Genomic DNA, 57671 nt, shown 5'->3' with positions numbered 1-57671 from the left:
ACGCGCAACGTCCGGGTGCCGCCGTCGCCCAGGCGCAGGTGCACATGCGGGCCGGTCGGCCAGCCCGCCCGGCGCAGCTCGTCCGCGAACGCGACCAGCCGCACCACCGCCGCGGGCTTCGCCTGCCGGGCCGGCTCCGCGTCGTGGACCTCGTAACGGCCTTCGCCGTCTTGGATCAGGAAGTCCGCGGTGCCGGAGAAACCGTCGCCGTGCAGGACGGCCCGGTGAATCACCGCCGCGCCCGACCACAGGGCTGCTGCGGTGGTTTCCGCGGCGGCGACGGGGTCCTCGGCGTCGATCTCGAAGACGTCGTGGCCTTCGCCGCGCAGCCGGGCCAGCATCGCCTGGGCGGCCGCACGCCCCCGCCGCCCGGCCGCCGGATCGGCGGCCGGCCGCGGCGCGCCGGGCAGGTCCACGGCCTGGTTCAAGAGGCTGCGGTGTTCGCATTCGAGCAGGTCGGCGAGATCGGCTGGGGTGAGCATCGCCAGGCAGTCTTACACGGCGATGCACCCGGTCGGAGCAACACGCCGCTCAGCCCAGCACCCGGTTCAGCTCCGGGAGGAGGGCGGCGAGGTCCTTCTTCGTCCGGACGACCACGACCGACGTCCCGTCGTCCTCCTCGGGGCGTGTGAACAGGTCCACGGTCGACGTCATCGCCGTGTCGAACTCCCGCTCCGGATCGCTCGCCTGCCCGCGCAACCACCGGCGCAGCACGTGGTTGTGCGCCGTGACGACCGCGCCCGCCATCAGCTCCGCCCGCAACGCCGTCTCCTCGCCGCCGCCCATCCAGCGGTGCAGGAACCGGCCGAACAACCGGTGGTACTGCTGCACTCCCGCGATTTCGCGGTCCCGCAGGGCCGGGACGCTGCGCGTCAGCCGGTAGCGGGTCACCGCCCGCTCCCCTTCGGCCAGGTAGTGCCGCAGGACGAGCCGGGCGCCTTCGGCGACCGCGATCAACGCGGTCCGGTCGGTCGAGCCGGCCAGCCGGGCCTCGACGGCCTGGAGGAGGACTTCGTGGTCGGGGAAGATCACGTCTTCCTTCGTCCGGAAGGCGCGGAAGAAGGTCGTGCGGCCGACGCCGGCACGCTCGGTGATGTCCTCGATCGTCGTCTGGTCGTAGCCCCGCTCGGCGAACAACGCGAACGCCGCCTCGACCAGTCGATCCTTGGCTGCCACCCGGTTCTCCTCCCGGCCGCGGGCGTGGCGGTCGTCATACCCGGCACACCTACTCCTCGGTACTGAGTACCGTCCACACGGTATCAAGTCCCAGAGAGGTGGCGGCGATGGAACGCGTGGGCGTGGTCGGGTGCGGGCAGATGGGTGCGGGGATCGCCGAGGTGTGCGCCCGGGCCGGCCTGGACGTGGTGGTCGTCGAATCGGACCCCGCCCGCGCGGACGACGGCCGCCGTCGCCTCGAAGCCTCGCTGAACCGCGCGGAGAAGAAGGGCAAGATCCCGGCCGCCGCCGAGGTCCTGCGCCGGATCCGCGTCACCGACGCCCTCGACGACCTGGCCGACCGCACCTTCGTGGTCGAGGCGATCGTCGAGGACGAAGGGGTCAAGACGGAGCTGTTCCGCCAGCTCGACAAGATCGTCGCCGCGCCGGACGCGGTGCTGGCGTCGAACACCTCCTCCATCCCGATCATGAAGCTGGGCACCGCGACCGAGCGCCCGGCCCAGGTCGTGGGCGTGCACTTCTTCAACCCCGTCCCGGTGCTCCCGCTGGTCGAGCTGGTGCCCAGCCTGCTCACCGCGGACGCCACCGTCGACCGCGCCCGGGCCTTCGCCCAGGACGCGCTCGGCAAGCAGGCCATCCTCTGCCAGGACCGCGCCGGGTTCGTGGTCAACGCGCTGCTGATCCCGTTCATCCTCGCCGCGATCCGCATGCTCGAGTCCGGCTTCGCCACCCGCGAAGCCATCGACGAAGGCCTGGTCCGCGGCGCCGCCCACCCGCAGGGCCCGCTGGCCCTCGCCGACCTGATCGGTCTCGACACCACCAAGGCCGTCGCCGAGTCGCTGTACGAAGAGTTCAAGGAGCCGCTCTACGCGCCCCCGCCGCTGCTGGCCCGCATGGTCGACGCCGGCCTGCTCGGCCGCAAGACCGGCCGCGGCTTCCACACCTACGACCGGCCGTGACGGGCACCGAGTGCGGGTGCCTCTGCGCCCCGGCCGGCCACCGGCACCAGATCTGCACGGGGGTCGCCGAGCCCGGGAAAACGGTGCAGCTGCCGGGAAGCCCGGCGCACGTGCCCGCCTGCGGCCCCTGCTACCACGCCACCCTCGTCAAGCGCGGCCATCCGCCGGTCCGGCGGACCCGCGAGGCACCACGCAGGCTCGACGCCCGCGACTGGGACGCCGCTGCCCTCTCCCGGCCCGGCAGCCGCTCCGCCCGGTGGCCGAAAGCGGCCGGCTGAGCTCGCGCTAGCTCGCCAAGACCACCGAGCGCGTCAGGTGGGCGGGCCGGTCCGGGTCGCGGCCTTCCCGCTCCGCCAGCGCGACCGCCAGCCGCTGGACCACCACCAGCTCCGCCAACGGGTCAACCGTCCCCTGCCGCAGATAGCTCCCCGCCGCCGAGATGCGGCCGGCCAGATCATCGCCGAGGGGTGCCAGGCTCCAGACCGCTCGCCCCGGGGCCGCGACCGCGATCGGGCCGTGGCGGTACTCCATCGCCGAGTACGACTCCGTCCACCAGGCCGCGGCCTCGCGGACCTTCAGCGCCGCCTCGTTCGCCAAGCCCACGTGCCAGTCCTCGCCCAGGAACGAAATCTGCGACGCCGCCAGCAGCGACGGGTCGAGCGGCTCGGTCAGCGCCCGCGTGACGTCCGCCAGCGCACGCTCGACCGGAAGACCCAGGTGGGCCCGCAAGAGCAGCAGTTGCGTGGTCGGGAACCGGGTCTGCACCACCGAACGCTCGTCCGCGTACGGCAGGCAGACGACGTCGTCGGACGCGCGGGCCGCCGGTGAATCCGCCACCGCGGTGATCGTCGTGATCCGGGTGCGGGCGCGGGCGAGCGCCGTCAGGATCTCGGTTGTCGTGCCGGAGCGGGTCATCGCCAGGACCCGGTCGTACGCGCGGTCGAGCTTCGCCTCCGAGGCCGCGAAGACGTCGGTCAGGCCCTGGCCCGCGCCTTCGCGCAGAGCCGCGTAGCTCTGGGCCATGAACAGCGACGTGCCGCAGCCGATCACCGCGACGCGCTCCCCCGGTTCCGGCAGCGCGGGCGCGTGCGCCGGCAATTCCTCCAGGACGCGCGCCCAGCAGGCGGGCTGGCTGGTGATCTCGTCGAGCGTGTAGGACATCGTTCTCCCAGAGGGGTTTCAGTGGCCGAGGACGGCGCGGAGGGCGGGCTGGAGGCGGTCGCCGTGGGCGCGGACGAGGTCGTCGCACAGGTCCCAGATCCGCTCGACCGGCAGCGCGGCCGCGGTGGCCGGGTCGGTCATCGCGGCGTGGCGGATGTGGCGCGGGTCGTCTTCGATCGCCGCGCGGACGACCAGGTCGTTGACGCTCAGGTACGTCCGGTTCAGCGCGGCGAGCTGCGGCGGCAGCGCGCCGATCCGGGTCGGGCGGACACCCGTGCCGTCGACCAGGCACGGCACCTCGACCACGCCGCCGGACGGCAGGTTCTCGATCAGGCCCCGGTTGACGACGTTGCCGTACACCGTGCGCGGCGTGCCGGTGACCAGGCTGTGGATGATCTGCGGCGCGTACTCGTTCGTGCCCTCGACGGGCAGCGGTTCGCCGGCCGCGATCGCGTGGCGCGTGCGTTCGTACTCGGCTTCGTTCTCCGCGACGATGTCCAGGTAGGCGCCGATCGGCAGCCGCAGGCGCTCGACCTCGCTGTCGTGCCCGAGGTACCAGGGGACGTACTCGGCGGAGTGCTCGCTGGTCTCGGTCGGGTAATAGCCGAGCCGCCGGAACATGTCGAACCGGACGCGCCGCCGCAGCTCCGCGTCGGTCGCGGCCAGCTCCGCCAACCGTGGGTACAGGTCGCTGCCCCGATGTTCGAGGCGCAGCACCCAGGCCTGGTGGTTGACGCCCGCGGCGACGTAGGCGACCTCCTCGAACGGCACGCCGACCAGCTCCGCGAGCCCGTGCACGGTCCAGTACACCGAGTGGCAGAGCCCGACGACCCGGGTCAGCCCGGTCACCTCCGCCAGGTACTGGACGTTCATCGCCATCGGGTTCGTGTAGTTGAGCAGCCACGCGCCGGGGCAGACGTCGGCGATGTCGCGGCCCAGCCCGGCGAGGAACGGGAACGTCCGCAGCGCGCGGAAGATCCCGCCGACGCCGAGGGTGTCGCCGATGGTCTGGCGCAGGCCGTAGCGAGCTGGGACCTCGAAGTCGACGCGGGTCGCCTCGCGCAGGCCGATCTGGACCATGTTCACGACGAAGTCCGCGCCGGCCAGGGCTTCCCGGCGGTCCGCGTGCGCGGTCAGCACCGGCTTCACGCCGCGCACGCCGGCGATCCGCCGGGCCGCCGCGAGCGCGGTCGCCAGCCGCTGCTCGTCGATGTCGTGCAGGGCGACGTGCACGCCGTCGAGCTCCGGATAGGCGAAGAGGTCGGCCAGCAGGCCTTGGGTGAACACGACGCTCCCAGCGCCGACGAAGGTGATCTTGGGGGCGGTCATGCGCGGTCCGATCCGGTGCGTTCGAGGTGGACGAGGACGTCGTCCCACGTGGCCTGGCCGGCCGTGCCGCCGCGGCGGCGCACGGAGTGGCCGCCGCAGACGACGCCGCAGCGCAGCGCCGTCGCGAGCGGCAGCCCGGCCAGGACGCCGGCGAGGAAGCCGGCGTTGAAGCTGTCCCCGGCGCCGACGGTGTCGACCGCCTCGGCCGGGATTCCGGGCGCGAAGGCGAATTCGCCGTCGTGGCAGGCGAAAGCGCCGTCGGCGCCGTCCTTGACCACCACGACCGGCCCGCGGGCGGCGAGCACCGCGGCGGCCTCGCGCGAGCCGCGGACCCCCGCCAGCCGGACGGCCTCCGCGGCGTTGGGAAGCAGGTAGCCGGTCGACGCCAGCAGGTTTCCGACGGCCCAGCGGCCGGACGGGTCGTCGTTGGTGTCGACCGACGTCGTCGCGCCGTGCGCGCGGGCCGTCCGCAGCAGGGCCGGAAGTTCGGGAGCGAGTTTCGGCAGCAGGAAGTACGACGACGCGTGGACGTGCCGGGCGGCGGCCAGCAGCTCCGGCGGCACGTCGGCCGCGGTCGTCGTGGCGAGGGTGCCGGGGGCGGTGACGATCGCGCGGTCGCCGTCGCGGGTCAGCACGGTCGTCAACGGCGTCGGCAGGTCCGGGTCGGTCCGCAGCGCCCCCGTGTCGACGCCGCGTTCTTCGAGGGCGGCGCGGACGAACCGGCCGCCGGCGTCGTCGCCGACACGCCCGGCGATGGCGACCGTCAGCCCCAGCCGGGCGGCGCCGGCGGCGGTGATGGCGCCGGAGCCGCCGAGGGCGAGCGTGCCCGACGGCGCGAGCTGCTCCCGCTGGCCGAACACCAGATCGGTCCGAAGTGGACCGACGATCACGTCGGGGTTGGCGTCCCCGACCACGAGCAGGTCGAATCGGGGCATCGTCAGCCTTTGAGTCCGCTGGAGGTGATGGACTGGATGAACGTCTTCTGCGCGCCGAGGAAGGCGAGCAGCACCGGCAGCACGGTGATCACGTTGCCGGCCATCACCGCGGCCCAGTTCGTGTGGTGCTGGCCCTGGAACGTGGTGAGCCCCAGCTGCAGCGTGTAGACCGTGTCGTGGTTGACGGCGATCAGCGGCCAGGTCAGGTCGTTCCACGTGCTCAGGAACGTCAGCACGGCCACCGTGCTCAGCGCGGGCCGCGACAGGGGCAGCACGATCGTGAACAGCACCCGCAGCCGCGAGCACCCGTCGATCCAGGCGGCTTCCTCGAGTTCCCGCGGCAGCGACAGGAAGAACTGGCGCAGCAGGAACACGGCGAACGGCGTCACCAGCGACGGCACGATGAGCGCGCCCAGGCTGTCGATCAGGCCGAGCTCCTTCATCACCAGGAACGTCGGGATCATGGTGAGCTGGAACGGGATCGCCATCGTCGCGACCATCAGCGCGAGCAGGGCCCGCGAGCCGGCGAACCGCAGCCGCGCGAACGCGTAGCCGCCGAGCGCGCCGAACAGCAGGTTCGACACCACGGTCACCGCCGACACGATCAGCGAATTCGTGAACCAGCGCACGAACAACGCGTTCTCGAAGACGTACCGGTAACCCGCGAAGTCCACATGGGACGGCCACAGCGCGGGCGGGAACCGGTTGATCTCGGCGTTGCTCATCACGGAACTGAGCAGCAGCCAGACCAGCGGCGCGGCGAACACCAGCGCGAGCGGGACGAGCAGCAGGTGCCACGGGCTGAACGGCAGCCGCGGGCGGCGCAGGGCGGGCAGCGTGCGCGGCGCGGGCACGCTGCCGATCCGGGCGGTCACCGCAGCGCCTTCCGCGGACGGCGCACCCAGCGCACGGCGACGACGACCGCGAGCAGCGCCAGCGCCAGCACGTAGGCCGCCGCCGCGCCGTAGCCGGCGGTGAAGTTCTTGAACGCCTGCTCCCAGACGAAGTAGACGATCACGGTGGTGGAGCCGAGCGGGCCGCCCTTGGTCGTCACGTAGACCAGGTCGAACACCTGCAACGACGTGATCAGCTGCCACAGCACCAGGAACGCCGTCACGGGGGCGACCGCGGGCAGCGTCACGTGCCGCAGCACGCGCCAGGTGCCCGCGCCGTCCAGCCGCGCGGCCTCGACCAGCTCCGGCGGGACGTCCTGCAGCGCGGCAAGGTACACCACGACGCAGAACCCGGTGCCGCTCCACAACGTGATGCCGACCAGCACCAGCAGGGCCTGCGCGGGGTCGGTCAGAAACCCCTGCGGGGACACACCGAGGTGGTGCAGGAGCGAGTTCGCGGCGCCGAACTGCGGGTCGAGGATGAACGAGAACAGCACGCCCTGGGCCGTCGCCGACAGCACGAACGGGACGAACACGAGCGTCCGGTACACCCCCACCAGCCGGATGCGCCGGTTCAGCGCCTGCGCCAGCAGGAAGCCGAAGAAGATGCTGAGCGGGACGTAGAGGACGGTGTACAGGATCGTGTTGCCGACGGCCTGCGCGAAGTGCGGGTCCTGGGCCAGCGCCGCGTAGTTGTCCGGCCCGACGAACCGGCTGGGCGTGACGAGGTCGTCGGCCTGGAAGGACAGCAGCAGCGACCAGGCCACGGGCACCACTCCGAGGCCGACGATGATGAGCACGGCGGGCGAGACGTAGGCCCACGCGGCCGCGGTTTCGCGGTGGCGCCGGGTGATGGTGAAAGGCCTCGGCAATCCGGGCATGGCGGCTCCCTATCGCGGAATGATCAGGGCGGCGTTCGCGGCCGCGGCGCAGTCGCGCAGCGCGTCGGCCGGGGTGGCCCGGCCGAGCAGCACGGCGACGATCGCGGTGCCGACGGCGGCCGACACCTGGGGGTAGGCCGGGTGCACCGGCCGGACGCGGGCGTGGTCGAGCGCGGCCACGAACACCGGCAAGCCCGGTGTCTCGGCGGTTTTCCCTTGCCACGCGAGCAGTGCGTTGGTCTGCCGGCTCAGCGGGAGGCTGCCCGCACCGTCGTCCCAGCGGACGTCCTGGGCCGGGTCCACCAGCCACGACAGGAACGTGCGCGCCGCTCGGGCGCGCTCCTCGCCGTTGTCGAACAACGTCCAGGTGTCCGGGCCGGAGATCGTCACCGGGCGGCCGCTGAAGCTCGGCAGCGGCACGACCGCGTAATCGATCCCGGCATCGGTGATGTCCGGCAGCTGCCACGGCCCGGTCGGGACCATGCCGATGTGCCCGGCCTCGAACGCCTGGTACATCTGCTCGCTGCCGGTCTTCGGGTCGAGGTAGACGGCCTTCGCCGCGGCGAGGTCGCGCACCACCTCCAGGGCCCGCACGCCCTGGTCGGCGAACCCGATGCCGCGCCCGCCCGCGCCGATGACGTCCCCGCCGAGGTCCCAGACCATCGGCCAGATCCGCCAGACGGTGTCTTCGTCGCCGGTGGCGGGCCAGGCGGTGCCGAAGGTGCCGTCGGCCGGATCGGTGAGTTTCCGAGCGGTGGCGACGAAGTCGGCCCAGGTCCAGCCCGCCGCGGGCAGCGGGATCCCGGCCTTCTCGAACAACGCCTTGTTGCACACCACGGCCAGCGAGTCGAGCAGCGCCGGGACCGCGCGCACGCGGCCGTTGACGGTGACCGCCTCGCGGGCCGGCGCCCAGAAGCCGGGGCCGGCGTCGACGAGGTCGGTGACGTCGACGACCTGCGGGCTGCGCGCCACGCTGGCCAGGTCCGAGCCGAAGACGTAGGCGATGTCCGGGAAGGACCCCGACGCGAGCGCCGCGGTGACCTTCTGCAGCATCGCGTCGGCGAGCACGCCGCCGCCGAGGTCGATCCGGATGCCCGGGTGGGTCCGGTGGAAGTCGGCGACGAGCGCGTCGAGGACCTTCTTGCCGGTGTCGGTCTGGCCGTGCCACACCTCGACGGTGACCGGGCCGCCGTGGCCGGCCGTGGCGGACCCGCAGCCGGCCACGGCCGCGCCGAGCGCCAGCCCGCCGGCGCCGCGCAGGAAACCCCGCCGGTCCATCAGCAGGTCTTGCGGACGTAGCCGGCTTCGCCCTTCGGCAGGACGTCGTGGTCCCGGCGCACGATGCTGAGCTGCCCGCCCCAACGGCGGCAGGCGTTCGCCAGGCCCTGGTCGGTGTACTCGATGACGATCACGTGGTCGCCGAACGCGGGCGTGTACTCGCCGCAGTTGTTCTGCTCGCCGCATTCTTCGGCGACGGCGAAGTCGAGCCCGTTCGCCTGGCGCTGCCCGGCGAGTTCGGAGGTGTTCTTCTGCGCGGTGGCGAGGCCCTTCGCGTGGGCGTGCGCGGACAGCAGGCGGATGTAGGCCTGGGCGTCGGTGTCGGACAGAAGTCCTTGCGAGCGCGTGTAACTGTCGTAGTTGTCGGGCTCGATCGCCTGGTAGCCCTTGGCGGCGCAGTCGTCCACCCAAGCGTTGACCTTCGTGGCGACGCGCTGGCGCTTGTCGGCGGTCCGCAGGTCGAGCAGCGCCTCGTTCCAGTCTTCGTCGACGACGACGGTGCCGTCGGCGTCGCGCAGGAGCAGGTCGCCCCACTCCCCCTCGGCGCCGGGCTGCGCCTGGAAAGCGTTGACGTAGCAGATGTTGTAGAGCCCGGCGGCGGGCGCGGCGGTGTGGTCGCGGCTGACGACCTTGACCTCCGGCGCCGGGGTGTAGGCCCCGCCGATCTGGTAGTCGAACCCGGCCTTGGCCGGCGGAGGCGTCACGGCGGCCCGGGTTTCCGGCGCCGCGGAAGCCGAGCAGGCGGTACCGGCCATGACGACGGCGGCGAAAGCGGCGCCGGTGAGGAACTGAACGCGGGAAGAGGGCATCCTCGAACTCCGGATGTTGGTGGGCACGACCCCGCCTCGGACCACGTGCGCGTCCTGGCGACTCAGTCCGGGCTCGCGGCGAAGGCCGACATACCGGCTGGGCGTACCTCTGACGTCGGGCGTCCGTTCCGACGTTGTCCAGCAGTAAAGCGAGCAACACCAGGCATGTCAAGTGCTCGATAGTGAACCCAAAGTCGGCCAAAGGGGCAACATCGCGCATCCCGGCCGGCCGGTTTGAGCCGGCGGCCTTCGTGGGTACTGACCGGGATCATCGTTGTCCCCCTGAGGAGGGTGCTCGTGCAGATCCAGGTCAACACCGACCACAACGTCCACGGCGGCGAACGGCTGGCCGCTTACGTGACCACCGACCTGGAGAGCGGCTTGTCCCGGTTCGGCGGGTGGTTGACCCGGGTGGAGGTGCACCTCAGCGAGGACGGCGGCGGCAAGCCGGAAGACAAGAAGTGCGTGATCGAGGCGCGGCCCGGTGGCAAGCAGCCGGTGGCGGTCACGCACCACGCGGCCACGGTGGACGACGCGTACGCCGGGGCGGCGCAGAAACTGGGGCGGGTGCTCGATTCCCGGTACTCCCGCGCCCACGACCACAAGGGCAGCGACAGCATCCGCCACATGCCGGCACCGGAAGAGCCGGAGCCGGTCGGCGTCCTCGAGGACGAACCGGGGGCCTGAACGGGATCGGCCCCCCTGCCACGTGCTTGAAGCAGAGGGGCCTCGACCCGTCACCCTGCGCGCGGAGATCCAGATCTGCGCACGGGGTGCCCGGGCCGCTCCGCCTGAAACATGCCGGGCCCGGCAGCTAGGCTGCTCGCGGATCCGTTGAGCCCACAGCGGTGGCCGGAGGCCGGACCAGGCCTCCCCGTAGCCGGTAGTGGAGAAACGGAGCGACCATGCCCGAACCAGCCGTCCCCCGCGCGTTCGACGAGCTCAGCGACGCGGCGAAAGCCCTCACCGAGTCGCTCGAAGGCGACGAGGGTGAACAGAGCGTCCTCGACACCATCGTCACCGAGGCGGTCCGGGCGTTCCCCGACGCCGACATGGCGAGCATCACCGCCATCCACCACGGCGAGCCCGACACCGTCGCGCACTCCGACCCCCGCGCGGTCGACATCGACCGGGGTCAGTACGAGGCCGGTGACGGCCCCTGCCTGCGCGCGGCCGCGTCCGGTGACGTCGTCCGGATGTCCATGCCCGCCGCGGCCGGCGAGTGGCCGGAGTTCACCCGCCACGCCACGTCCCTCGGCGTCGGCAGCTACCTGGCCGCGCCGCTGTGGGTCGACGACACGCTCACCGGCGCGCTGAACCTGTTCGGCTTCGGCGACCACGGCTTCGCCGCCACCGAGTCCCACCTGATCAGCGTCTACACCACGCTCGTCGCGTTCGGCCTGCGCAGCGCGCGCAGGTACCGCCGCGCCGCCGAGCAGTGCGAACACCTCACCACGGCCATGAGCTCCCGCGCGGTGATCGAACAGGCCAAGGGCATGCTGATGGCCATCCACCGCATCGACGCCGACGACGCCATGCGGCGGCTGATCACCCAGTCCCAGCAGACCAACACGAAACTGCGCGAAATCGCCGAAAACTTCGTCAAGACCGTGTCGACGCCGGATGCGGGCCGGTGACTCGCTAGTGCCCGCGGGCGATCCACTCGGCCAGGTGCGGTGCCTCGGCCCCGATCGTGGTGCCGTCACCGTGGCCGGTGTGGACGCGGGTGTCCTCGGGCAGCGCGAACAGCCGGTCGCGGATCGATCCGATGATCGCCGGGAAGCTCGAGAAGGACCGTCCGGTCGCGCCGGGGCCGCCGGCGAACAGCGTGTCCCCCGAGAACAGCGCCTTCGCCTCCGGCAGGTGCAGGCAGATCGAGCCCGGCGAGTGGCCCGGGGTGTGGACGACCTCCAGCGACGTGCCCGCGACGGCGATCCGCTCGCCGTCCTCGGCGCTCCGGAACCCGCGGCCGGGGTGGGTCGTCTCCCACAGCTCCCGGTCGGCCGGGTGCAGCAGGACCGGCGCGCCGAGGTGCTCCCCCAGCTGCGGAGCGACCGTCACGTGGTCGTTGTGCCCGTGCGTGCACACCACCGCGACCACCGTGCGGCCGCCGACCGCCTCGGTGATCGCCTTCTCGTCGTGGGCCGCGTCGACGACCACGACCTCGTGGTCGTCGCCGACCAGCCAGATGTTGTTGTCGACCGCCCAGGTGCCGCCGTCCAGCGCGAACACCCCGGACGTCACGACCCGGTCGATGCGCGTCACAGGACGACCACCGAACGCAGCACTTCGCCCTCGTGCATGGTGTGGAACGCCTTCTCGACGTCGTCGAGCGTGATGCGCTCGGTGACGAACTTCTCCAGCGGCAGGCGGCCCTGCCGGTGCAGGTCGATCAGCATCGGGAAGTCGCGCTCGGGCAGGCAGTCGCCGTACCAGGACGACTTCAGCGCGCCGCCGCGGGAGAAGAAGTCCAGCAGCGGCATCTCCAGGCGCATGTCCGGCGTCGGGACGCCGACGAGCACCACCGTCCCGGCGAGGTCGCGGGCGTAGAACGCCTGCTTCCACGTTTCCGGGCGGCCGACCGCGTCGATGACGACGTCCGCGCCGAAGCCGCCGGTCAGCTCCTGGATCGCGGCGACCGCGTCGGTGCCCGAGGCGTCGACGGTGTGCGTGGCGCCGAGGTCCTTCGCCCACGCGAGCTTCCGCTCGTCGCGGTCGACGGCGATGATCGTGGTCGCGCCGGCCAGCCGCGCACCCGCGATGGCCGCGTCGCCGACGCCGCCGCAGCCGATGACCGCCACCGAGTCGCCGCGGCCGACGCCGCCGGTGTTGACCGCCGCGCCGAGGCCGGCCATCACGCCGCAGCCGAGCAGGCCCGCCACCGCGGGGTCCACGGCCGGGTCGACCTTCGTGCACTGCCCCGCGTGGACGAGCGTCTTGTCCGCGAACGCGCCGATGCCCAGGGCCGGGGTCAGCTCGGTGCCGTCGGTCAGCGTCATCTTCCGCGACGCGTTGAAGGTGTCGAAGCAGTACTGCGGACGCCCGCGCCGGCACGCCCGGCACTGCCCGCACACGGCACGCCAGTTCAGCACGACGTAGTCCCCCGGCTGCACGGTGGTGACGCCTTCGCCGACGCTCTCGACCGTCCCGGCGGCCTCGTGGCCGAGCAGGAACGGGAACTCGTCGTTGATGCCGCCGTCGCGGTAGGTCAGGTCGGTGTGGCAGACCCCGCAGGCCGCGATGTCCACGACCACCTCGCCGGGGCCCGGGTCCGGGATCACGATGTCCGTCAGCTCGACCGGAGCACCCTTCGACCGGGCGATGACCCCGCGCACCTGCTGTGGCATTCCTGGCTTCCTCCGCTCGTGAAAAGGCATGCACGACACCGCATGCCTCCCGCGAGGGTAAGCCCGGCCGGCTCAGCCGCGACCTGACCGGATGACGGGGCGAACCTCGTCTTCCGGCCGGGTTAAGCTGGCCGGATGGAGACCCTGACCGCCCTGCGCGAGGTCGTCGACGGGCCGCTGCGCGACATCGCCGGCCGGTTCTCGCGGCTGCTCGCCGACGACTGGCCGCACCGGGCGCTGGTCATCTTCACCCTGGAGTGCACCGGCCGGCCCCGCAAGGTCACCGGCGACCGGGCGATCACGGACAAGGTCACCATCGCCGAGCTCGAGGCGGTCAAGGCGCTGCTCGAACCCGGCCGGCAGCGGGCGGCGACCGCCACCCTCGGCGGCGCCGCGCGGCCGGTGTGGGCCGTCCTCGACCCGGCCGGCACGCTGCTGGTGCTCGTGCCGCGCGCCGGCCGCACCCGCTTCCCGCGGCCGGAGGCGCTGGCCGCGCTCTTCGGCCTCGTCGCGACGTCCATCCGCCAGCAGGTCACGCAGGCGAGCCCCGACTACCTCGCCGAGTCCCGCGCGGCCTCCAGCGAACGCGCGCGCACGATCGCGGAGATGGCCGCCGCGCACGAAGCCGCGCTCGCCACGATCCTCACCACCCTGCGCTCCGGCCGGCTGGACGACCACCGCGCGCGCCTCGCCGCGACCGATTCCGCGTCGGCCGCGCTCCTGGCCCTGCGCTCGGCGCAGCAGGCGGACCTCGCCCATTCCGAAGAACCGGCGCAGGCCGCGTTCACCCGGCTGCGCCGCGAGGTGCGGCAGCTGCTGCGGCACCACGACGCGGACCCGGAGTTCGCCGGGCCGGCGAAGGACGGGCGGCCGCTGCCGGGCGAGATCGCCCACGCCGCCCGGGCGATGACGTGCACCGCGGTGCTCGCCTTCACCGCGCAGCCGGACCTGACCCGCCTCCGGATCGCCTGGGCGAGCGGTGAAACGACGCTGCGTCTCGACATCCGCGACCGCGAGTCCGGTCAGCTCGACGCGGCCAGCCTGCGCGCGCAGCTGGAGGGCCGTGCGAAGACCCTCGGCGCCGCGGTCGAGATCGACGCGGTCCCGGGCTGGGGCAGCCGGGTCACCGTCGAGGTGCCGCTCGAGCGCGGGCCGGACCGCCCCGAGGAGGCGGCCCTCGGCGACCTGAACCCCCGCGAGCTCGACGTCCTGCGGCTGGTGGCCCGCGGCCGGCGCAACAAGGCGATCGCGGCAGCGCTCGGCATCGCCGAGAGCACGGTGAAGTTCCACGTGGCCGGCGTGCTGAAGAAGCTCGACGTCGGCTCGCGCGGCGAAGCGGCGGCTCTCGCGATGGCGTCGGGCATCACGGCGAGCTGACGACGGCCGGTCCCGCCGGCCGGAATCAACGGCGGCGGGCCGGTTCGGGTTCGGCCGGGTTGCCGTGGAAGCGGCGCCCGTCCGGGATGTGTTCTCCGCGCATCACCAGGGAACCGGCGCCCAGCGCGCAGCCGGGCCCCAGAGTGGTGTCGAACAGCGTGATCGCGTGCGGGCCGAGCGTCGCGCCCGCGCCGAGCGTGACCGGGCCCAGCTGCAGGACCCGGTCCTGGAAGAGGTGGGTCTGCACGACGCAGCCGCGGTCGACGACGGCGCCGTCCCCGAGCGTGACCAGGTCCGGCTCCGGCAGCCACTTCGTCTCGCACACCACACCGCGGCCGACCTTCGCGCCGTACGCGCGCAGCAACGCCGTGTGCACCGGGGTGCCGACGGCCCCGCCGCCGAGCCACCGCATCGCGAGCTCTTCGTGGAACACGGCCACCAGCTCGTTGCGCCACACGAACCCGCTCCACAGCGGGTGCCTGCCGGGCTTCACCCGGCCCTGCAGCAGCCACTTCGCCGCGACCGCCAGGAGGCCGGCGACCAGCCCGGCCGCGAGCAGGACCGGCCCGGACCACGCGACCGTCCAGCCCAGCCCCGCCCGGGCGTCGATCCGCGCCAGCGCCACGAAAACGGCGTAGGCGAGGCAGCCGCCGAGCGAGACCGGGACGAGGCGGGCCAGTTCGACGGCCGCGCGCGCCCGGACCAGCCGGCCCGCCGGTGCGCTGGTCCGGGCGGGGTCGGCGGACACCGGCTGCCGGGGGATGCGCAGCGCCGGGCGGCCGAGCCAGGACGTGCCTTCACCGGCCTCGCGCGGCGCCTGGGACAGCACACCGATCAACGAGCCCGACGGCACGACGTGCCCGGGTGCGACCTCGGCCGAGTTTCCGACGAAGGCCCGGTCCCCCACGGTCGCGACCGCGCACCGGAGGTGTCCCGCCCGCAGCCGGTAGGGCGCGACCAGGCTGTCGTCGGCGAGGAAGCTCCCGGAACCGACGGCCATCAGCCGGGGCACACCGGCCACAGTGGACGCTTCGGTGCCCCGGCCGATCTTCGCGCCCAGCAGCCGCAGCCAGCCGGGCGTGGCCAGGCTCGCGTACAGCGGGAACAGGTTCTGCCGCGCCGACGAAGCGAGCTGCTCGGTCAGCCAGGCGGCCCACGCGGCGCGGCTGTGCACCGGGTGGACGCCTTCGCGCACCCAGCGGCCCGCGAACCGGGTCATCCCGGCCGTCGACGCCGCGACGAGCACCAGGGTCGCCGGGCCGAGCACCGGCACCAGCCACCACCTCGTCGAGCCCGCGCCGGTCGTGCCGAGCCAGGCGGACACGACCGCGGCCGGCAGCACCGCGGCGAGCAGGACCAGGCCGGTGATCACCGGCGTCGCGGTGTAGGCCGCGGCCCACCACCGTGACCGCGGCGCGGGGGCCGGCCGTGACGGCGCGCCGGGAACGCTGCCCGACACGCACGTGCCGGGTTCGACGACGGCCCCGGCTCCGACGACGGCGCCGGGCAGCACCGTGGCCCGCGCGCCGACGGTCGCGCCGGGGCCCACCTCGATCCGGCCGATCCGGACCACCGCCCCCTCGACGTGCCAGCCGGCCAGATCGGCACCGGGCTCGACCGCGCAGCCCGCGCCGAACGTGCCGAGGCCGGTGACCGGCGGCGACGCGTGCAGGTCGGTGCCGGCCCCGACCCGGTTGCCCAGCAGCCGGGCGTACCCGGCGTTCCACGCCGTCCCGGGCAGTCCGCCGACCCCGGCGAGCGCGGCCACCCGTTCCGCGGCCCACAGCCGCAGGTGCGTCCACCCGCCCTTGGGGTACTCCCCCGGGCGCAGCCCGGCGGTGAGCAGCCGCGCTCCGGCGACGGCGAGCCCGACCCGGCCCGGCGTCGAGACCAGCAGCAGAAACCCGGCCGCCAGCAGCAGCCAGTGCGCCGGGGTCACCGCCGGACCGCCGAAGAGCACGTCGAACACGGCGGTGGACACCAGCACGGCCAGCAGCCAGCGCGCTCCGGTGACCCAGGCGGCCGAGGCGAACACGGCCGTCCGCGCGAACGCGGCGCTCCGCGACAGCGGGCGCACCGGCGGGAGCGGCGCCGGCCTGGCACCGTCCACACGCGACAGCACCGCGGTGAGCGCGGCCAGGGTCGGGTTCCGGTAGACGTCACCGATCGCGGCGTGCGGGTACCGGGCACGCAACGCGGAGACCAGCCGGGCGGCGGCGAGGCTGGTGCCGCCCAGGGCGAAGAAGTCCGACGCGGGCCCGGGGTGGACGCCGAGCAGGTCACGCCAGTGGCCCGCGATCCAGGCGACGTCGTCGTCCGGGTCGGCCGGGCCGTCCGGGCCCGCCGCGGGCAACGGCCAGGGCAGGGCCCGCCGGTCGATCTTCCCGGCCGGGGTCAGCGGCAGCTCGGGGAGCACGGCCAGCACCGGGACCAGGCCGTGCGGCAGGCGCCGGGCCACGCGGGCGCGGGCGGCGGCCACGTCGAACGGCCGCTCCGGCCGGTCGAGCCGCAGGTAGCCGGCGAGGACGGTGCCGTGGTGCACCGTGGCGGCCGCGGCGGCGACCCCGGGCAGGTCCAGCAGGGCGGCTTCGACCTCGCCGAGCTCGATGCGGCGGCCGCCGATCTTGACCTGACCGTCGGCGCGGCCGGCGAAGACGAGCCCGTCGGGCTCCGCGCGGACCAGGTCGCCGCTGCGGTAGGCGCGGTCCCAGCCGAGCGCGGGCAGGGGCGCGTACGCCTTCGCGTCCTTGACCGGGTCCAGGTAGCGGGCCAGCCCGGCCCCGGCGATCACCAGTTCGCCGGTCTCCCCCGGCGCGACCGGCTCGCCGTCCCGGCCCACGACGGCGACGTCCCAGCCGGCCAGCGGAAGCCCGATCCGGACCGGCTCGCCCGCGCGAAGCCGCGTCGCCGTGCTGACGACCGTCGCCTCGGTCGGGCCGTAGGTGTTCCAGACCTCGCGGCCGCCCTCGTCGAACCGCTCGGCCAGCTCCGCCGGGCAGGCCTCGCCGCCGAAGATCAGCAGCCGGACCCCGCCCAGCGCACGCGGTTCCCACAGCGCGGCCAGGCTCGGCACTGTGGACACGGCCGTGATGCCGCGCCCGGCGAGCCACGGCCCGAGGTCGGGACCGGACCGCACGACCGCCCGCGGCGCCGGCACCAGGCATGCGCCGTGGCGCCAGGCCAGCCACATCTCTTCGCACGACGCGTCGAAGCCCACCGACAGGCCCGCCAGCACCCGGTCCCCCGGGCCGAGCGGCCGCTCCCGGAGGAACAGCCCGGCCTCGGCGTCGACGAACGCCGCCGCCGCGCGGTGCGTCACGGCCACGCCCTTCGGCGTCCCGGTGGAGCCGGAGGTGAAGATGATCCAGGCGTCGTCGCCGGGCGCGGGTGGCGCCGATTCGCCCCGCGCGGGCGCGCAGGCGTGCACGGCGAGACCGCCGACGACGACCGCGCACACGCCCGCCTCGGCGAACACCACCGCGGCGCGCTCGGGCGGCTCGTCGACGTCGACCGGGACGTAGGCCGCGCCCGCGGCCAGGACGCCGAGCACCCCCGCGTACAGGTCGGCGGTCCCGGACGGCACCGACAGCCCGACCCGGTCGCCCGGACCCACCCCGTGGGCGCGGAGTTTCCGCGCGAGTCTCTCCGCCCGGTCCGCGAGCGCGCGGTAGTCCAGCACCCCGGTGCCGTCGTCGAGCGCGGGCGCGTCCGGGTGCGCCGCCACCGTCGAGGCGAACACGTCGAGCAGCGTGCGCGGCGGCGCGGCCGGGCCGCCGGAGAACCGCGAAGACGTGACCGGCCGGAACCCGGCCGCCACCGAAGGCGTCATGAACTGCTCCTGGAATGCGCGAAAGGAATCGAGGCCCAGAATGGCAGCGCGCACCGCACTGCGCAGGTGATTCCCACCACGATCTCAGCGTTCTCTCAGTACACAACGGGCGAACCGGGAATCACGGGACCAATCTTGGTTTACCCATTCTTGAAATTGCCTGCCGCGTTTCACAGAAATCGCACACTGTTCACCTTTTCGGGTGGTTCAGCGAAATCGGCGCAACCGTCGCGGCAGATAGGGTGCGGGCGCCGGCAGGTGCAGGAGCGACCCGAACCGGCCCGGGCCGAGGCCGCGCAGGGCGGCCACGGCTTGCGGCTCGTTGCGGGCGAAGTTGGCCAGCAGGCCGAAGACGGCCATCGTGACCAGCAGCGACGAACCGCCGTAGGAGATCAGCGGCAGCGTCACGCCGGTGACCGGCAGCAGGCCGACGACGTAGCCGATGTTGATCGCGGCCTGGGCGACCACCAGCAGCGTGAGCGTGCCGGCGACCACCCGGATCCACGGGTCGAGGTTGCGGCGGGCGATCCGCGTCCCGACCACCGCCACGCCCGCGTAGAGCGCGATCACCCCGGCACAACCGACGAATCCGAGCTCTTCACCGAGGAAGGCGAAGATGAAGTCGTTTTCGACGCCGGGAAGATAACCCCAGTTCGCACTGCCCTGGCCCAGGCCCCGGCCGAATATCCCGCCGTCGGCGAGCGCGTACAACGCCTGGTTCGTCTGGTATGACTCGGCCGTCGTGTCGGGCGTGGCGGAAAAGAACGACAGGACCCGCGCGAGCCGGTAGCCCGCGGTCAGGGCCAGCACGGTGAACCCGCCGCCCGCCCCCAGCAGCAGCGCCGCGAACAGCCGGGCGGGGATGCCCGCGAACCACAGCAGCCCGAGCACGACGATGCCCAGGGTGATCGTGCCGCTGAGGTTGGGCTGGGCCATCACCAGCGCGAACATCAGCAGTGCCACCGGCACGACCGGGACCAGCAGGTGCCGCCACCGGTGCAGCAGGTGCTCCTTCGCGACCAGGACGTGCGCACCCCACAGGGCGAGCGACAGTTTGGCGAACTCGATCGGCTGCACCGACTGCCCGGCGATCACGAACCAGCGTTGCGCACCGCCGCCGCTGGACCCGGCCGGGGTGAGCACGAGCACCAGCATGACCAGGGACCCGACCATCGCCGGGCTCCCGAGCGCCCGGATCCGCCGGACCGGCGCCCGCAGCGCGAGCCAGAACACGAGCGCGCCCGCGGCGACGTAGGTGACGTGCTTGGCGAACAGCCCGTACTGCCCGCCGCCCGTGCGCGGGTCGTAGGAGGAGACCGACGACGCGCTCAGCACCATCACCACCCCGACCAGGGTGAGGATCCCGGTGAGCGCCAGCACGAGGTGGAACGACGCGAGCGGCCGCGCCAGCCAGCCGACGAGCCCCTCCCGCACCGCGGCGACGCGGGACACCCGTTCCCGGGTACGTGTGGTCACGGCGTCCGGCTCCCTTGGGCATCGAGGACGACCCCGGCGAACGTGTCGGCTTCACCGCACGGATCGGCCCAGCCCGAGCGCACCTCGACGACGACGTGGCAGCGGCCGGGAGCCCGGTAGGTCACGCCCGCGAAGAACCGCGTCAGGCGTTCGGGCGGCAGCACGGCGCAGGGCCGGAACGAGTTCAGGTCCGACGGGTCGCCGAACAGGACCGCGATCGGCCGGCCGGCTTCGGGGAGCGACACGAGGCGACGCTAGCTCCCGGCGGCTGGCAAGACGCTGAGAACGCGCCACCACCCCGCACGCCGGTCACACCACAAGGGACTGTCCTCATCGGACCGGAGCCCGCTCAGGTGGCGTCGACGTCGACCGGCGGCCGCTCACCGGGGGACAGCCGGGGAGCCGGCGACGCCGGCCGGTCGTCCAGCAGGTGGCTCCGCAACGCCGCCCGGGGGTCGAAGTCACGCAGGGCCCGGAGGTCCTGCAGCGGCTTGCGCAGCTGCTCGAACTCCGGGCCCAGCTCGGCCTCCAGCTGCCGCTGGGCACCGGCGGCGAACTCACGGGCGCGCCGCGCCGCCCGCGCGACCTGGCTCACCGCGCCCGGAAGCCGTTCCGGGCCGAGGATGAACAGCGCCGCGACGAGCAGGATCACCGCATGCTCCAGGCTCAGACCGAACACGCGGTGAACCTACCCCGCCTTCGCTTAGGGAACGCTGAGTGAGGTGCACGTGAAGCTCGACGCCCGGTCCGGGTCGCCCGAGCGGTACCGGGGCCAGCCCGGGTACTCGCACAGCGGACGCGTCCGGCCGTGGCTGACGTCGGTCACGACCTGCGGCCCCGGCGACCGTCCACTTTCGACCCACCGCTCCAGCACCGTGAGCGAGTCCCAGCTCGCGGTGAACGCCGGGGTTCCGAAGTTCGCGTGGTTCGCGCCCGGGACCACGTAGTAGCGCATGAACGCGTCCGTCGCGCGGGGGCCGGCCACCGCACGCACCCGGGTGTAGTAGTCGCTCGTCGAGTACGGCGAAACCAGCTCGTCCGCCGCGCCGTGGACCAGCAGCAGCTTGCCGCCCGCGCGGGCGAACGGGCGCAGGTCCGCGTCGTTGCGGTCCTCGATCGACGACAGCGCGCTGATGCGGTCGAGCCACTTGCCCGGGTGCCGGGGGTCGAGGTCGAGCGAGCGGTAGCCGGGGTCGCGGGTCAGGAAGTACTTCACCCACTGGTCCCAGTACTGCATCCCGTAGCCGCTCGTCACCGGCATCGGGTCGGCCGGGGCCGTGGTGCCGAACCCGAGGAACGGCGTCCGCATGTCCGCCCCCGAGAGGAACGGGAAGCCCGGGTACTGCGTTTCGCCGCTCGCGACCCGGTACGGCCACCGAAACGGCGACGACATCGCTTCGACCGCGCCGATCTGCGCGTCCGACAGGCACGCCGGGCCGGTGTCCGCCCCGCCCGGGCAGCGCAGCACGCGCGGGTCGAAGCGGCAGCCACCGGGGTTGGAGACGACGTTGTCGCGGACCCCGTCCAAGCCGTCACACGCGTTGACGACGCTGGTGTAGAGGAGAGCCTGCTTGTCCGGGCCGGGGAACGCGCCCGGGCGCGACAGCACCTGGGCCAGGTAACCGAGGTCCAGCACCTCGGCGAGGTTGTTCCAGGCGGGGTAGGCCGAGATCACGCCGTCGAACGCGGCCGGCCAGCGCTGCGCCACGATCAGCGCCTCGCGCCCGCCCGTCGACCCGCCCGCGAAGTAGACCTCGCCGGGGTCGGCCGCGTAGGCGCGCCGGATGAGGAACAGGCTCGCGTCCCGCGTCTTCTTGAGCGCGTCCCCGGCGGCGAAGTTGACCAGAGCTTCGTCGTTCGCGCCGAACGAGCCGTCCAGGGACGGCGGGGACGGCGGGGACGCCGGGTTCTGCTGGTGCCCCGAGTCGCTCGCGAACGTCGCGTACCCCCGGGCCAGCGGCACCGGGGCGCCGGCGGGCCCGAACGGCACGTTCGCCGTCAGGTCCGGGATGGTGCCGTTGTAGCCGCCGCCACCGAACATCAGCGCCTTGTGGTTCCACGCCACCGGCAGCGCCAGGCGCATCTTGATGGCGGGCGCGGCCGGGTCGACCGGGAACAGGTCCGCGTCGACCTGGCAGTACGTACCCGCGGTACCGGTCGTGACCGTCGCCGCCGTGACGCGGCCGCCGGTCGTCGGCAGGCTCATCGCCGACGCCGGGATCGCCGTCCCGGTCAGCCCGGCGCAGGCCGGGCCGGTCGCGGCGGACGCGGGTGCGGCCGCCGCGCCCGCCGCCAGGACCAGGGTCGCCGCCCACACAATGCCCCTTCGCACACTGGCCTCCTCGGGGATCAGCGGTAGAGGTGCGTGCCCGGGACGGCACGCGGGTCGGACCGGACGTCGGCGGTGTTCGTCTCGGGCAGGAACCACGCGCTGGCGAACGTGATCAGCCCCATCAGCGTGATGTACCCGGCGACCGGCAGCGTGCTCCCGGTCCCCGCGATGAGCGCGGTCATCAGGAACGGCGTGCCGCCGCTGACGATGATCGCGGAGAGCTGGTAGGCCAGCGACGCGCCCGAGTAGCGCACGCCGGGGGCGAACAGCTCGCCGAGGAAGCTCGCGATCGGGCCGTAGGTGAGGCACTGGAAGACGAACCCGACCGTGACGGCGACGAAGATCAGCGGCAGCGAGGCCGTGCCGACGAGGCCGAAGTACGGGAAGCCCCACGCGGCGACGCCCAGCCCGCCGACGAGGATCAGCGGCCGGCGCCCGAGCCTGTCCGAGAGGTGGCCGGACCACGGGATGATCACCAGCATCGCCACGGAGCTGATCAGCACGGTCGCGAGCAGGCCGTCGCGCTCGAGCTTCAGGGTGCCGGTGCCGTAGCTCAGCAGGCCGGAAATGCTGACGTAGAACAGGCTGTTGGTGGCGGACAGGAGCCCGCAGCCGAGCAGGATCGTGCGCCACTGGCCGCGCACGACCCGCGCCAGCGGCGCGCGGACCGCCTCGTTCTCCGGCTTCGACGCGCCCGCCTGCAGCTCGCGGAACTCCGGCGTGTCCTCCACCTTGGCCTGGATGTAGAGGACGACCGAGAACATCACGACGCTGAGCAGGAACGGGATCCGCCAGCCCCAGGTGAGGAACGCGCTGTCCGGCATCAGGCCACTGGTGGCCACGAAGATCAGGTTCGACAGGATCACGGCGACGGGAACGCTGGTCTGGCCGAAGGTCCCGGCGAAGCCACGCCGTTTCGGGCCGGCGGATTCGGTCAGCAGCAACACGATCCCGCCCCACTGACCGCCGGTGGCCAGCCCCTGCACGAAGCGGAGGATCACCAGGAGCGTCGGTGCGAGCGAGCCGACCGCGGCCGCGCTGGGCAGGCAGCCGATCAAGAACGTCGCGGCGCCCATGATCGCCAGGCAGCCGACGACGACCGGCTTGCGCCCGTACCGGTCGCCGAGGTGCCCGGCGAGCACCCCGCCGACCGGCCGGGCGACGAAACCCGCCCAGAACGTGCTGAAGGCGAGCAATGTCCCCGTCAGCGCCGAAGAATGCGGGAAGAACACCTTGGGGAACACCAGCGCGGCCGCGGTGCCGTAGAGGAAGAAGTCGTACCACTCGATGGAGCTGCCGACGAGGCCCGCGGCCAGCAGCTTGCGGAACGCCCGGCGGGGCGTGGCGGGCGAGCCGGCGTCGGCGCGGCCGGGCTGCCCTTCGGGTTCGGTTACGGGGATTGCCATGGAGGCCGCCTTCGTCGGTGAAGCGAGGCACGTGATGGCGGTCATGCTAAGTCGCCGTTACGCTGCGGCCTGAGGTGTGGACCACCCACTCCTCACGGCCCGCCGGTGGCGGTTTCCCCCACCGGCCGCCGCGGGAAGGAGGGCATCGTGGCCCCAGAGGCGGAACCGGCTCCGCTCGTGCGCCGGCAGCGGGAGCTGGCGTCGTTGTACGCCACCGTCAAGTCGCTCACCGCGCTGGGCGGCCTCGACGAGGTCCTGCAGTCCATCGTGCACCACGCCCACGACCTGATCGGCACGGACTTCACCTACCTGTCGCTGGTCGGCGCGGACGGCCGGCTGTCGGCCCGCGCCTCGGAGGGCACGATCTCCGCCGAGTTCCTCGCCGCGGCCATCCCGGCCACGGTCGGGCTCGGCGGCAAGGTGCTGGCGTCGCGAAGCCCGCATTGGGTGCGCGACTACGCCCGGTCCGACCGCATCCGGCACGACGCGAACTTCGACCGGCTGGTGGGCACCGAACGGCTCGTCGCGCTCCTCGGGGTGCCGCTGGTGATCCGGGGCGAAGCGGTCGGCGCGCTGTTCGCCGCGGACCGCGCCGAGCGGTCGTTCGAAGCGGCCGAAATCGCGCTGCTGAACGCGTTCGCCGACCACGCCGCGGTCGCGCTCGACAACGCCCGGCTCTACGAGGCGAGCCGCACCGCCCTCCAAGAGCTGCAGGTCGCCTACCGGAAGAGCGAGCGGGCCCAAGGGATCCACGAAGCGCTGACCGGGGTCGTGCTGGCCGGCGGCTCCCCCGGCGAGGTCGCGCAGCTGCTCGCCGACCAGCTCGGCGGCAGCGTCACCCTCCTCGACCGGGCCGGCGCGGCCGGAGCCCGCTGCGCGTCGGCGTCGAACCCGTGCCCGGCGCCGTCGGAGGACGGCTTGGCCGAGGCCGTCGGCGAAGCCCGCCGGTCGGGCCGCTGCACGACTTCGGTCGACGCCGGCGGGGTCGCGTGCAGCGTCGCGGCGATCCAGGCCGGCGACAGCTACCTCGGTGCCCTGGCGTGGAGCCGGAAGGGCGCGCCCGACGACGTGGACGTGCGGACCCTCGAGCGCGCCACGCACATCCTCGGGCTGCTCATCCTCAAGGAGCAGGCGGTGGCCGAGGCGAGCGAACGGCTGAGCGGCGAGCTCCTGACCGAGCTCATGGTCGGCAGCCCGGGGATCAGCGCGGCGCAGCGCGCCCGCACCCGGGCCCGCGGGATCGACGCCGACCGGCTGGACCTGGTGCTCGTCGCGGAGTCCGCCGCGGTGTCCCCGACCGACCTCGCGCGGCACCTGCACGACGTCGCCCGCGACCGGTCGGGCCTGGCCGGGGAGCACCTCGGGCGGGCCACGCTGATCCTGCCGAGCACCGACGACGACCGGACCGCCGAAGAAGTCCACAGTGGACTCCGGCGCCGGGTCGGCGGCCCGGTGCTCGTCGTCGGCGAACGCGCGGCCGGCCACGACTGGGCGCGGGCGTTCACCCTGGCGGGCCGCTGCGGTGGCGTGCTGCGGGCGCTCGGGCACACCGACCGGGGCGTCACGACCCGCCACTACGCCTTGTACGCCTTGGTTTTCGACCCCGAGCGGGCCGGTGAGCTGGACCGGTTCCTGGCCGCCTCGATCGGCCCGCTGCTGGAGTACGACGAGCGGCGGGGCACCGACCTCGTCGGCACCCTCACCGCGTACTACGTGCACCGCGCCAACGTCGCGGCGACGGCCCGGGCACTGCACGTGCACGTCAACACCCTGCTCAAGCGGCTGGACCGGGCGGACACCGTGCTCGGCCTCGACTGGCGCCACGACAACGACCTGGAGCTGCAGCTCGGGCTCCGGCTGCACCGGCTCCGGGCGGCGGCCCCGTCCTGAGCGTCAGGCGATGCGCGCCGAATCGCGCAGGGCCGTCTTCGACAGCTTCCCGGTGCCGGTCTTGGGAAGCACGGGCAGGAACACGAACTCGTCGGGCAGCCACCACTTCGCGACCAGCGGCTCGAGGTGCCGCAGCAGCTCGTCCGCCGTGGTGGCGCGGCCTTCGCGCAAGGCGACGTAGGCGACCGGGCGTTCCATCCACCGCGGGTCCGGGCGGCCGACCACCGCGACCTCGGCGACGTCCGGGTGCGCGGCGATGGCCCCCTCCAGCTCGACCGACGAGATCCATTCGCCGCCGGACTTGATCAGGTCCTTGATCCGGTCCACCAGCCGCAGGTAGCCGTCGGGGCCGAGGGTGGCGAGGTCGCCGGTGCGCAGCCAGCCGTCGCCGGTGAAGCTCGACGCGGCGTCCACCCGGTAGTAGCCGCCGGCCACCCACGGACCCGCCACCTGCAGCTCGCCGACGGCCTCGCCGTCGCGCGGCAGCTCCCGGCCGGTCTCGACGTCGGCGATGCGCACGTTCACCAGCGGCAGCGGCTGCCCCTGGGCGGCCCGGACGGCGACCTGCTCGGCCGCGGACGCGTCCCGGTGCTGGGTGCGGGTGCCGCCGATCGCGCCGACCGGGCTGACCTCCGTCATCCCCCAGGAATGCGTGATGGGGACGCCGATCGCGGCCCGGTAGGTCTCCGAGAGCGCCGGCGGCACGGCGGACCCGCCGCCGAGGAGGAACCGCGTGGCGCTCAGGTCGTGGTCCGGCAGCCGCGGGGCGAGGCTCGTCCAGACCGTCGGGACGGCCCCGGCGACCGTGACCCGCTCGGCTTCCATCAGTCCCAGCAGGTGCGCCGGATCCGCGGACGGGCCGGGCAGGACCAGGGACGCGCCCGCCATCATCGCGCCGTAGGGCAGGCCCCAGGCGTTCGCGTGGAACATCGGCACGATCGGGAGCACGACGTCGCTTTCGCGGAGGCCGATGAGCCCGGCCGCCAGGGTGCCCAGGCAGTGCAGGACCGTCGAACGGTGGCTGTACAGCACGCCTTTCGGCGCTCCGGTCGTGCCGGAGGTGTAGCAGAGCCCGGACGCCAGGTGCTCGTCCTCGAGCGTGAAGGCGTCCTCGAACGAGCCGGTGAACGGTTCGGCCGCGGCGAGCAGCTCGTCGTAGCCCGTGACGCGCGGGTCCACCGGGATCGGCGTGTCGGTGCCGTCGGGCAGCACGACCCAGTGCCGCACGCGCGGCAGCCGGCCCGCGCTCGGCCAGATCCGCGGCAGCAGCCCGCGGTCGACGAACACGACGTCGTCCCCGGCGTGCTCGACGATGTATTCGAGGTGCTCGGCCGAGAGCCGGATGTTGACCGAGTGCAGCACCCGCTTGGTGGCGGGCACCGCGAGGTACAGCTCGAGGTGCCGCCGGTGGTTGCTCGCGAAGGTCGCGACCCGCGCGCCGGCCGGGACTTCGAGCGCGTCCAGGGCGGTGGCGAGGCGGCGGGCGTGGCCGGCTACGTCGGCGTAGGTGAGCCGTTCGCCACCGGCGGTCACGACGGCCTTGTGCGCGAACAGCCGCTCGGCGCGGTCGAGGATGTGGGCGAGGGTGAGCGGCCGGGGCTGCATCAGCCCGGTCGGGGGTTCGCTCGCGGCTCGCGGCTGCTCGGGCATGGACGCCCCTTTCGGTCGGCGGGCGGGCGCGAGTCACCGTAAGTCCGCTCCGGGCCGCGGGAAGAGGGCGGAAACTTCCACTCCTCGCCCCGGTCCGGCGGCGGTTACCTCCACCGCCCGCGACCGGCCACCGTTGGGCGGTACGCCGCCGCGCACCCCTGCCGGACGATGAGGCGATGGATGTCCAGCCCGTTCCCTACCCCGTCGCGGACGCCGTGGCGCTGCGCCCCCACCCGCGGTTCGCCGAGTTCCGGAAGTCCGGGGCGCCGGTACGCGTCACGATGCCGTACGGCGGCGACGCCTGGCTGGTGACGCGCTACGAGCAGACGCGGTTCGTGCTGTCGGACCCGCGGTTTTCGCGCGCCGCGGCGGCCGGGGCGGACGTGCCGCGCGGGCGGCCGGGCCTCGAACCCGCCGGCAACCTGCTGGCGATGGACCCGCCGGAGCACAACCGGATCCGGGCCTTGGTGGCGAAGGCGTTCACCGTCCGCCGGGTGGAGGGGCTGCGGCCGCGGGTCCAGGAGATCGTCGACTCGCTCCTCGACGGCGTCAGCCCGCCCGTGGACTTCGCCTCGGCCGTGGCGTGGGAACTGCCCGTGCAGGTGATCAGCGAACTGCTCGGCGTGCCGCCGGGTGAACGCCGGATGGTGCGCGAATGCACCGAAACCCTGGTCGCCTCCGGCGGAAGCGTGACCCCCGCCGACGTCACCGAGGCACGCGGAAGGCTCGCGGGCGCGTTGAACACCTTGATCACGCAACGCCGGGCCGAGCCGGCCGACGATCTCCTGACCGCGCTCGTCGCGGCGCGAGACGAAGGGGATCGCCTGTCGGACAACGAACTGCTCATGCTCGGCGTGGCCCTGCTGGCGGGCGGGCACGAGACCACGGCGAACCTGACCGGCAGCTTCCTGGTGGAGCTGCTGTCCGACCGCGAACGGTGGACGGCGCTCGTCGCCCGCCCCGAGCTGGTGCCGGCGGCGGTGGAGGAACTGCTGCGGTTCGTGCCGCTGGCGACGGTCGCGGACCTGGCGCGGATCGCCACGGAGGACCTCGAGGTCGGCGGCCAGGCGATCCGGGCGGGCGAGGCCGTCCTGGTCCAGCTGGACTCGGCCAACCGCGACGAATCGGTGTTCGCGTCGGCCGGGGACCTGGATTTCACCCGCGTGGTCAACCACCACGTCGCGTTCGGCTTCGGCGTGCACCACTGCATCGGCGCGCCCCTGGCGAGACTGGAGCTGCGGGTCCTGCTGTCGACACTGGTCCGCCGCCTGCCGGACCTGCGTCTCGCGATCCCCGCGGCCGACCTCGAGTGGCGGCGCGACGGCTTGATGCGCGGCGTCACGAGCCTGCCCATCACATGGGATCGCTACCCAGAGTGAGCAACACCCGAAGAAACCTCACGATCGCCACCGCCGAAAACCGAGCTGTTTTCGGCAAATCCGGTCCCGTACCAGTCCGCGTGATCACTCTGTGTATCGGGGTGTGACTGGGCGCGCATGATCATCGCGGTAGGTTTCCCGGCGTTCCCGGGGACCCGACGACGCGTCCCCGCCCACTCCCTCCGCCCGGCGCGCACCCCGTGGTGCGCGCTGTTCGCCGTGCCGAAAGGAAGTTGCTTGACCGCCACGACGTTGACACAGGTGCTGCGCGAGACCCACCCCGTTGCCGGGACCACCCGGCTGATCGTGCGGTGGGACCGCGAAACCGGCTGGGCGCACCTGGCCATCGCCGTCCCGGGCAGCGGACCCGCCTGCTTCGCGGGGTTCCACCGGTTCGCCGGCGGGAGCGCCGAAGCCGTCGCCGCCGAGCTCGCCGCCGCCGGGTGCGTGTCCGCTCCCCCGCTCCACCTCGACGACACCCTCTCGGAGATCGAAGCCGTGCTCCCGGAGGTGACCGCGGATGCGCGTCGATGACCTGCACCTGACCGGGATCGGCAGCGACGTCGGTGCGCTGACGCCGGCCGCGGTCCCGCTCGCGGCCGGCGAGTTCACCGCCGCCGAGGCCGAGCGGACCGGTCAGCTCTCCACCGCCGTCGCCGTGGTGCACGGCCCCGAGCTCGCGGTGCGCGCGGGCCGGGAAGCCCTGCGCCGGGCCGAATCCGCGGCCGGCGAACCGGTCTGGCCGACGCTGTGCCTGCACGCCGGGATCTACCACCCCGGCATCGACTTCTGGCACGCCGCGTCCTACGTCCGCGACCGGCTGAGCATCGGCGCCGGCCCCGGGCTCACCCTGGAGCTCGGCGCGATGAGCAACAGCGTCGTGGCGGGCCTGGACGTCGCGGCGAGCGTGCTGCACGGCCGCCCGGACCACGAGGCCGCGCTCATCACCGCCGGCGACCGGTTCGGCGGGCCCGGGTTCCCGCACTGGAGCACCGACACGGGCATCGTCTACGGCGACGCGGGCAGCGCGGTCGTGCTCTCGCGGCGGCCGGGCCTGGCGCGCGTCCGCGCGATCGCCTCCTACACCGATCCCTCGCTGGAGGGGTTGCAACGCGGCGACGAACCGTTCCGCACGGCCAGCGTCACGGCGCACCGGTCGCTGGACATCCGCCGCCGCAAGCGCCAGTGGCTCGCCCGCCACGGCGGCCCGGCGCACGTCGACACCCGCAACGCGGACGGCGTGACGGCGGTGGTGAAGACGGCGCTGTCCGACGCCGGGGTCGACCTGCCGGACATCGTGAAGATCTGCGCCCCGCACTACGGCCGCCGTCTGGTCGAGACGCAGATCCTGCGCCCGCTCGGCATTCCCGAGGACCGCACGATGACCGAGCTGGGCCTGCGGGTGGGCCACCTCGGCGCCAGCGACCAGATCGTGGCGCTGGACCACCTGCTCCGCACGGGCGAAGCCGGTCCGGGTGACCACGTGCTGCTGCTGGGCATCGGCGTCGGCATGACGTGGACGGCCGTCGTGCTGCAGCTCGGCCCCACGGCCGCGCTCTGACGGTCCGCCGATGCCGCTCCGGGCGGAGCGGCATCGGCGGCCGGTCATCCCCCGGGCGCCCGGCCCGCCGGCTCGCCCGGCACCGCGAACGCCCGGTCGAACTGCCAGAACGCCTGCGTCGGCGGCGCCGGAACGGGTTTGACCCGGCCCGCCGCGCGAAGCGGGTGCGTGACGGGATCGGGGTTCGTCCGCGGCGAGGGCGCTTTCTGCTCTTTCGTCGGGACACCCGCGTAGCGCAGCCGGGGCCACAGGTGCTCCTGCTTCATGATCACGCTGTGCGGTGCGACGTGGGTGTGTTCGCCGATTTCGGCGCCGTACAACGGAACCGTGCCGTGTGCGAGGGTCGAATGCGCGCCGACGTGCACGTGGTCGATCTTGAGCACGCGGTCCTCGAACGTGTGGGCCTGGAACATCGCGCTGACCGTGGCACCGTCGCCGAAGTGCAGCATGTCGGGGTCGACGACCTGCGCGAACCCCTCCCCCAGCACGACGCGCTTGCCGATGTCCATGCCCATCCGGCGCAGGTACAACGGCAGCAGCAACGTTCCTTCGAAGGCCGCCAGCACCCCGGAGGCGATTACTCCCCAAGCGACGTAAAGGAAGTCCCAGCGGCTGCACCAGCAGGACCACAGCGGGTGCACGCCGGGCTTGACCCGGCCCAGCAGGCCCCACTTCAGCGCGAGCACGATCAGGCACGGCAGGAGCGCCGTCGCCGCCGTCACCGCGGCCGCGCCCGGGAAGACGAGCGCGGCGAGCGGCAGACTCCTTGCGGCGTAGGCGATCCCGGTGAACCAGGCCGTCATGACGGCCAGGGGGACGACGGGGAGCGCGAAGCGCAGCCACTCCCAGAACACCCGGGTGACGACCCGCGCGAAGGACGGGTCGTGCGTGAGACTGCGGTCGGTGTCGACGATTTCCCGGCGCGGGAGCAGGATCGGCGGGTGACCGAACCACGAGGTCCCGGCCACCATGATGCGGTCGTCGGCGACCGTGCAGACGCCGATCAGGATGTCCGGGGGCAGCCGTTGCCCGGCCGGGATGACCGCGTGGTTGCCTAGGAACGTGTCGTGCCCGAGGCGGACCGGCGCGAGGGTGACCGTGCCCTGCTGGATGCGCGGGCCGCCGAGGTAGATGCCGTCGGCGAAGAAGGTGTCCGGGCCGATGTCGACCAGCTCCGGCACGACGTCGATGATCGTGCTGATCTCGCAGCCGCGCCCCACCTTCATCCCGGCCCAGCGCAGCCACACGGGCCAGAAGAGCCCGCCGGAGAGCCAGTTGCCCGCCGTGGTGACCAGGCCCGTCTTCAGCCCGACCCGGATGTAGGCGAGGCTCCACCGGCTGATCACGCCGCTGCCGACGCGGCCGAGCAGCCGCGCGCTGAGTGCCTCGAGCCACACCGAGACCAGCAGTGACAGGCAGCTCGCGCCGGCGAGGACGACCAGGAACCGCAGGTGCGCCCACGGCTGTGTGAGCGCACCGAGCACCGCCGGGTAGGTGACGTCGAACGCCAGGACCAGCGCGATCATCACGATCGAGAACGGCAGCGTGAACAGCCACGCGAAGGCCGCCCGGGCCGCGATGGTCGCGAGCCCGTGCGCGAACGGGGAGAGCATGCCCGAGACGACCGGGACCGGCGCCCGCGGTGCGGGTCCCGCGTCGTGCGCGGGGACGCCGTCCCAGCGGCGGCCGTCGGGAACGGCGGTTCCGGACGGCAGCGACGACAACGCGGCCAGCCACGCCCCGCGGCCGAGCCGGGTGTTGGGCGCCATGCCCGCGCGGACGTCCACGGTGGCGCCGCCCGCGACGGTGACCCGGCCGATCGTGAGGTGTCCCTCGCCCAGCTGCACCAGGCCGAGCGAGGCGTCCTGGGCGATGGTGGCGTCGTCGCCGATGTCGAGCAGGTCCCAGCCGCCCTGCGCGACGTCGACGCCCCGGTGGATGTGCACGCGCCGGCCGATCCGGGCCCCGAGCGAGCGCAGGGCCACGCACTGGAACTCGGTGCCGGCGATGGTCCCCCACGGCACGAACCGCAGCAGGTGCCGCACGATCCACAGGCGCAGGTGGAACCCGCTCCAGACGGGCACCCGCACCGGTTTGAACTTGCCGATGAGCACGCGTTTCGCCCGCACGGCCAGGAAAACGGCCACCGGCGTCCAGCCGAACCCGGCCACCAGCACCGCGACCGGGAGCAGGACGATCAGCGGGACGAGCCCGATCCGCTCGGCCAGCCACGGCAGCACGACGAAGACGGCGAAGTAGCCGATCGGCGCGGCGATCGCCAGCTCGGCGAACAGCCACGCCGCCTGCGCCAGGGTGATGGCGACCGCACGGCGCGCCGGGGCCGCGACCGCGTCCAGCTCGTCGTGGTTCGCGGGGGCGGCCAGCTTCGCCAGCTCCGACACGGTGCGGGCGCGGTAGACGTCCCGGACGGCGATGGCTTCGGTGAGCGGGTTCCCCCGCAGTTTCGAGATCAGCATCGCCGCCTGCAGCGAGCTGCCGCCGAGGTCGTCGAAGAAGTCGTCGTCGGCGCCGATGTCGTCGGTCCCGAACACCGCGCGCAGCGCTTCGGCGATGAACTCCTCGACTCCGGTGCCGGCGGTCCGGGCCGCGTGGCGCCGCCCGCTGGCGAGGACCGGCAGGTCGGCCCGGCGCAGCTTGCCGCCGGCACTGCGCGGCAGCGTGCCGATCTCGCCGAAGACCGCCGGGATCATGTACGCGGGCAGGACTTCGCGCAGCCGGTCCTTCAGGACGGCCGGGTCCGGCATGGCGCCGTCGGGGACCAGGTGCGCGGCGATCACCTGGCCCGCGCCCTCGCCTTGGACCCGGCAGGCCGCTTCGCGCACGCCGGGCAACCGGGCGAGGGACGCCTCGATCGCCTCCAGCTCGATCCGGTAGCCGCGCAGCTTGACCTGCGAGTCGATCCGGCCGTGGTAGAAGAGCGTCCCGTCCGGCCCGGCGTGCACGAGGTCACCGGTGCGGTACAGCCGCCCGAGCCGCGGGTGGTGCGGGAACTTCTCCGCCGTCAGCTCCGGTTTGCCGTGGTAGCCGAGCGCCAGGCCGGCGCCGCTCATGCACAGCTCGCCCTGCTCCCCGGGCTTCACCGGCTCGAGCCGGTCGTCGAGCACCCAGGCCCGCATGCCCGGCACGGGCTTGCCGACGGCCACCGGCTTGCCGGGTTCGACGTCGGCGCGCAGGCAGGTCACCGTGCATTCGGTCGGCCCGTAGCCGTTGACCATGCGGCGTCCCGGCGCCCAGCGCTCCGCGACGTCGTCGGGCAGGGCTTCCCCGCCGACGTAGAGCAGGCGCAGGTCGGGCAGCTCCCGCCGCGGGTCCTCGCACGCGGTCGCCCGCAGCAGCGTCGGCGGCGGGCAGAGCACGGTCACCCGCTCACGCCGCAGCCACGGCACGAGGTCCGGGCCGAGCCGGGCGGTGTCGTCGTCCATCACGACGACGGTGGCGCCGCACGCCCACGCCATCCACATTTCCTCGACCGACGAGTCGTACGCCGGGGAAGACCCCTGGGCGACGCGGTCCCCCGGCGCGAGCCCGAACTCCGCGACGTCCGACCGGATCAGGTTGACCACCCCGCGGTGCCCGACGAGCACGCCCTTCGGCTTTCCCGTCGTCCCGGAGGTGTAGATGACGTAAGCCAGTCCCGGCGGCGCCGCGGGGGCGATGACCGGCTGCGCGGCGGGCCCGGCCGGGCCGTCGACGCGCTGCACCGCTCCGGTGTAGCCGGCGCGACGGGCCCGATCGTGCCCGGCCCGGTCGGTGATCAGCAGCGCCGGCGTGGCGTCCCCGAGGATGTGGCCGAGCTGCTCGTCCGGGAACGACGGGTCGACGCAGACGTAGGCCGACCCGGCGCGGAGCACGCCCAGCTGCGCGAGGTAGAGGTCCTCGCTCGTGCGGGGCACCAGGATCGCGACGATCCCCGGCCGCCGGACCGCCTGCTGCACAGCGCGGGCGACGACGCTGGACCGGCGGAGCAGGTCGCGGTAGGTGACGGTGCGCCGCGCCCGCCCGCCCGAGGGCGGGACGTCCAGCGCGACCGCGTCCGGCCGCCGGCGCGCCGACTGCTCGAAGAAGTGGTGCAGCAGCGCGGGTCCGGCGGTGGAGGGCTGGAGTGCCTCGCTCACCCCTCACACCCCGAGGGGTTCGGCGATCCGGCCGTCGAGCACGGCCAGCAGGTACGGCGAAAGCAGGCTGCGCAACGCTTCGCGCCGATGCGGCGGCAGGTAACGGAAGCCTTGGACCACGCCGTCGCACCGGTCCGCGCCGCACCGGCACTCGAACGGCTCGGCCATGTCGTACTCGGTGCTGGCGTAGTGGAAGGTGATCTCCGCCCACGCCGGGATCGGGCGCAGGCTGAGCACCTCCCGGTCCCGGATCACCGCGACCGGCTCGCAGGCGTGGTTCATGAACCGCCAGTAGTACCGGTCCAGCACCTCCTCCAGCGGGCACCCGGCGGGCATGTCGACGTGCCGGCTCGCGTCGAGCTGCACCGTGTAGCGCGTCGGCGTCGCCGTGAGTTCACCCTCGAGGGTGAACAACACCGTGCGGGCCGGGACCGCCTGGTTCGTGACCAACCGGTACTCGCCGTCGTTGCGGACCACGGCCGCACGCCGCGCCTCGATGACCTCGGACATCCGTGACCTCCCGGGAGCTGATCGTCTACCGGGAGCACGAGAGCCGGTCCGGGAGAGTTCACCCCGGCGCGGACGTGTTCTCAGGATCCTCTCAACGCCCGGCTGCTAGCGAAGGCCGGCCCGGAACCCGCGGTCCACCGGGCCGTTCGGCTCCGCACCGGCGGTCGCGTGCCGGAGGACCGGCTGGTCGCGACCGGCGGCTGAGCCAGGTTCCTAGTCGGCCGCCGGGAGTTCGGCGAGCCGTCGGCGTACCCCGGTGGCGTCCGGCATGCACAGGTCCTCGTAGATCCGGAGCGCCGCCACCCACCGGCGGCGGGCCTCGGCCGGTGCCCCCGATTGGGCATGGGCGGCCGCCATCCCGTCCAGCGAGGCGGCTTCCTGCTCGCGATCCTCGATCGTCCGGGCGTGGTTCAGGGCCTGCTGGTGGTACCCCAGGGCTTCGCCGCCCCGGCCGGCCGCGCACGCCACCCGGCCCTGGCCGTTGAGCGCCGTGCATTCGAGGCGCCGGTCGCCGAGTTTCGCGGCCAGCGTCTGGGCCTGCTGGTGCGCGTCGGCCGCGTCCGGGTGGCGGCCCATGCGCTCGTACGCGCTGCCGAGGTTAACCAGCACCTCCGCTTCGCCGACCGGGTCGCCGATCTCCCGGAACACGGCGATCGCGCCGAGGTGGTGCTCGAGGGCTTCGGTGTGCCGGCCCCAGCGTGAGCAGATCCGGCCGAGGTCGGTGTGCGCGATCGATTCGGCCGCGCGGTCGCCGATGTCGTGCAGGATCCGCAGGGCGCGCTGGTGGTGGTCGTAGGCCTCGGTCAGGCGCCCGTAGCTCTGCAGGGCGTTGCCGAGGTCGTTGAGGATCCGGCCCTGGCCGACGCGCTGCCCGGTCTCCTCGTAGATCGCCGCGGCCTGGCGGTAACACGACACCGCCTCCTCGTGCCGGCCCAGGCTGTGCTGCACCTGGCCGATGCTGGCCAGCGCGACGGCTTCCTGGACGCGGTCGCCGATTTCGCGGCTGACCGCGAGCGCCCGGCCGTAGCCGTCGAGGGCGTCGTGGTAGCGGCGGACCCGGCCTTCGTTGTGGCCCAACGCGATCAGCGCCCGTGCCTCGCCGGCGCGGTCCCCGAGTTCGCGGAACAGCCCCAGCGCGCGCCGGTAGTGCTCGTCGGCGTCCCCGTAGGCGCCCGACCGGGCGTGCGACCGCCCGAGTTCCAGCAGCCCGCGCGCCTGCCCGGCCCGGTCCCCGAGCCGCTCGGCCGCCCAGAGCGCCCGCCGGTGCACGGAAAACGCGTCCGCGTTGTGGTAACCGACGCTCAGGTACTGGTCGATCGCCCGCGCCAGCTTGACGGCGTACCCGGCCAGCTCGCCGCTCGCCGTGCGCGTGATCGCGACGAGGGTCAGCCGTTCGGTGTCCAGCCACGCCTTCGCGGCGACCGCCGGCATCGGCGCCGTCCGGCCCGGCTCGGCGTCTTCGCGGCGCCACGCCACGGTTTCCGGGAAGACGGCGTCCATCGCGGCCAGCGCGTGCGTCAGGTAGAACTCGTAGAGGTTCTCCAGCGCGCGGTGCCGGTCGGCCTCGTCGAGCTGCTGCTGCGCGCGCTCCCGGGCGAAGGCCCGCAGCAGGTCGTGCATCCGCCAGCGGTCCGTGCCGGTGGCCTCCACCAGGTGGGCGCCGGCGAGCACGTCGAGCAGCCGCCGCCCGCCGGCCCCGGCGAGGGCGGCGACGGCGTCGCTGCCGGCGTCCTGGCCGGGATGCAGGCCCAGCAACCAGAACAGGCGGTTCGCCTCGGGCGGCAGGTGCCGTTCCGACCACGAAAACACGGCCCGCACGGCGGTCGCGGCGTCGGCCCCGGCCTCCAGCAGGTCCAGCCGCTGCCGCTCGTCGGCGAGGTCCTCCAGCCCGACCCGGCCGCGGCGGACGACGAGTTCGGCCGCGACCCGCAGGGCCAGCGGGAGCCGGGCGCAGTGCGCGGCCAGGTCCTCGAGCTCCGCCGGCCCGGCGATCCGGTCGCCGATGAGCTGCCGCAGCAGCTCGACGGCTTCGTCGCGGGCCAGCACGTCCAGCCCGATCCGGCGGGCACCGTCGCGGGCCACCAGCCCGACCAGGCCGTCGCGGCTGGTGACGACCACCGCGCTGCCCGGTCCGGCCGGCAGCAGCGGGCGCACGTGCGCGGCGTCGCGCGCGTTGTCGAGCACCACCAGCACGCGCTTCCCGGCCGTCAGGCTCCGGTACAGCGCGACCTGCTCCGGCAATGTGCCGGGCTGGCGCTCGGTGACGCCGAACGCGGTCAGGAACCCGCGCAGGGCCTCTTCGACCGGCACCACGCCACCGGGGTCGAACCCCTGCAGGTCGACGTGGAGCTGCCCGTCCGGGAACCGGGCCGCGACGCGGTGCGCCCAGCGCACGGCCAGCGCCGTCTTGCCCACGCCGGCGGTGCCGCAGATCGCGAGGACGGCGACCGCGGCCGGGTCCGCCGCGGCGTCGAGGGCGGCGAGTTCGTCGTGCCGCCCGGTGAACCCCGCCACCGCGGGCGGCAGCTGAGCCGGCACGGGCGCCGGATCCGCGCGGGGCGTGGCCAGCAGCCGGGGATCGTGCGCGAGGATCCGGCGCTGGATGCCGGTCAGCTCGGGAGACGGTTCCACCCCGGTGTACTCGACGAGCTCGTGCCGGGCCCGCCGGAAGGCGGCCAGCGCGTCCGCCTGCCGCCCCGCGCGGTACAGGGCCGTCATCAGCTGGCCCCACAGCCGTTCGTGCCCGGAATGGGCCGCGGTCAGGTCCGTCAGCTCGGCGACGAGTTCCCCGCCGAGCCCGGCGGACAGATCGGCGTCGACGCGGTCCTGCACGGCGTCGAGGCGTTCGCGCGCGAGCCGCGTTCGGTCCATTTCCAGCGCGGCGATCCCGTCGAACTCGGCGTACGGCGTCCCGCGCCACAGCCCCAGCGCCGCGGTCAGCCGTGCGCGGGCGACCTCGGCCGGTGCCGCGTGCCCCTCCCGGGCCAGCCGGCGGAACCGCACGGCGTCCACGGTCTCCGGTTCGAGCAGGACGTACCCCGGTGCCCGGGTCCCGATGAGCCCGGCGACCGGCGGCAGCGCCCGGCGCAGCCGCGAGACGTAGGTGCGGACCGTCCGCCCGGCGTCCGGCGGCGGCTCGGGACCCCAGAGCTGGGACACGAACGCCGACACGCTCACGGGCCGGCCGGCGTGGGCCGCGAGCAGCGCGAGCATGGCCCGCAGCCGGGGCCCGCCGGGATCGAGCAGGGCACCGCCGGCCTCGACCTCGAACGGTCCCAGCACACGAATATCGACCTCCGGCGCCCGCCGACCCGTCATCCGGCCCTCCGCACAGCCACGTTCCGCCGTGATGAGGAAGCATGGACCCGCCGCGGGGATACGTCACTGGCCCGAACAGAGCAGCGGCACCCCGGAGTCCACAGTGGACTTTCGCGGTCACCCGCCCCGGGCACAGCCGACCAGGCCGGACACCGCCTCCGCCGGGGACGGCATCGCGGCGATCTCCGCCGCCACCGCTCGGGCGGCCTCGCGGGCGGACTCGTCCTTCAGCAGCTCCCCCGCCCGCTCCGTGACCGCCTCCGCCGTCACCTCGGCACCCAGCAGCCGCGCCCCCGCGCCCGACGCCACCACCGCCTCGCTGTTCGCGAACTGGTCCCCGCCCTGCGGGAGGACCAGCTGGGGCACGCCCGCCGCGAACGAGCCGAGCATCGTGCCGTTGCCGCCGTGGTGGACCACGAAGTCCACGCGGGGCAGCAGCCGCGACTGCGGGACCCACGCGACGCTCCGGACGTTCTCCGGCAGCTCGCCCAGCGCCTCCGGGGGCACCGTCGGGCCCGAGGCCACCAGCACGTCGACGTCGAGCACCCCCAAGCCGCCGAGCACCGTGCGCAGGACGTCCGCGCTGCCCATCACCGTGCCGAGCGTCAGGTAGACCAGGGGGCGGTCGCGGGCCGGCAAGGCGGGCAGCTCGCCCGCGCCGCTCCACCCCACCGGGCGCACCGGCAGCCGCGGCACCAGGTCGCGGAAACCGCGGTGCTGCACCGAGTCCGGGCAGATGTCGACGAACGGGTGGCCCAGTTCGGCGAGCCCGCGCCAGTCCAGCCCGAACTCGGCGGCGAGCCGCGCGAACGGGGCCACCTTCTCCGCGTCCACCGCCACGCGCATGACGTGCCCGAAGGTGTGCCCGACGGCCGGGATCCCGGCGGCCCGCGCGGCGAACGAACCCCCGATGTTCGAGGCCTCGTAGACGACCAGATCGGGCCGCCGCGTGGCGAACAGCCCGGTGAGCCCGGCGAAGTAGCTGCGCGGCAGCACCTCGCCGAAGACCCGGTCCATGACCTCGGTCATCCGCTCGAGGGGCATCTCCGCACCGGGCGTCTCACCGGCCTCGGCGAAGAGCCGGTCGAAGGCGACCCGCACGTCGACCCCGGCGGCGACGGCCTCGACCCCGGCCGCCCGCAGGTCCGGCAGAAAGCCTTCGGCGGTGGCGAAAAGGACCTCGTGCCCGGCCTCGCGCGCGGCGACGGCGAGCGGCAGCAGCGGGTAGACGTGACCGTAGGCGGCCAGCGACGTGAACAGGATGCGCACCTGATCGACTGTAACCATCCCGCGGCGGCTGCCGGTGGCTTTCTCTCCGGCCGTGCGGCGTTTCCGGCGCCTTACCACGCCACCGGCAGCTCGTACGGCCCGAAGACCGCGGAGTCGTGCTTGAACGGCAGGTCCGCGACCGGCACCGCCAGCCGCAGTTCGGGGGCCCGGCGCAGCAGTGTCGTGAAGTAGGTCTCCAGCTCCAGCCGGGCCAGGTTCTGGCCGATGCACTGGTGCGGGCCGAACCCGAACGCGAGGTGGTGGTGGCGGTTGGGCCGGTCGAGGGCGAACTCGTCCGGGCGCTCGAACTGCGCCGGGTCGCGGTTGCCCGCGTGGCACAGGCCGATCACGCCCTCGCCCGCCCGGATCCGGACACCGGCCAGGTCCGCGTCGGCCGTCGCGATGCGGGCCGTGGCCACCTCCGCCACCGACAGGTGCCGCAGCAGTTCCTCCACCGCCGCCGGCACCAGCGCCGGGTCCGCCGCCAGCTTCGCGCGGACGTCCGGGTTCTCCAGCAGGAACAACGTGCCGAGGGCGATCATGTTGGACGTCGTTTCGTGGCCGGCCACCACGAGCAGCACGGCGAGGCTCGCGAGCTCGGCCGCGTCCAGGTCCCCGGCCGCCCGGCGGCGCCGGACCTGGCGGCTCAGCAGGTCGTCGGCCGGTGCCACCGCCTTCGCCGCCACCAGGTCGCGGAAGTAGGCCTGCAGCTCGTCGACCGCCTGCTTCCGCTGGGCCAGCGGGGTTTGACGCCGCAGCAGGGCGAGGCTGCGCTCCTGGAAGAACCCGTGGTCGGCGTACGGGACACCGAGCTGGCCGCAGATCACCATCGACGGCACCGGCAAGGCCACTGTGGACACCAGGTCGGCCGGAGCCGGCCCGGCCAGCAGCACGTCGAAGCGCTCGTCGACGATCTCGCGGATGCGCGGCCGCAGCCGTTCCAGGCGCCGGATCGTGTACTCGCCGACGACCTCGTGCCGGGCCGCGGTGTGCGGGGGCGGGTCCAGGTTGATGATCGACGGCTTGAACGAGCGCGGCCCGGACAGCGGATTGCGCACCAGGAAAGGAAAACCCTGCCGCAGCCGGTCGGAGCTGAACCGCGGGTCGGTGAGCATCGCGCGGATGTCGTCGGCGGCGGTGAGCACCCAGGCCGGGCCGCCCCAGGGCAGCCGGACGCGGGTGGCCCGCCCCGACTCGCGCATCACGCGGTATTCGGGGGGCGGGTCGAAGGGGGTGACGCGGCGCATCGGGAACGCGGGGAGCTCTCCCGCCGTAGGTACCTCGGCTGGCTCGGACACGGCTCGGACGTCTCCCATCCTCCGGGTGCTTCCCACGGTAGGAGCCGGGTGGCGGCCGGTTCATCTCGTGGTGTGCTGCCTCGGGCCCGAGACCGTGCCCGCGCGGCGAACCCCGTGGTATCCCCGGAAGGTCACCCCCGGGAGAGCCACCAGCATCGAGGAGCACCCGTGTCGACGACCATCACCGAGGCCCCCGTCCCGGCTCCGCCGAAAACGCTTTCCCGCCCCCGGTGGCAGCCGTGGGCCCTGGCGGCGATCTGCGCGGCGGCGGCCGTGCTCTACTTCTGGAACCTCGCCGACGGCCGGATCGGCAACAGCTACTACTCGGCCGCGATCCGCTCGATGTCGCTGAATGTCCGGAACTTCCTGTTCGGGTCCTTCGACGGCCAAGGCGTCGTGACGCTCGACAAGCCGCCGCTCGGCCAGTGGCCGCAGGTCCTTTCGACCGCGTTGTTCGGCTACCACGGCTGGTCGTTGCTGCTCCCCCAGGCGGTCGAGGGCGTCGCCGCCGTGTTCCTGCTCCACCGCGCCGTGCGGCGGTGGGCCGGGGAGCACACCGCGCTGCTCGCCGCGGCGTTGTTCGCGCTCACGCCGGTGGTCGTCGCGGTGGACCGCGACAACAACCCGGACACGCTGCTGGTGCTCCTGCTCGTGGCCGCGGCGTACGCCCTCACGCGCGCCGTGTCCGCCGACCGGCCGCGGGCCGCGACGGCGTGGCTGCTGGCGTCGTCGGCGCTGCTCGGTTGCGGCTTCGTGACGAAGATGCTGCAGGCGTGGGTGGTGGTCCCGGCATTCGCCTTCGCGTACCTCGCGGGGCCGGGCGCGGGCGTGCGCCGCAAGCTCGCGGACCTGCTCGGCGCGGCGGTCGTGCTGGTCGTGACGTCCGGGTGGTGGATCGCGGTGGTCGACCTGTGGCCCGGGACCAAGCCCTACATCGGCGGCAGCACCGACGGCACGGCGTGGCAGCTCCTGTGGGGCTACAACGGGTTCAGCCGCGTCGTCGGCGGGGACGCGACGCTGCCCGGGGGCGGCCTCCCGTCGGGGATGGTGCTGCCGCCGGGGGTGCACCTGCCGCCGGGTGGCCTGGTGACGATCTTCGGCGGCGAGCCCGGTTTCGGGCGGCTCTTCGGCGACCTGGCGGGCGGCCAGATCTCGTGGCTGCTGCCGCTGACCCTGGTCGTCCTCGCTGCGGCGGTGCTGTTCCGCGCCCCGCGGGCGGACCGGGCCCGGACGGCGGGGTGGCTGCTGTGGGGCGGCTGGCTCGTGGTGACGGCCGTGCTGTTCAGCTTCGCGCACGGCACCTGGCACCCGTACTACACGGCCGCACTGGCCCCGGCGCTGGCGGCGGTCACGGCGGCCGGGGTGGCCCGGCTCCGGCGCACGACGCGGGCCGGCGTGCCCGCGCGCGTCGTGCTCGCCCTCGGGTTCGTGCTCGCCGGCGCCTGGGCCTACGTCCTCACCACCCGCACCCCGGACTACCACGCGTGGACCGGACCGGTGGCCCTGGCCGCCGCGGTCGTCGCGGCCGCGGCGCTGCTCGCCCCCCGGCTGACCGGGCCGGCGATCGGGCTCGGCCTCGCGGCCGTCGTGCTGACCCCGGCGGTCTGGTCGGTCTCGACCGCGTTCGCGGGCACCGACAACGGCCCGCTCCCGACGGCTGGCCCGGCCCTGGGCGGCGCGTCGGCCCCGGTCGCCCTCTCCCCCGACGAGCAGCGGATCCTGGCCTACGCGCGGCAGCACGCGGGCGGCACCGGGATCACCCTCCTCGTCGACGGCAGCGCCATGTTCACCGCGCCCTACCTCATCACGACGAACGAGCGGGTGGTCGGTGTCGGCGGCTTCCTCGGCACCGACGACGTCCCGGCCCCGGCCACCCTCGAGCGGTGGGCCACCGACGGCACTCTCGAGTACGTCCTGAGCTACACCGCTCCCGGCGATCCCGGCCCGACCGCCGTGCAGCGCGCCCGGTCGGCGTGGTTCGACCGCCACTGCACGACGATCGCCCCGGCCGAGTACGGCGTGACGGCGTCCCCCACGCAGGCGGCGTCGTCGTTCACGGGCCTGATCGGCGGGCAGCGGCTGCGGGAGTGCCACGCGTGACGCCCGGCAGCCCGAGCAAGAACATCCCGGCCGCGACGCCGAGCATCGTGAGCACCCCGCGGGGCCAGAAGATGTGACTGTCGAGAAAGGACACGCTCGCGACCAGCAGCACGACCGCTCCGGGCGCGGCTCGCCACCCCGCGCGCATCGCGGCGGCGACGGCGATCAGCACGGCGGCGGCCAGGAAGCACCCGGCACCGAGGTGGCCGAGCAGGTCCCCGATCCCGAACAGGGCACCGACGACCGGGGTGACGTCGTGCTGGGCCTCCGTGACGGTGCCCGCGGCGATGCCGGCGACCGCGTCGAGACCGCCGTAGAAGGCCGCGTAGCCGAACGCCGCCAGCCGCCCCGGCCAGCGGATCCACGGCGGCGCCGCGGCCAGCAGGAACCACTGCGCCACGGCCGGCAGCGGGAAGACCGGCAGCAGGAGCACGTGCAGCGTCGTCCACCGCGACGCGGTGGCGGCGTCCAGCACCGCGGGGTGCGCGGCCCCGAACCCGGCGAGCAGCAGGCCCGGCAGCGCGACCAGCACGGGTTGCGACCATCGAGAACCGGGCATCGGCCGAGGGTAACGGCGTTGGGCCGGGCCGGAGATCAGGAATCCCTTACGGCGCCGCCCGCGAGGTCGCGGCCGGCGCGGAAGAACCGCACGACCGCGTCCCCGTCGCCGAGGCCGGCCAGCGTGCGCGCGGCGCCGAAGGGCGCGTTCCAGAATTCACCCCGGCGGGGTTCGAACGGCCCGACGTAGGCGTACGGCTCGGCCGAGTACCGGTCCCCCGGCGAGACGCCGTAGTTCACCTCGTCGAGCACGATCGCGACGTCGAAGTGCTCCGGCCACAGGACCGGCGTCAGCCCGGGGGCGAACGCCCGCAGGGCCCGGTCCCCGTCGGCGAACGCGCGCACCAGCGTGGACACGGCGGCCGCGTCCAGCGTGAGCACCTCGTCGGTCCCGACGCCCGGTCCGCCGCCGTACACCCCGGCGGGCTCTCCCGCTTCGAGTCCCGCGGCCGCGGCGACCTGCGCGTACGACCGGCCGTCCAGCGGGAACCGGCCGGACGGCGTGACGAGCTCGGCCCCTTCGACGCGCAGGGCGGGCTCGGTCACCGTGGCGAACCCGCCCTCGGTCACGCGCAGCTCGATGCGCCCGGTCGTGCGGTGCTGCGGCCCGGCGAGCAGCAGCTCCGCGGCCCCGTGCAGGAACCGCCGGGTGGTTTCGAGAACCTTCTCGGACATCACCGGACTCCTCGTGTAACGCCTGACCCCGACCGGGGCACTGAGTCTGCCGTCACCACTGTTTCGACGGCACAGTGTGCCCGAGCCTGGGAGGCGTTACATGACGGACAACGGCTGGCACCGGGTCGACCCGGCGGACGTGCCGGCGGACGGCCGGGTCCGCAGCGTCACGGTCGGCGGCCGCAGCGTCGCGCTGTCCCGCTGCGGTGAGCGGCTGGGCGCGCTGGAGAACCGCTGCCCGCACCAGGGCGGCCCGCTCGGCGAGGGGTCGATCGAGAAGGGCCTGCTGCGCTGCCCGTGGCACGGCTACGACTACGACCCGATCTCCGGGCTGCCACCGGAGGGGTTTTCCGACGGCGTCGCGACCTACCCGGTCGAGCAGCGCGAAGACGGCGTGTTCGTCCGGCTGCCGGAACCGGCGAAGGCCGAGCGCACGGTCGCGGACGTGCTGGTCGAGACGCTCGTGGCCTGGGGCGTGACCCACGTGTTCGGCATGGTCGGGCACTCGAACCTCGGGTTCGCCGAAGCGCTTCGCCGCGCCGAGGACCGCGGTGAGCTGGCCTACGTCGGCATCCGGCACGAGGGCGCGGCGGCGTTCGCGGCGAGCGCGTACGGCAAGCTGACCGGCCGGCCGGCGGCGTGCTTCGCGATCGCCGGTCCCGGCTCGACGAACCTGCTCACCGGGCTGTACGACGCGAAGCTGGACGGCGCGCCGGTGCTCGCGATCTCCGGTCAGGTGCCGTCGAAGGTGCTCGGCCGCGGCGCGTTCCAGGACGTCGACCTGTCCGCGGTGTTCCGCGATGTCGCCGTGTCGACCACGACCGTCCACAGTGGCAGCGACCACGCCGAACTCGCCGCGCTGGCGGTCAAGCACGCGGTCGACCGCCGCGGGGTCGCGCACCTCGTGCTGCCCGACGAAGTCCAGGTCCGGCCGAGCGACGCGCCCGCGTCCACTCCGGACGGCCGCACGGCCGGCCGCCGGATCCGGCCGGAGGACTCCGCCGTCGAGGCCGCCGCGGCGCTGGTCCGCGGCGCGCGCCGCCCGGTGGTGATCGCCGGGCACGGCGCGCGGGGCGCCGAAACCGAAGTCCGGTCCTTGGCCGAGGCGCTCACCGCGCCCGTGCTCACGACGTTCAAGGCGAAGGGCCTGGTCCCGGACACCCACCCGCTGGGCGCCGGGGTGCTCGGGCGCAGCGGCACACCGGTGGCGAGCTGGCTGATGAACGAGGCCGACCTGCTGATCGTCGTCGGCGCGTCCTTCTCCGACCACACCGGAATCGCCGCCTACAAGCCGATCCTGCAGATCGACGACGAGCCGGCCGCGATCGGCCGCTTCGACGCGGTCACGACGTCGTTGCTCGGGGACGCCCGGCTCACGCTGTCGGCGCTGAGCGCCGCGCTCGGCGAGACGAAGGCCGAGGACCAGCGCCCCGACGTCGCCGCGCGCTGGGAGATCTGGCGTGCGGAGAAGGCCCGCCGTGCGGCCGACGACCGGGGCCGCGGAGTGGCCGCGGCGGCGGTGTTCGACGCCCTGTCGCGGCACCTGCCCGCCGACGCCGTGGTGACCGTCGACGTCGGCAACCACGCCTACTCCCTCGGCCGCTACCTCGAGTCGCAGGGCCAGCCGGTGCTGATGTCGGGCTACCTCGGCTCGATCGGGTTCGGCTACCCGGCCGCGCTCGGCGCCTGGGCGGCCGCACCGGACCGCCCGATCGTCGCGGTCACCGGCGACGGCGGGTTCGGCCAGTACGCCACCGAACTCACCACGGCCGTCAAGTACGGCATCCCGGTCAAGCACGTCCTGCTGAACAACAACGCGCTCGGCAAGATCAGCAAGGAACAGCTGGCCGGGGACTACCCGGTCTGGCAGACCTCGCTGCGCAACCCCGACTGGGCCGCCTACGCCGAACTGTGCGGCGCCACGGGCATCCGCGTCACCGCCCGCGACCAGCTCGAGGACGCCATGACCACGCTCTTCGCCACCACCGGACCCGCCCTGCTCTGCGTCGAACAGGACGCCGAACTCCTCTGACCGGAAGGAAAACCATGCCGAAGTACGACGACCTGCGCGCGCTGTTCGTGAACTGCACGCTCAAGCGGTCCCCCGAGCGCAGCAACACCGAAGGGCTGATCGACGTCAGCCGCGGGATCATGGAAAAGAACGGCGTCGCCGTCGAAGTCGTCCGGGCGATCGACCACGACATCGCGATCGGCGTCTGGCCCGACATGACCGAGCACGGCTGGGAAACCGACGAGTGGCCCGCCCTCTACGCGAAGGTCATGGCCGCCGACATCCTCGTCATCGCGGGCCCGATCTGGCTGGGCGACAACAGTTCCGTCACCAAACAGGTCATCGAACGCCTCTACGCCTGCTCGCACCTGCTCAACGACGCCGGGCAGTACGCCTACTACGGCCGCGTCGGCGGTTGCCTGATCACCGGCAACGAAGACGGCGTCAAGCACTGCGCCATGAACGTCCTCTACAGCCTCCAGCACCTCGGCTACACCATCCCGCCGCAGGCCGACGCCGGCTGGATCGGCGAGGCCGGACCCGGACCGTCCTACCTGGACCCCGGCTCCGGCGGGCCGGAGAACGACTTCACCAACCGCAACACGACGTTCATGACCTGGAACCTGCTGCACCTGGCCCGGCTGCTCAAGGACGCGGGCGGCATCCCGGCGCACGGCAACCAGCGCAGCGAATGGGACGCCGGCTGCCGTTTCGACTTCGCCAACCCCGAATACCGCTGAGCCTGCCGTGCCCGGCGTCGAGTTCGTGAACCTGTTCGCGGTGGCCGCGATCGCGCTCGTCGCGCCCCTGGTGACGGCGCTCGTGCCGAAACCGCGCGTTCCGGCGGTCGTGCTGGAGATCGTGCTCGGGATCGTCGCCGGGCCGTCGGTGCTGGGCTGGGTCGACGCCGACGTGCCGGTGCGGATCGCCGCTCTGCTCGGCCTGGCGTTCCTGCTGTTCCTGGCCGGGCTCGAGATCGACGTGCACCGCCTGCGCGGGCGGGCGCTGCGGACGGCCCTGCTCGGCTACGGCGCCACCCTCGTGCTCGGCTTGGCCGCCGGATCCGCGTTCGGTGCGGCGGGCTGGGTGAAGAGCCCGCTCCTGATCGCCGTGGCGCTCTCGGCGACGTCGCTCGGCCTGGTCGTCCCGGTGCTCAAGGACGCCGGCCAGGCCGGGAGCGCACTCGGGCAGGCGGTCATCGCGGCCTGCTCGGTCGCCGACTTCGCCGCTGTCGTGCTGTTGTCACTGCTGTTCTCGGCGTCCGGGGGCAGCACCGGCGGGCGCGTCGTGCTGCTGGCGGCGTTCGCGCTGCTGGTCGCGGCGACGGCGGTCGTGGTGTCGCTGGCCGGGAAGTCGCGCCGGCTGGGCGCGACCCTGACCACGCTGCAGGACACCACGGCCGAGATCCGGGTCCGCGCCGCGGTGGTGCTGCTGGTCGCGTTCGTCGCGCTCGCGGAAGCGTTCGGGCTCGAAAGCATCCTCGGCGCGTTCCTGGCCGGCGCCGTGGTCGGGCTGCTCGACCGGGACTCCGCCTCGCACCCGCGGTTCCGGGCGAAGCTGGACGCCATCGGCTACGGCTTCCTGATCCCGGTCTTCTTCGTCGCCAGCGGGCTGCGGCTGGACCTCGCCGGGCTGCTGGCCGATCCCGCGGCGCTGGCGCGAGTCCCGCTGTTCCTCGTGGCGCTGCTGATCGCCCGTGGCGTCCCGGCATTGTCGTACGCCCGGGAGTTCGGCCGGCGCCCGGCGGCCGCGGCGGCCCTGCTGCAGGCGACGTCGTTGCCGTTCCTGGTCACCGTGTCCCAGATCGGCGTGCTGACCGGGTCGGTGTCCCCGGCGACCGCCGCCGGGCTCGTGTGCGCGGGCCTGCTGTCCGTGCTCGTCTTCCCGGCGGGCGCCCTGTCGCTGCTGCGCCGCCGGAAGGAGGCGGCCGTAAGGTGACGGTCATCCTTTTGCCCGCCTGCCGCGGATATATTCGCCTGGTGACGACCCTGCCGCCGGACGACGAGCTGGTCGCCGCCGTCCGGCGGGGCGACGACGCGACGTTCGCCGCGGTGCTCGACGCGTGGTCCGCGCCGATGCTCCGGCTGGCGCGCTCGTTCGTGTCGACCCACGCTTCCGCCGAAGAAGTCGTCCAGGAGACCTGGCTGGCCGTCCTCAAGGGTGTCGGCGGGTTCGAGGGCCGGTCGGCGTTCCGGACCTGGGTCTTCCGGATCCTGGTCAACACGGCCAAGAAACGGGGCGTCACCGAACGCCGGAGCGTGCCCTGGACCAGTGTCCTGCCCTCGGACGAGGACCACGGCCCGACCGTCGACCCCGCCCGGTTCCAGGACGCCGGCGGCCGCTACCCCGGCCACTGGCGCGAAGCCCCGGCCGCGTGGCCGTCGCCGGAAGACACCGCGCTCGACCTCGAGGTCCGCCAGGTGATCACCACCGTGCTCGACGAGCTCCCCGCCCGGCAGCGCGCGGTGCTGAGCCTGCGCGACATCGGGGACCACACCGCCGAAGAGGTCTGTGCGATGCTGCGGATCTCGGCGGCCAACCAGCGCGTCCTGCTGCACCGGGCCCGGGCCGCCGTGCGGGAGCGGCTGGCGGAGTACCTGGCGACGGGGGCGAAGACGTGAACTGCGACGAATTCGTCGAACTCGTCACGGCGTACCTCGACAACGCCCTCGATCCCGCCACCGAAGCCCGCTTCGCCGAGCACCTCGCGCTCTGCGAAGGCTGCGAAGGCTGCGAACGCTACCTCGACCAGTTCCGCACGACCATCCGGGAACTCGGGCGCCTGCCACCGGAAACCCTCTCCCCCGAAACCCGTGACGCCGTGCTCGGCGCCTTCCGCGACTGGCACGGCGCGTGACGCGCGAGTGGACCGTGCGGACGGCGGTTCCGGCCGACCTGGCGGGCATCGCGCGCGTGGCGGACCGGAGCGGACTGGGCCCGCACGAGACCGGCGCCGATCCGGCCTACGTCCGGCACCTCGCGGCGCACGGGCGGGTCGTGGTGGCCGACGCCGCGGAGGTGCTCGGGTACGCCGCCACGATCCCGGTCGGCGGCCGCACCATGCTCACCGACGCGTTCGTCGTGCCCGGCGCGCAAGGCAAGGGCATCGGCGGTGCGCTGCTCGACGAGGTCTTCGCGCCCGGCGTGCCCCGGATGACGTTCAGCTCCCGGGATCCCCGGGCCATCGCGGCCTACAGCCGCCGCGGCTTGGCGGCCACCTGGCCGCTGCTCTACCTCCACGGCGACCCGGCGGAGCTCACGCCGCCGGCCGGGTGGCGCGTCGAGGCCACGAACCCCGGCCGGGCGGCGGCTGCCGAAACGCGGATCACCGGCATCGACCGCCGCGCCGGCTACGAGTACTGGACCGGCCGCCCGGGCGGTGCCGCGTTCGTCGTGCGGGCGGCCGGCGACGTCGTCGCGGCGGGCTGCCTCGGCGGTGGCGGCGACCAGTACGGATTGACCCGGCTGCGCGGCACACCCGGAGCCGACGCCGTCGCCGCGGTGGTGACGGCGCTGACGGCCTTGCGGCGAGCGGCGTCGGTGTGTTTGCCCGCCACGCACCCCGCGGTGCCCCGCCTGCTCGCGTCGGGCTTCACGATCACGGACTTCGACCTGTTCATGACCACCGAACCCGCTGCTCCTCCCGGCCACGACGTGTTTTCGCCCGGCCTGTACTGAGGGCCGGGGTGCGCGACGCCTTGCCGCTACCGGCCGTCACCCGGACGGTGCGTCAGCCCCCGAGCCGGTAGGGCACCGGCCGGCCGTCCGCGTCCCGCACCGGGAGCGGCCGGCCCTGCGCGTCCACGATCTTGCCGTCGACGACCTTGTCGCCGTTCTCGAGCTGGGACAGAACCTTCAGGTCGGAGTAGTCGATCACCCGGGTCGCGGTCGCGAACACCGACGGCTCGCTGCCCGCCTTGCCCGGCTTCAGGTGGTTGAACACCAGGTTCAGCACGACGGCCAGGAGCGCGGCGGCGCTGATCCCCGAGTGGAAGATCGTGCCGACCCACGCCGGGAAGCGGTCGTAGAAACCCGGTACCGCTATCGGGACCATGCCCAGGCCGACGGAAGCCGCGACGATCACCAGGTTGAGGTTGCCGTTGTAGTCTACTTTGGACAATGTCTTGATGCCGGACGCCGCGACCGTGCCGAACAGCACCAGACCGGCGCCGCCCAGGACCGGGTACGGGATGGCGGCGACCACCCGGCCCAGGACCGGGAGCATCCCGAGGACCACCAGGACCCCGCCACCGGCGGTCACCACGAACCGGCTCCGGACCCCGGTGATCGCGACGAGGCCGACGTTCTGGGCGAACGCGCTCTGGATGAAGCCGTTGAAGATCGGCGCGATCGCCGAGGACGCCATGTCGGCGCGCAGGCCGTCACCGATCCGGCGCTTGCCGACCTTCGTGTCCACGATCTCGCCCACCGCGAGGATGTCGGCCGTGGTCTCGGTGAGGGTCACCAGGATGACGATGAACATCGACACGATCGCGGCGACGTCGAAGGTCGGCGCGCCGAAGCCGAACGGGGTCGGCACCGCGAAGATCGGCCCGTGCCCGACCTGGGAGAAGTCGGCCTTGCCGAGCACGGCGGCGAAGGCGGTACCGACCACGATCGACAGGAGGATCGACAGCCGGGAGATCGCGGGGACGGCGATCTTGCTCAGCAGCAGCACGATCGCCAGCGTCATCGCGGCCAGGCCGACGTTCGAGACCGAGCCGAAACCGGGGGCCTTGGCGTCGTTGCCCATCGCCCACTTGGCCGCGACCGGCATCAGGCTGAGCCCGATCACCGTGATCACCGTCCCGGTGACCACCGGCGGGAAGTACTTGACCAGCCGGGAAAACAGCGGCGTGATGAGCAGGCCGAGCACCGAGGACGCGATCACCGCACCGAACACCGCGGGGAGCCCGCCGTCGGCCACGATCGCGGTCATCGTCGCCACGCCGGCGAACGACGTGCCCTGCACCAGCGGCAGCCGGGAGCCGAAGAACGGCACGCCGTAGGACTGCAGGATCGTCGCCAGCCCGCCGATGAACAGGCACGACGCGACGAGCAACCCGATTTCGGTGGCCGGGACCCCGGCGGCGCCCCCGATGATCAGCGGGGGCGCGATGATCCCGCCGTACATCGTCAGGACGTGCTGGATGCCGTAGGCGAAACTCTTGCCGATCCCGAGCCGTTCGTCCTCGGGCCGGCCCGGGGTGGCCACCTCACCCGTGCTCTTCACCATTGGTTCCGCCTCTCGGTAGAAGCGAGCGATGCCGGGCCGCGAGGCTCGCCATCCACCTTCCCGCGTTTTCGTTCTGCGGAGGTTAACTTCCGCATGGCAGAACAGCAACCCTCAGCCGCCGGCTCGCGGGTGCGCAGCGGCCGGGAGAAGCCGAGGCTCTGCCGGTCGCCGGTCGCCGGTCGCCGGTCGCCGGTCGCCGGTTGGGCTGGCTGCCGGTCGCCGCCGTGACCGCCGTCGCCGAACTGGCCGCCGCCGTGCTCGTCCCCCTCTTCACCACCGCGGGGCAGTCCAGCGGGGACCCGTTCGGCACGGTGACCACGGCGCCATCCACCCCGGGGAGGTTTCGCGCCTCGCCGAAACCACGCGAACCGGGTCAGCGGCGGATCAGGCCGAGGTCGGTGGCCGTCGCGACGGCCGCCGTGCGCGAGTCGACGCCCAGCTTCGTGTAGCAGCGGGCCAAATGGGACTTCACCGTGCCTTCGGTGAGGTGCAGGCGCTGCGCGATGGCCCGGTTGGACAGGCCGTCGGCGACCAGGGTGAGCACCTCGATCTCCCGCCGCGTCACCGCGACGGCGGGCCGGCGCATCCGGTCGAGGAGCCGGTCGGCGACCGTCGGCGCCAACGTGGTGCGCCCGGCCGCGGCGGTCCGCACCGCGGCGGCCAGGTCGTCGGGGTGGGCGTCCTTGAGCAGGTACCCGGTGGCGCCGGCTTCGATGGCGGGCAGGGTGTCGGCGTCGGTGTCGTAGGTGGTGACGACCAGGACGCGCGGCGCACCCGGCCGGGCGGTGATCGCCGCGGTGGCTTCGGCGCCGCCCATCCCGGCGCCGAACTGGAGGTCCATCAAGACGACGTCGATGTCCCCTTCGGCGGCCCGGGCCACGGCTTCTTCGGCTGTCGCGGCTTCGGCGGCCACGACGAGACCGGGTTCGGTCTCCAGCACGGCGCGCAGGCCCGCGCGCACCACGGGGTGGTCGTCGGCCAGGAGCAGGCGGATCGGGGTGCCGGTCACGGACGGGCCTCCCGTCGGTCGGCCAGGGGTAGCCTCGCGGCCAGGGAAGTACCTTCGCCGGGCGCCGACTCGACGGCGAGAGAACCGCCCAGCGCTCGCGTGCGGGCCCGCATCGCCGCCAGCCCGAAGCCGCCTTCGCCGGGGTCGGACGCCGGCAGGTTCCCGGGGTCGAAGCCGGCACCGTCGTCGACGACGTCCAGCGCGACCTCGTCCCCGAGGTAGCTCAAGGTCACCTCGGCCGCGGTGGCGCCGGCGTGGCGGACGGTGTTGGCGAGGGCGGCTTGGGCGATGCGCAGCAGCGCGACTTCGTGCGCGGTCGGCAACGGCGTCACGTCGCCGGTGAGGTGGAAGCGCGCGGTGATCCGGTGACGCGTGCCGGTGGTGGCGCACAAGCGTTCCAGGGCGCCGGCGAGCGTGGTGTCGTCGAGCGCCGGCGGCGTCAGGGCGACGACGAACCGGCGTGCTTCGGCGAGGTTGTCCGCGGCGGCCTGCCGAGCCTGGTCGACGTAGCGGGCGGCGTTCCCCGCGGTCTCGGGCAGCGACCGGCCGGCCGCGGCCAGCAGCAGCTGGATGCTGGACAGGCCCTGGGCGAGGGTGTCGTGGATCTCGCGGGCCAGGCGTTCCCGTTCGGCCAGCACCCCGGCTTCGTGCTGGGCCTCGGCCAGGTCGGCCCGGGTCGCGGTGAGCTCGTCGATCAGGCGCCGCCGCCGCTCGCTTTCCCGGTACAGCGCCTGGTATCCCCACACCACGGCGACCGCGACGGCCGCACCGAGCGCCGGGCCGATCGCGGCGGCCGGGCTGAACGCGCCCTGGTGCGCGGCGAAGGCGGCGATCGCGGCCACCGCCGTCGCGCTCACCGCGGCCAGCCCGGCTCGGCGCGGCAAGAGGTGCAGCTGCAGGAAGTACAGCGGAAAGGCGACCCACACCCCGTCGGCGGTCAGCACCACCAGCACGAGCCACCCGGCGCTCAGCACGCCCAGCCACGCCGCGGCGGCCCGCCGGGACGCGCGGACCCGCGGCAGGAGCGGCCCGGCCGCGTACACCAGCCCGCAGGCGAGCGCCACCGCGACCACCGCGCCCGCGCGGGGCTGTCCCCCGGCCACGGCCCGCACCGCCGCCAAGCCGAGCAGGGCGACGAGCAGCAGGTGCAGGCACCAGGTCAGCACCCGGCTGGTCGGGGTCAGGGCAGGAACGGCGTTCACAGTGCGTTCCAGGCTACGGAGCCGCGACGAAAACCACCTCTATCGAAAGGTGGAACCGGCGCGCCGTCCTCCGGCCCGGGAAGTGCCATCCCCGGCCCGATGCCGCCCGGGCGGTTCGCGACGACGATCGAAGCCATGTTCGTCGCCTGGAGAGACCTGAAATTCGCCAAGGGGCGCTTCGCCCTGATGGGCACCGTCATCGTGCTGATCACCCTGCTGGTCGGCCTGCTGTCCGGGCTGACCGCCGGGCTGGGGCGCCAGAACGTCTCCGCCGTCACCGGCCTGCCCGCCGACAAGATCGCCTTCGCCGCCCCCAGCGGCGACCAGGCACTGTCCTATTCGGACTCCGCCGTCACCGGAACGCAGGTGCGGCAGTGGGCCGGCGCCCCCGGCGTCACCGGCGCCGAACCGCTGGGCATCACCACGACCAAGGCCACCGCCGGTGACCGGAGCGCCGGCGTCTCGGCCTTCGGCGTCCGTCCCGGGTCCGCGCTCGCCCCGGACGGCGGCAAGCTCAGCGGGGATTCCGTGGTCCTGTCCGGCACGGCCGCCGCCGATCTGGGCGTCCGGCCCGGAGACGGCGTCACCCTGGCCGGACGACGGCTGAGCGTGGCCGCCGTCGCCGGCGACGCTTCCTTCAGCCACACCCCCGTCGTCTGGACCACGCTCGAGACGTGGCGGGCGATCACCCCGCAGGCCGGCGGCGACGCGACCGTCATCGCCCTGAGCACCACGTCCGGCGCCGACATCGCGGCCACGGACCACGCGGCCGGCACCAAGACCGTCTCCCGGGAGGACTCGCTGTCCGCGATCGGCTCCTACCCGTCCGAAAACGGCTCGCTGCAGCTGATGCGGGGCTTCCTGTTCGCGATTTCCGCCTTGGTCATCGGCGCCTTCTTCACCGTCTGGACCATCCAGCGCAGCGCCGACGTCGCGATCCTCAAGGCCCTGGGCGCGACCACGGCCGGCCTGCTCAAGGACGCCCTGGGCCAGGCCGTCGTCCTGCTCGCGGGCGGCACCCTCGCCGGCACCGGGCTCGCCGCCGCGCTCGGCGCCGCCCTGTCCGGCTCCGCGATCCCCTTCGTCCTCACGCCCGCCACGGTGCTCGTCCCGGCCGCCGTGATGGTCGGGCTCGGCGCGCTGGGCGCCGCGCTCGCGATCCGCCGCATCACCTCCGTCGACCCGCTGACCGCACTGGGGAGCACCCGATGAGCCTCACCCTGACCGACGTCACCCTCACCTACCCCGACGGCGACACCCGCCTCACCGCGCTCGACCGCGTCACCCTGGACGTCCCGCGCGGCAGCCTGACCGCCGTCGTCGGGCCTTCGGGCTCGGGCAAGTCCAGCCTGCTGGCCGTCGCCGCCACGCTCGTCACGCCCGACTCCGGCACGGTCGTCATCGACGGCACCACGGCCACCGACCTGACTCGTCGCGAGCGCACCGACCTGCGCCGCCGCAAGATCGGGATCGTCTTCCAGCAGCCCAACCTGCTGCCCGCCCTCACGGCGGCCGAACAGCTCCAGGTCATGGCGGGCATCGACGGCCGGTCCCCGGCGAAAGCCCGCGCCCGCGCACTGGACCTGCTCGACGCCGTCGGCCTGGCACCCCAGGCGGGCCGCCGCCCGCACCAGCTCTCCGGCGGCCAGCGCCAGCGCGTGAACATCGCCCGCGCGCTGATGAACGACCCGACGGTCCTCCTGGTCGACGAACCCACCAGCGCCCTGGACCACGAACGCGGCGCGGCGGTCATCGAGCTCATCACGCACCTCACCCACCACCAGGCCACGGCGACGGTCCTGGTCACCCACGACCGCACCCACCTCACGGCGGTCGACCGGGCCACGGAAGTCCGCGACGGACGCCTGGCCGGGCTCGTCACCGAACCCGGATGACCGTCTTTCCCGTGGCCCGCTCGGCCGGGTTGAAGGCGGCGACGGCGTCGTCGAGGGACGCGACGGTGCCGATGACCGTCCGGAGGCGGCCGTCGCGCACGCGCTGGGCGATCTCGCCCAGCTGAGCGCGGTCGGCCACGACGACGAAGTCGATGGCCCGGCCGTTCTCGGGGCGCACCTCCGGCGGCCCGGCGACGGACACCAGCGTTCCGCCCGCGCGAACCAGGCCCGCGGACCGCTTTCCGACGTCTCCGCCGATGACGTCGAAGACCAGGTCGACCACGCCGACGTCGTCGAGGGCGTCGTTGCCGAGGTCGAGGAACTCCGCCGCGCCGAAGTCGTGGGCGGGCTGCCGGTCGGCGGCCCGTCCGGTGCCGATGACGTGGGCGCCGGCTTCGCGCGCGAGCTGCGTCACCATCGAGCCGACGCCGCCGGCCGCGCCGTGCACGAGGACGCTCTGCCCCGCTTGGAGGCGGCCGTGGTCGAACAGCCCCTGCCACGCGGTCAGGCCCGAGATCGGCAGGCTCGCGCCCACGGTGAAGTCGATGTCGGCCGGCAGCGGCGCGAGGTTGCGTGCCTCGACGGCGGCGTACTCCGCCAGGGTGCCGTCGCGGGTCCAGTCCGTGAGGCCGAAGACGCGCTGGCCCACCGACAGGCCCGTCGTGCCGTAGCCGAGCGCGCTGACCACGCCGGCCAGCTCGTGCCCCGGGACCGACGGTGTCCGGTCCCGGCCGCGCCGATCGGTCCAGGTCGAGGGCCACGTCAGTTCGCCCGGCGTGAACCCCGACGCGTGCACCCGGACGAGAACGTCGTTCTCCGCGGCGTTCGGCTCGGGCCGCTCCGCCAAGGTCATCCCGGCCGTTCCCGCGGCCTGATCCGTCACCACGATCGCCTTCATCGGGCACCTTCCTCCATCCATCCGCCGGTGATGCGTTCACCGTAGGACGAACTGGTCCACCGTATTGGTCCAGTCGAAGGACGGTTCTGTGGTCCAGTTTCCTCGCCGACGGGCCGCCGCAGACCGCGGAAGCGAGCCCGGACCGCGGCTGCCCGAGGCGGGCGAGTCGGCAGTTGGCCCTCCAGATACCGCCATTCGGCGGTAGATAGCGGTCCGACTTGTCTGCTTCGATTCTCCCGAAGCGTTTTACAACGTTGTAAAAATGAAGGGTCTCGCCGATGAGAAGAGCCGCTTCCGTACTCCTCGCCCTGCTCGTGGCGGTGGGCGTGGCGTCGGGAACGCCGCCGGCAGGTGCCGCCGAGCCCGTGCACGGCCTGAAGGCCGAGTACTTCACGCCGTCGACGCCGGACGCGCACGACTTCGCCACCCTGGCCGGGACCGCGCTCGATTCGGAGGTCAACCACCCGGACCTGACCTCGGTCTTCGGCCTGGTCACCGGGCGCACCGAGCACACGACCGCCCGGTGGTCCGGGCAGATCGCCGTGCCGCAGACCGGCGACTACACGTTCTACGCCATCGGGGACAACGGGTTCCGGCTGTTCATCGACGGCGCGCCGGTGATCGACCACTGGGTCGGGGACTGGGACTCCGAGCAGACCAGCGCCCCGGTGACGCTGACCGCCGGCAAGCAGTACGACTTCAAGCTGGAGATGTTCCAGGACACCGGCGGCGCCAACATGTTCCTGCGCTGGTCGAGCGCGGGCATCGCGAAGCAGATCGTGCCGCTGTCGGCGTTCACGCCGCCGGCCGACTTCGCCGTCGTGCCGCGCACGGCCGACGTGGCCAAGGACGGGCGCACGCTCACGGCCGGCTTCGACGGCCGCGTCTCGGGGACGAACGACCTCAAGGATCACCTGCTGATCGAGGTCGACGCGACGCCGATGCCGATCGCGTCGATCACGGCCGGCCGCGACCGGGCCACGATCCAGCTGGCCGAGCGGGTGCTGAAGGGCCAGCGCGTCACCGTCTACTACGACGGGGCGGGCGCGCTCGCGGTGAACGGCACGAAGATCGGCAAGACCGGGCGCACCGCCACGAACGCGTCGACCGAACGGCTCAAGACGCCGTGGGGCGAGAACGTCGACCCGCGCAACCCGTTGCCGGAGTACCCGCGGCCGCAGCTCGAGCGCGAGAAGTGGGTCAACCTCAACGGCCCGTGGGAGTTCTCGGCCGCCCAGGAAGGCCAGCAGCCGACGTTCGGCAAGAAGCTGCCCGAGAAGGTCGTCGTGCCCTACCCGATCGAGTCGCAGCTCTCCGGGCTCGAACGGCACGAGGACCACATGTTCTACCGCCGCACGGTCACCGTCCCGCGGGACTGGAAGATCGGCGGCGGGCAGCGCCTCAAGCTCAACTTCGGCGCGGTCGACTACCAGGCCAAGGTCTGGGTGAACGGCCGGCTCGTCGCCGAGCACACCGGCGGCTACCTGGCGTTCAGCGCCGACATCACCGACGCGCTCAAGCGCGGTGACGAGCAGGAGATCGTCGTCGCCGTCACCGACACGACCGGCCCGTACCAGCCCAAGGGCAAGCAGTCCCCCAACCCCGGCGGCATCTTCTACACCCCGTCGTCGGGCATCTGGCAGACCGTGTGGATGGAACCGGTGGCGGACAAGGGCATCGACGAAATCAAGACGACGCCCGACCTCACCACGAACTCGCTGGCGCTGACGGTCAAGTCCGCGGGCAACGCCACCGTCACGGCGGTCGCCAAGGACGCGCGCGGCCGTCAGGTCGGCGTGGTCTCCGGACCGGCGAACGCGAACCTGAAGCTGGCGGTGCCGAACCCGCACCTGTGGACGCCGGACGACCCGTACCTGTACCAGCTGGA

The 57671-nt window shown here is 73.6% G+C and carries 48 protein-coding genes (2 of these 48 cut by a window edge); 19 read left to right on the top strand and 29 right to left on the bottom strand.

Going from position 1 to position 57671, the window contains the following annotated elements; genetic code table 11:
• Positions 1-482, bottom strand: partial view of a TM0106 family RecB-like putative nuclease gene (locus tag ACWEN0_RS35495; protein ID WP_451983718.1) — the beginning only. Its footprint begins 2893 nt before the window's first position; 482 of the gene's 3375 nt are visible here — the first part of the coding sequence; the start codon lies at positions 480-482; its stop codon lies off the left edge, out of view.
• A 49-nt stretch (positions 483-531) separates the two neighbouring features.
• Positions 532-1176, bottom strand: coding sequence for a TetR/AcrR family transcriptional regulator (locus ACWEN0_RS35490; protein ID WP_451983716.1), 645 nt, complete (start codon positions 1174-1176; stop codon positions 532-534).
• A 107-nt stretch (positions 1177-1283) separates the two neighbouring features.
• Here ACWEN0_RS35490 and ACWEN0_RS35485 point away from each other — a divergent pair, with 107 nt between their 5' ends.
• Positions 1284-2135 (top strand): 3-hydroxybutyryl-CoA dehydrogenase, encoded by an 852-nt coding sequence (locus ACWEN0_RS35485; RefSeq protein ID WP_451983714.1) that lies wholly within the window; start codon positions 1284-1286, stop codon positions 2133-2135.
• A complete protein-coding gene (locus ACWEN0_RS35480; RefSeq protein ID WP_451983712.1) occupies positions 2132-2413 on the top strand; it encodes a hypothetical protein in 282 nt (93 codons plus the stop codon). Before ACWEN0_RS35485 ends, ACWEN0_RS35480 begins: the two co-directional genes overlap by 4 nt.
• Before the next feature lie 7 nt (positions 2414-2420).
• On the opposite strand, the gene ACWEN0_RS35475 is transcribed toward ACWEN0_RS35480, so the two are convergent.
• From ACWEN0_RS35475 to ACWEN0_RS35445, 7 genes are read right to left on the bottom strand one after another with little or no spacing between them, the layout of a single operon-like run.
• A complete protein-coding gene (locus ACWEN0_RS35475) occupies positions 2421-3296 on the bottom strand; it encodes an SIS domain-containing protein (protein WP_451983710.1) in 876 nt (291 codons plus the stop codon).
• A gap of 18 nt (positions 3297-3314) precedes the next feature.
• Positions 3315-4625 (bottom strand): alpha-galactosidase, encoded by a 1311-nt coding sequence (melA, locus tag ACWEN0_RS35470; protein ID WP_451983709.1) that lies wholly within the window; start codon positions 4623-4625, stop codon positions 3315-3317.
• On the bottom strand, positions 4622-5560 hold the full coding sequence (locus ACWEN0_RS35465) for a carbohydrate kinase family protein (RefSeq protein ID WP_451983707.1): 939 nt from the start codon (positions 5558-5560) through the stop codon (positions 4622-4624). The genes melA and ACWEN0_RS35465 overlap by 4 nt, the downstream gene beginning before the upstream one ends.
• 2 nt (positions 5561-5562) lie before the next feature.
• A complete protein-coding gene (locus ACWEN0_RS35460) occupies positions 5563-6435 on the bottom strand; it encodes a carbohydrate ABC transporter permease (RefSeq protein ID WP_451983705.1) in 873 nt (290 codons plus the stop codon).
• On the bottom strand, positions 6432-7334 hold the full coding sequence (locus ACWEN0_RS35455) for a carbohydrate ABC transporter permease (protein WP_451983703.1): 903 nt from the start codon (positions 7332-7334) through the stop codon (positions 6432-6434). The genes ACWEN0_RS35460 and ACWEN0_RS35455 overlap by 4 nt, the downstream gene beginning before the upstream one ends.
• Before the next feature lie 9 nt (positions 7335-7343).
• Positions 7344-8612 (bottom strand): ABC transporter substrate-binding protein, encoded by a 1269-nt coding sequence (locus ACWEN0_RS35450; protein WP_451983701.1) that lies wholly within the window; start codon positions 8610-8612, stop codon positions 7344-7346.
• Entirely contained in the window at positions 8612-9421 is an 810-nt protein-coding gene (locus ACWEN0_RS35445; RefSeq protein WP_451983699.1) for an endo alpha-1,4 polygalactosaminidase, read from the bottom strand. Before ACWEN0_RS35445 ends, ACWEN0_RS35450 begins: the two co-directional genes overlap by 1 nt.
• Positions 9422-9718: 297 nt before the next feature.
• Here ACWEN0_RS35445 and ACWEN0_RS35440 point away from each other — a divergent pair, with 297 nt between their 5' ends.
• Together ACWEN0_RS35440 and ACWEN0_RS35435 are read left to right on the top strand one after the other, a co-directional pair.
• On the top strand, positions 9719-10108 hold the full coding sequence (locus ACWEN0_RS35440) for an HPF/RaiA family ribosome-associated protein (RefSeq protein ID WP_451983697.1): 390 nt from the start codon (positions 9719-9721) through the stop codon (positions 10106-10108).
• A gap of 218 nt (positions 10109-10326) precedes the next feature.
• Positions 10327-11058 (top strand): ANTAR domain-containing protein, encoded by a 732-nt coding sequence (locus ACWEN0_RS35435; protein ID WP_451983695.1) that lies wholly within the window; start codon positions 10327-10329, stop codon positions 11056-11058.
• Positions 11059-11062: 4 nt separating this feature from the next.
• Here ACWEN0_RS35435 and ACWEN0_RS35430 read toward each other — a convergent pair whose 3' ends face one another.
• Both ACWEN0_RS35430 and ACWEN0_RS35425 read right to left on the bottom strand, forming a co-directional pair.
• Positions 11063-11686: an MBL fold metallo-hydrolase gene (locus ACWEN0_RS35430; RefSeq protein ID WP_451983693.1), complete on the bottom strand. Its 624-nt coding sequence runs from the start codon at positions 11684-11686 to the stop codon at positions 11063-11065.
• Positions 11683-12768 (bottom strand): S-(hydroxymethyl)mycothiol dehydrogenase, encoded by a 1086-nt coding sequence (locus ACWEN0_RS35425; protein WP_451983691.1) that lies wholly within the window; start codon positions 12766-12768, stop codon positions 11683-11685. The genes ACWEN0_RS35430 and ACWEN0_RS35425 overlap by 4 nt, the downstream gene beginning before the upstream one ends.
• A gap of 135 nt (positions 12769-12903) precedes the next feature.
• On the opposite strand from ACWEN0_RS35425, the gene ACWEN0_RS35420 reads away from it, so the two are divergent.
• Positions 12904-14145 (top strand): response regulator transcription factor, encoded by a 1242-nt coding sequence (locus ACWEN0_RS35420; protein ID WP_451983689.1) that lies wholly within the window; start codon positions 12904-12906, stop codon positions 14143-14145.
• Positions 14146-14170: 25 nt separating this feature from the next.
• Here the strand turns inward: ACWEN0_RS35420 and ACWEN0_RS35415 are convergent, their stop codons facing one another.
• The 6 genes from ACWEN0_RS35415 to ACWEN0_RS35390 all read right to left on the bottom strand — a co-directional run bounded on the left by ACWEN0_RS35415 (position 14171) and on the right by ACWEN0_RS35390 (position 23188).
• The gene (locus ACWEN0_RS35415; RefSeq protein WP_451983687.1) at positions 14171-17974 is read right to left on the bottom strand and encodes a Pls/PosA family non-ribosomal peptide synthetase; all 3804 of its coding nucleotides are present in this window, start codon (positions 17972-17974) and stop codon (positions 14171-14173) included.
• Between the two features lie 207 nt (positions 17975-18181).
• Complete coding sequence (locus tag ACWEN0_RS35410) at positions 18182-19450, bottom strand: FtsW/RodA/SpoVE family cell cycle protein (protein ID WP_451983685.1); 1269 nt, start codon at positions 19448-19450, stop codon at positions 18182-18184.
• Entirely contained in the window at positions 19447-19695 is a 249-nt protein-coding gene (locus ACWEN0_RS35405; protein ID WP_451983683.1) for a hypothetical protein, read from the bottom strand. The genes ACWEN0_RS35410 and ACWEN0_RS35405 overlap by 4 nt, the downstream gene beginning before the upstream one ends.
• 104 nt (positions 19696-19799) lie before the next feature.
• Positions 19800-20129 (bottom strand): Sec-independent protein translocase TatB, encoded by a 330-nt coding sequence (locus ACWEN0_RS35400; protein WP_451983681.1) that lies wholly within the window; start codon positions 20127-20129, stop codon positions 19800-19802.
• A gap of 24 nt (positions 20130-20153) precedes the next feature.
• Entirely contained in the window at positions 20154-21656 is a 1503-nt protein-coding gene (locus tag ACWEN0_RS35395; protein WP_451983887.1) for a tannase/feruloyl esterase family alpha/beta hydrolase, read from the bottom strand.
• Between the two features lie 143 nt (positions 21657-21799).
• The gene (locus ACWEN0_RS35390) at positions 21800-23188 is read right to left on the bottom strand and encodes an MFS transporter (RefSeq protein ID WP_451983679.1); all 1389 of its coding nucleotides are present in this window, start codon (positions 23186-23188) and stop codon (positions 21800-21802) included.
• A 147-nt stretch (positions 23189-23335) separates the two neighbouring features.
• Here ACWEN0_RS35390 and ACWEN0_RS35385 point away from each other — a divergent pair, with 147 nt between their 5' ends.
• On the top strand, positions 23336-25078 hold the full coding sequence (locus tag ACWEN0_RS35385) for a helix-turn-helix domain-containing protein (protein ID WP_451983677.1): 1743 nt from the start codon (positions 23336-23338) through the stop codon (positions 25076-25078).
• 3 nt (positions 25079-25081) lie between these two features.
• On the opposite strand, the gene ACWEN0_RS35380 is transcribed toward ACWEN0_RS35385, so the two are convergent.
• Entirely contained in the window at positions 25082-26728 is a 1647-nt protein-coding gene (locus ACWEN0_RS35380) for a long-chain fatty acid--CoA ligase (RefSeq protein WP_451983675.1), read from the bottom strand.
• A 176-nt stretch (positions 26729-26904) separates the two neighbouring features.
• On the opposite strand from ACWEN0_RS35380, the gene ACWEN0_RS35375 reads away from it, so the two are divergent.
• The 3 genes from ACWEN0_RS35375 (at position 26905) to ACWEN0_RS35365 (ending at position 29668) form a co-directional block, all read left to right on the top strand.
• The gene (locus ACWEN0_RS35375) at positions 26905-28107 is read left to right on the top strand and encodes a cytochrome P450 (RefSeq protein WP_451983673.1); all 1203 of its coding nucleotides are present in this window, start codon (positions 26905-26907) and stop codon (positions 28105-28107) included.
• A gap of 237 nt (positions 28108-28344) precedes the next feature.
• Positions 28345-28641 (top strand): hypothetical protein, encoded by a 297-nt coding sequence (locus tag ACWEN0_RS35370; protein WP_451983671.1) that lies wholly within the window; start codon positions 28345-28347, stop codon positions 28639-28641.
• Positions 28628-29668, top strand: coding sequence for a ketoacyl-ACP synthase III family protein (locus tag ACWEN0_RS35365; RefSeq protein ID WP_451983669.1), 1041 nt, complete (start codon positions 28628-28630; stop codon positions 29666-29668). The genes ACWEN0_RS35370 and ACWEN0_RS35365 overlap by 14 nt, the downstream gene beginning before the upstream one ends.
• A gap of 44 nt (positions 29669-29712) precedes the next feature.
• Here the strand turns inward: ACWEN0_RS35365 and ACWEN0_RS35360 are convergent, their stop codons facing one another.
• The 5 genes from ACWEN0_RS35360 to ACWEN0_RS35340 form a co-directional block, all read right to left on the bottom strand.
• The gene (locus ACWEN0_RS35360) at positions 29713-33804 is read right to left on the bottom strand and encodes an amino acid adenylation domain-containing protein (RefSeq protein WP_451983667.1); all 4092 of its coding nucleotides are present in this window, start codon (positions 33802-33804) and stop codon (positions 29713-29715) included.
• A 3-nt stretch (positions 33805-33807) separates the two neighbouring features.
• Entirely contained in the window at positions 33808-34314 is a 507-nt protein-coding gene (locus tag ACWEN0_RS35355) for an SET domain-containing protein (protein WP_451983665.1), read from the bottom strand.
• 213 nt (positions 34315-34527) lie between these two features.
• On the bottom strand, positions 34528-37632 hold the full coding sequence (locus ACWEN0_RS35350; protein WP_451983663.1) for a tetratricopeptide repeat protein: 3105 nt from the start codon (positions 37630-37632) through the stop codon (positions 34528-34530).
• A gap of 117 nt (positions 37633-37749) precedes the next feature.
• The gene (locus tag ACWEN0_RS35345) at positions 37750-38901 is read right to left on the bottom strand and encodes a glycosyltransferase (protein WP_451983661.1); all 1152 of its coding nucleotides are present in this window, start codon (positions 38899-38901) and stop codon (positions 37750-37752) included.
• A gap of 71 nt (positions 38902-38972) precedes the next feature.
• A complete protein-coding gene (locus tag ACWEN0_RS35340; protein WP_451983659.1) occupies positions 38973-40103 on the bottom strand; it encodes a cytochrome P450 in 1131 nt (376 codons plus the stop codon).
• Positions 40104-40367: 264 nt separating this feature from the next.
• Between ACWEN0_RS35340 and ACWEN0_RS35335 the strand changes: the two genes are divergently transcribed.
• Positions 40368-42299: a glycosyltransferase family 39 protein gene (locus ACWEN0_RS35335; protein ID WP_451983657.1), complete on the top strand. Its 1932-nt coding sequence runs from the start codon at positions 40368-40370 to the stop codon at positions 42297-42299.
• On the opposite strand, the gene ACWEN0_RS35330 is transcribed toward ACWEN0_RS35335, so the two are convergent.
• The gene (locus ACWEN0_RS35330) at positions 42253-42858 is read right to left on the bottom strand and encodes a hypothetical protein (RefSeq protein WP_451983655.1); all 606 of its coding nucleotides are present in this window, start codon (positions 42856-42858) and stop codon (positions 42253-42255) included. The two genes, ACWEN0_RS35335 and ACWEN0_RS35330, sit on opposite strands and share 47 nt — an antisense overlap.
• 35 nt (positions 42859-42893) lie before the next feature.
• The gene (locus ACWEN0_RS35325; protein WP_451983653.1) at positions 42894-43532 is read right to left on the bottom strand and encodes a hypothetical protein; all 639 of its coding nucleotides are present in this window, start codon (positions 43530-43532) and stop codon (positions 42894-42896) included.
• A gap of 100 nt (positions 43533-43632) precedes the next feature.
• On the opposite strand from ACWEN0_RS35325, the gene ACWEN0_RS35320 reads away from it, so the two are divergent.
• Genes ACWEN0_RS35320 through ACWEN0_RS35295 form a run of 6 tightly spaced genes read left to right on the top strand, consistent with a single transcriptional unit; the run spans position 43633 to position 49221 of the window.
• Positions 43633-45564 carry a thiamine pyrophosphate-binding protein gene (locus ACWEN0_RS35320; RefSeq protein WP_451983651.1) on the top strand — a complete coding sequence of 644 codons (1932 nt, stop codon included), beginning with the start codon at positions 43633-43635 and terminating at the stop codon, positions 45562-45564.
• A gap of 14 nt (positions 45565-45578) precedes the next feature.
• Positions 45579-46283, top strand: coding sequence for a flavodoxin family protein (locus ACWEN0_RS35315; protein ID WP_451983649.1), 705 nt, complete (start codon positions 45579-45581; stop codon positions 46281-46283).
• 7 nt (positions 46284-46290) lie between these two features.
• Entirely contained in the window at positions 46291-47481 is a 1191-nt protein-coding gene (locus ACWEN0_RS35310) for a cation:proton antiporter (protein ID WP_451983647.1), read from the top strand.
• Positions 47478-48164 (top strand): RNA polymerase sigma factor, encoded by a 687-nt coding sequence (locus ACWEN0_RS35305; RefSeq protein ID WP_451983645.1) that lies wholly within the window; start codon positions 47478-47480, stop codon positions 48162-48164. Before ACWEN0_RS35310 ends, ACWEN0_RS35305 begins: the two co-directional genes overlap by 4 nt.
• The gene (locus ACWEN0_RS35300) at positions 48161-48400 is read left to right on the top strand and encodes an anti-sigma factor family protein (RefSeq protein ID WP_451983643.1); all 240 of its coding nucleotides are present in this window, start codon (positions 48161-48163) and stop codon (positions 48398-48400) included. The genes ACWEN0_RS35305 and ACWEN0_RS35300 overlap by 4 nt, the downstream gene beginning before the upstream one ends.
• Positions 48397-49221: an N-acetyltransferase family protein gene (locus tag ACWEN0_RS35295; RefSeq protein WP_451983641.1), complete on the top strand. Its 825-nt coding sequence runs from the start codon at positions 48397-48399 to the stop codon at positions 49219-49221. Before ACWEN0_RS35300 ends, ACWEN0_RS35295 begins: the two co-directional genes overlap by 4 nt.
• A 52-nt stretch (positions 49222-49273) precedes the next feature.
• On the opposite strand, the gene ACWEN0_RS35290 is transcribed toward ACWEN0_RS35295, so the two are convergent.
• From ACWEN0_RS35290 to ACWEN0_RS35280, 3 genes are all read right to left on the bottom strand, one after another.
• Positions 49274-50779, bottom strand: a complete 1506-nt coding sequence (locus tag ACWEN0_RS35290; protein ID WP_451983639.1) for a nucleobase:cation symporter-2 family protein — start codon at positions 50777-50779, stop codon at positions 49274-49276.
• A gap of 373 nt (positions 50780-51152) precedes the next feature.
• Complete coding sequence (locus tag ACWEN0_RS35285) at positions 51153-51788, bottom strand: response regulator (protein ID WP_451983637.1); 636 nt, start codon at positions 51786-51788, stop codon at positions 51153-51155.
• The gene (locus ACWEN0_RS35280) at positions 51785-52990 is read right to left on the bottom strand and encodes a sensor histidine kinase (RefSeq protein ID WP_451983635.1); all 1206 of its coding nucleotides are present in this window, start codon (positions 52988-52990) and stop codon (positions 51785-51787) included. The genes ACWEN0_RS35285 and ACWEN0_RS35280 overlap by 4 nt, the downstream gene beginning before the upstream one ends.
• 135 nt (positions 52991-53125) lie before the next feature.
• Between ACWEN0_RS35280 and ACWEN0_RS35275 the strand changes: the two genes are divergently transcribed.
• Positions 53126-54202 (top strand): ABC transporter permease, encoded by a 1077-nt coding sequence (locus tag ACWEN0_RS35275; RefSeq protein WP_451983885.1) that lies wholly within the window; start codon positions 53126-53128, stop codon positions 54200-54202.
• Positions 54199-54885: an ABC transporter ATP-binding protein gene (locus tag ACWEN0_RS35270; RefSeq protein WP_451983633.1), complete on the top strand. Its 687-nt coding sequence runs from the start codon at positions 54199-54201 to the stop codon at positions 54883-54885. Before ACWEN0_RS35275 ends, ACWEN0_RS35270 begins: the two co-directional genes overlap by 4 nt.
• Here ACWEN0_RS35270 and ACWEN0_RS35265 read toward each other — a convergent pair.
• Positions 54869-55783, bottom strand: a complete 915-nt coding sequence (locus ACWEN0_RS35265; protein WP_451983631.1) for an NADP-dependent oxidoreductase — start codon at positions 55781-55783, stop codon at positions 54869-54871. The two genes, ACWEN0_RS35270 and ACWEN0_RS35265, sit on opposite strands and share 17 nt — an antisense overlap.
• Before the next feature lie 278 nt (positions 55784-56061).
• Between ACWEN0_RS35265 and ACWEN0_RS35260 the strand changes: the two genes are divergently transcribed.
• Positions 56062-57671, top strand: partial view of a LamG-like jellyroll fold domain-containing protein gene (locus ACWEN0_RS35260; protein WP_451983629.1) — the 5' portion only. The gene runs 1525 nt beyond the window's last position; 1610 of the gene's 3135 nt are visible here — the first part of the coding sequence; its start codon is at positions 56062-56064; the stop codon falls past the right edge of the window.

It is taken from the genome of Amycolatopsis sp. NPDC004378 (assembly GCF_053602455.1).
This window is presented reverse-complemented; position numbering and strand designations above follow the sequence as displayed.

What these genes read in the sequence shown, in the direction of transcription:
- ACWEN0_RS35485 (WP_451983714.1), top strand. Translation starts at nt 1,284, where the DNA reads ATGGAACGCGTGGGCGTGGTCGGGTGCGGGCAGATGGGTGCGGGGATC.
- ACWEN0_RS35275 (WP_451983885.1), top strand. Translation starts at nt 53,126, where the DNA reads ATGTTCGTCGCCTGGAGAGACCTGAAATTCGCCAAGGGGCGCTTCGCC.
- ACWEN0_RS35435 (WP_451983695.1), top strand. Translation starts at nt 10,327, where the DNA reads ATGCCCGAACCAGCCGTCCCCCGCGCGTTCGACGAGCTCAGCGACGCG.
- ACWEN0_RS35445 (WP_451983699.1), bottom strand. Translation starts at nt 9,421, where the DNA reads ATGCCCTCTTCCCGCGTTCAGTTCCTCACCGGCGCCGCTTTCGCCGCC.
- ACWEN0_RS35325 (WP_451983653.1), bottom strand. Translation starts at nt 43,532, where the DNA reads ATGTCCGAGAAGGTTCTCGAAACCACCCGGCGGTTCCTGCACGGGGCC.
- ACWEN0_RS35315 (WP_451983649.1), top strand. Translation starts at nt 45,579, where the DNA reads ATGCCGAAGTACGACGACCTGCGCGCGCTGTTCGTGAACTGCACGCTC.
- ACWEN0_RS35420 (WP_451983689.1), top strand. Translation starts at nt 12,904, where the DNA reads ATGGAGACCCTGACCGCCCTGCGCGAGGTCGTCGACGGGCCGCTGCGC.
- ACWEN0_RS35380 (WP_451983675.1), bottom strand. Translation starts at nt 26,728, where the DNA reads ATGCCCGAGCAGCCGCGAGCCGCGAGCGAACCCCCGACCGGGCTGATG.
- ACWEN0_RS35475 (WP_451983710.1), bottom strand. Translation starts at nt 3,296, where the DNA reads ATGTCCTACACGCTCGACGAGATCACCAGCCAGCCCGCCTGCTGGGCG.
- ACWEN0_RS35415 (WP_451983687.1), bottom strand. Translation starts at nt 17,974, where the DNA reads ATGACGCCTTCGGTGGCGGCCGGGTTCCGGCCGGTCACGTCTTCGCGG.
- ACWEN0_RS35340 (WP_451983659.1), bottom strand. Translation starts at nt 40,103, where the DNA reads ATGCGCGAGTCGGGGCGGGCCACCCGCGTCCGGCTGCCCTGGGGCGGC.
- ACWEN0_RS35270 (WP_451983633.1), top strand. Translation starts at nt 54,199, where the DNA reads ATGAGCCTCACCCTGACCGACGTCACCCTCACCTACCCCGACGGCGAC.
- ACWEN0_RS35395 (WP_451983887.1), bottom strand. Translation starts at nt 21,656, where the DNA reads ATGAGCCTGCCGACGACCGGCGGCCGCGTCACGGCGGCGACGGTCACG.
- ACWEN0_RS35465 (WP_451983707.1), bottom strand. Translation starts at nt 5,560, where the DNA reads ATGCCCCGATTCGACCTGCTCGTGGTCGGGGACGCCAACCCCGACGTG.
- ACWEN0_RS35350 (WP_451983663.1), bottom strand. Translation starts at nt 37,632, where the DNA reads ATGACGGGTCGGCGGGCGCCGGAGGTCGATATTCGTGTGCTGGGACCG.
- ACWEN0_RS35390 (WP_451983679.1), bottom strand. Translation starts at nt 23,188, where the DNA reads ATGGCAATCCCCGTAACCGAACCCGAAGGGCAGCCCGGCCGCGCCGAC.
- ACWEN0_RS35355 (WP_451983665.1), bottom strand. Translation starts at nt 34,314, where the DNA reads ATGTCCGAGGTCATCGAGGCGCGGCGTGCGGCCGTGGTCCGCAACGAC.
- ACWEN0_RS35450 (WP_451983701.1), bottom strand. Translation starts at nt 8,612, where the DNA reads ATGGACCGGCGGGGTTTCCTGCGCGGCGCCGGCGGGCTGGCGCTCGGC.
- ACWEN0_RS35265 (WP_451983631.1), bottom strand. Translation starts at nt 55,783, where the DNA reads ATGAAGGCGATCGTGGTGACGGATCAGGCCGCGGGAACGGCCGGGATG.
- ACWEN0_RS35455 (WP_451983703.1), bottom strand. Translation starts at nt 7,334, where the DNA reads ATGCCCGGATTGCCGAGGCCTTTCACCATCACCCGGCGCCACCGCGAA.
- melA (WP_451983709.1), bottom strand. Translation starts at nt 4,625, where the DNA reads ATGACCGCCCCCAAGATCACCTTCGTCGGCGCTGGGAGCGTCGTGTTC.
- ACWEN0_RS35290 (WP_451983639.1), bottom strand. Translation starts at nt 50,779, where the DNA reads ATGGTGAAGAGCACGGGTGAGGTGGCCACCCCGGGCCGGCCCGAGGAC.
- ACWEN0_RS35375 (WP_451983673.1), top strand. Translation starts at nt 26,905, where the DNA reads ATGGATGTCCAGCCCGTTCCCTACCCCGTCGCGGACGCCGTGGCGCTG.
- ACWEN0_RS35365 (WP_451983669.1), top strand. Translation starts at nt 28,628, where the DNA reads ATGCGCGTCGATGACCTGCACCTGACCGGGATCGGCAGCGACGTCGGT.
- ACWEN0_RS35330 (WP_451983655.1), bottom strand. Translation starts at nt 42,858, where the DNA reads ATGCCCGGTTCTCGATGGTCGCAACCCGTGCTGGTCGCGCTGCCGGGC.
- ACWEN0_RS35425 (WP_451983691.1), bottom strand. Translation starts at nt 12,768, where the DNA reads ATGCCACAGCAGGTGCGCGGGGTCATCGCCCGGTCGAAGGGTGCTCCG.
- ACWEN0_RS35320 (WP_451983651.1), top strand. Translation starts at nt 43,633, where the DNA reads ATGACGGACAACGGCTGGCACCGGGTCGACCCGGCGGACGTGCCGGCG.